This window comes from Streptomyces sp. NPDC048637 (assembly GCF_040650675.1).
Taxonomy (GTDB): domain Bacteria; phylum Actinomycetota; class Actinomycetes; order Streptomycetales; family Streptomycetaceae; genus Streptomyces.
Genome location: NZ_JBEZHQ010000011.1, coordinates 168,320 through 222,539, shown reverse-complemented (window position 1 = coordinate 222,539; position 54,220 = coordinate 168,320). Strand labels below are relative to the sequence as shown.

Genomic DNA, 54,220 nt, shown 5'->3' with positions numbered 1-54,220 from the left:
GCCGGAGGGGCCTGGTGTGTGGACGTAAAGCGAAGCAGTCCACACACCAGGCCCCGGAGGCCCGTCACCGCACCCACAGCCCCGCGCAGCGGACCGGCCCGCCGCCAGGCGCAACGGCGAGAAGCCCCCACGGCGGGAAAGCCAAAAAGGTTGGGCCGAGGCAAAGCGCAGCGGAACGGCGAGCAGCCCCCACGGCGGGAAAGCCAAAAACGTGGGAAGCCTAAGAAATTTTCGCTAGACGGCCCACAAGATCCGCGAACATCCCATCTGCGGGTTCGTTGGCCAGTATTTGGCGGACCACGTCCGCCATCCGCTCGTCGTAGGCGGCGCTCACCGCCGCCAGCGCCGCGAAGTCGTGGACCAGCTGCCGTTCCAGCTCGGCGCGTGGGACGCGTCGTCCGTCCAGCCACAGCAGTGCGGTGGTCTCGGCCAGCGAGACCCAGGAGCGGACGACCAACTCCAGCCGCGGGGCGGGGTCGGGGATGCCGAGATGGGCCAGGATCTGCTCGTAGGCGGCCTGCCGGACCCTGTCGATCATCGCGCCGGTGTGGGTCGAGCCGATGGCCGGGCCGCCGCGCATCAGCGCCGAGAAGCCGGGGCCGTGTTCCGCCACGAAGTCGAAGAACCGCTCCATGACCCGCAACAGGCGGGCGCCGAGCGGGCCTTCGTGCGGTTCCACGAACCGGGCGGTGAGCTCCTCGGCGGCCCGTCGCAGCGCGGCCTCGTACAGCTGCTGCTTGCCCGGGAAGTAGTGGTAGATGAGCGGCCGGGAAATACCGGCCGCCTCGGCGACCTCGTCGATCGACACATCCTCCGGGGAACGGTGGCTGAAGAGGTCGAGTGCGACGGCGATCAGTTGCTCACGCCGCTCCTCGACACCCATCCTGCGGCGCGTCCCGGTCGTCATACGGTCACCCTAACGACCTGGGACGCGGCACGGAATCGCCGGTGGAATCACAGATCGAGCACAAGGCGCCCACCACGGGCCCGGGAGACACAGATCAGCAGCGAGTCCGTGCGCTCGGCGTCCGTCAGCAGGTCATCGCGGTGGTCCACCTCGCCGGACAGCACCCGCTGTTGGCAGGTGCCGCAGAACCCGCGCTCGCAGGAGTAGGGCAGATCGGGCAGCGCCTGGTCGCGGATCGCCCGCAGCACACTGGTGTCCGCGGGCACCGCGACCGTACGGCCGGTGCGGCGCAGCTCGACCTCGAACGGCGCGTTCCCGCCCGCCGGGGCGGGGGTGGCCGCCTTGAACCGCTCGGTGGTGAACCGCTCGGTGGTGAACCGCTCGGTGTGCAGGGTCAGCCCCTCGGTGACGGCCGGCAGCAGTGCCGCGACCGCGTCCCTCAGCGGCTCGGGACCACAGCAGTAGACGGCCGCCTGTGGTGGCGCACCGGCGAGCACCGCCGCCAGATCGGGCCGTCCGTCCTCGTCCTCGGCGACCACCGTCAGCCGGTCGCCGCCGACGTCCGCCAGTTCCCCGAGTTCCGCGAGGAACGGCATCGAGGCCCGTGACCGCCCGCAGTACAGCAGCTGCCACGGCCGGCCCGCCCGCTCGGCCTGCCGCACCATCGGCAGGAGGGGGGTGATGCCGATACCGCCCGCGAGGAAGACATAGGCGGGGCTGTCCCGGAGCGGGAAGCGGTTGCGGGGGCCGCGGACCTCGACGACCGTCCCCTCGTGCAGCCGCTCGTGCACCTCGCGCGAGCCGCCCCGGCCGTCCTCGATCAGCCGGGCGGCGATGGTGTAGGAATCGGGGCTCGCGGGCTCCCCGCACAGTGAGTACTGGCGTACGGCTCCCGAGGGCAGCACCAGATCGAGGTGTGCTCCCGGTTCCCAGTCCGGGAGCTCCTCGCCGGCGAGGCGCAGCCGGACCACGCCCTCGGCCTCCTCCGTACGCTCCACCACCGTCAACTGCCGGGTCTCCGCCGCCTTGCGGCCCTGCCCGGAGACCGGGTGCTCCAGGGCGGGCAGCGGCCACAGGGGGGACGCCTGGATGCGTCGGCGCAGTGCCCGGCGGGTGGCCAGTGCCGCTGCGGCGACCACCACGACGGTGCGTACGCGGGGTGTCCGGGGCATCTCAGGCGCCTCCGGTGGTACGGGCCTCGGCCGCGGTCGCGGCGGGGGAGCCGGCGAGATAGGCCAGGGCCTGTTCGGTGCTGCCGTGCCGGGAGGGGTGGTAGGTGCGGCTGAGGTACTGCGGGATGGAGCGGGCCATGGCCCCGGTCGTCGGCAGCACGCCCCGCCGTCCGGCGCGGACGAACTCCGGGAAGCTTGCCTTTCCATCGGCCAACGACGGGTCGTGCGCCAGGAAGAAGCGGGTGCCGCGCTGCCACAGGAACACCAGCGCGGTGAACGCCGTGGCCCAGGTGCGGACCCGCCGCCGGTAGCCGCCGTCCAGATGGACGAAGAGATCGAAGGCCACCGAGCGGTGCTCGACCTCCTCCGCGCCGTGCCAGCGCAGCAGATCCAGCATCGTCGGATCGGCGCCCTTCGCGTCCAGCGCCCGGGCGTTGAGCACCCAGTCGCCGAGGAACGCGGTGTAATGCTCGATGGCGGCGATCAGCGCGACCCGCTCCAGCAGCCACCACCGCCGGGCCCGGCCCGGCGGCAGGGTGCGGTCGCCGAGCAGCTTCTCGAAGAGCCAGTCGACCTGTGCGGTGTACGGAGCCGGGTCCAGCCCCTGCTCCTTGAGGTGCGGCAACACCGCATCGTGCGCCTGCGAGTGCATCGCCTCCTGGCCGATGAACCCGATCACGTCCTCCCGCAGGCGGGGGTCGCGGATGTCCGGCAGCACCTGCTTGTAGACGTGCACGAACCAGCGCTCGCCGGCCGGCAGCAGCAGATGCAGGACGTTGATGGTGTGGGTGCTGAACGGGTCGCCCGGTATCCAGTGCAGCGGGGTGTCCGCCCAGTCGAAGGCGACGTTGCGGGCCTTCAGCGGGGTGTGCTCGGACGCGGCCGGCTGGGGCCGCAACGAGGCCGTATTAGACATGGCGTCAATGTACTGGCGGGTAAGGAATGCCGGTACCCCTCGGGCGGGGAAACCTCAGGGGGCGGGCCGGGAGTCCGTGGGGCGCTCCTCGTCACCGGCGAGCACCCGGTCGAGATCCCTCACCGGTCGCAGTGCCCCCAGCAGCGCGCCGACACACATCTCCCGCAACTCGGTGCGGCTGAACCTCTGATGCGTCAGCCAGTCCACGCAGAGCGTGCGGACGAACACCAGCCAGCTCATCAGCACCGCCGGCACCAGCTCCCCGGGGCCGTCGCCGAGCCCGGTGGAGTCGAGCAGCCGTCGTCGCAGCTCGGCCAGTTCGCCGGTGATGACGGTCTGGATCACCGGGTCGCCGGCGAGCACGCGGTTCGCCGCGAGCACCGTGTTCCGGTTCGCGGCGAAGTAGTCGATGTGCGCGTCGAGTCCGGCGCGCAGCTGCTCGTGCACGGGACGGGCCGGATCGAGTTCCGTGTGGGTCAGCAGGCGGTCCGCGGCCTGTTGGTAGACCGCGGCGAACAGGTCGCGCTTGTTCGGGAAGTAGCGGTACAGCAGGGCCCGGGAGATGCCGGCCCGTTCGGCGACCTCCTCCATGAACACCTCGTCGTACGGCTTCGCGGCGAAGAGCTGTGCTCCGGTGTCGAGCAGCTGGCTGCGGCGCTCGGCGGGGGCGAGTCTGCGGCGTGTGGTCATGGTCGCCAGGTTACTTGACACCTGTCTACTAGCGGCCGTACGTTCCCGTTAGTAGACAGGCATCTACTAGCGGGGAGCGGGGTGGCCGGACCGTGGCCGGACTTCTCAAGTGGCTGGCGCTGGCGATGGGGGCCGCCTGTGTGGCGATCGGCGCGTTCCACTTCGTGCTCGGCATCGACTCGGTGCCGGGGGAGGGCTCGGCGGGTGCCACGGTCGACAGCCGGGAGCGGTACTACGGGGCGGTCTTCCTCGGCTACGGCCTCGCCTGGATCTGGGCGGCACGGCAGTCGCCGATCCCGGCCACGGCGGTGCGGTGGCTCGCCGGCACCTTCCTGCTCGGCGGCATCGGCCGGCTGCTGTCGATGGCCGTCCACGGACCGCCGCAGTGGTTCCAGACCGCCCTGACGATCCTCGAACTCGCCCTGCCGCCACTGTACTTCTGGCTGGCCGCCGCCGATGAACGGGCGGCGGCCCGGCCCGCGCCACCCTGATCCGAACGACCCGCCCCGCCTCCGCCGGACAGCCGTACCGGAGCGCCCCGGCTCGGCCGGACACCTCCTACCGGAGCGCCTCGGCCTGCAACTCCTCCAGCAGGTTCCGGCTGGCGACGGTGAACGGGTGGTCGGCGCCCAGGCCGCGTGCGCGCCGGGCGACGACGTCCGTCATCGTCTCGACGCCGTTACCCGGACTCCCGAGCGCCGACTGCGTCCGCGCGAGCAATTGCCGGGCCGCGAGGGTCAGCGGGTAGTCCGGACCGAAGCGCCGTAGGTATGCGTCGACGACCCAGCGGACCTCCGCGTCGGCGGCGGCAAAGTCCCTCAGGACGTACAGCGCCCTGGCGTGGTTGTGACGAGCCCCGAGCGTGATCGTGTGGTCGGGGCCCAGATGCCGGGCGCAGTCCTGCGGGAGCGAAAGCGGAGCATCGGGGTCGTCTTCGGCGGTGAGTTCCTCGGCGTTCAGCAGCACCAGCAGCCCGGAACGGGACCGTAGCGTCAGCGGATGCCAGGGCCCCAGCGCCGCCCGGCGGTGTGCCACGGTGGAACGGGCCAGCGCGAGCGCTTCCTCGCGGCGGCCGAGATTTCCGAGCACGAGCTGAAGGCCGTGACAGGTGTCAAGGGTGTCCGGATCGCCGGGCCCGAAGCGCCGCTCCTGTGCGGCGCGTACGCGGAGCAAAAGCTCCTCGGCCTCGGTGTACCGCCCCAGCCGGAACAGTGCCCGGCCCGCGCGCGACCACGCCGCGAGGACGAGGCGGTGTTCGGCGCCCAGCCCGCGTTCCCCCGTCTCGGCGGCTGACCGGGCGATCTCCCAGGTGGACGGATAGTCGCCGGTGCGATGGCGGGCCACCGCCAGCCGGATCGCGGTCGCCAGCGCCTCCTCGTTCTCCGGTGAGCCGTTCACTCGTCGTAGCAATGCCAGCGCGTGCGGAGCTAGCAGTCGCAGCTGCGGATCGTCCGGCCCCGCGTCCGGGACGGCGGGCACGGCCGCGTCGAGCAACCGGACCGCGGTGCGGTCGAGGGTGGGGAGAGCGGTGGCGGGTGTTCCCGCGGCGACGCTGTCGAGGAGTACGCCGTGCGTGTGCATACAACGCTCCCCGGCATCCACCAGTTCGGTCAGCGAGTGGTCGAGGAGCGCGCGCAACGCGGACTCGGAACGGCCGTGCGGCAGCACGTCGTTGATCTCCGGCCGGTTGAGCACGGACAGCGGCAGGGGTTCGGGGGCGAAGCGGGCCAGGAGGCGCAGCAGCGCCACGGCCTCGGGCAGTCCGCGGGCCTCGAACGCGTCGAGGGTCAACTGCCAGGTTCTGCCGACCAGATGCCGGGCGTCTTTGTCCGCCAAGATGTCCGCTCCTTGATCGATGAGGCCGAGGTCCAGCAGGCCCGGCCGGGTGTCCCGAGCCCCGGTCCCGACTTCCCGGCCGGTGTCGTTCGCGTCGTGGTCCGTGGCTTCGAGATGACGGCCGTAGGCATCCATGGTCCATGGGTCGATCACCTGATGTGCGAGGAATCCGCCGGCGAGGGTGAGCGCCAGCGGTAGTTGTCCCAGCCGGTCCGCGACCTGGGCCGCCTGCTCCATCGTGCCGCGGTGCGGGGCGAGGTCACACAGTACTCGGGCGGCGTCCGCACGCGGCAGTACGCCGATGTGCTGCAGCCGGGCGCCAGGCCACCAGTGCGCCCCGGCCCGGCGGGTGGTGACGAGGACGGTGCCGCGTGTGCTCGACCGCAGCCAGCTCCCGTCCCTCAGGATCGCGGGATCGTCGGCGTTGTCCAGCACCAGCAGCCAGGGCTCGGCCGACCGGTCCAGCGACTCCCAGACCATGTCGGCCGCCGGCCGCAACCCGTTGCGCGCGGCGAGCAGCTCACCCCCGCAGGCGCCGCGGTCGGCCGCCACCGCGAGCATTCCCGCACGCAGACTTGCCTGGTCCGAGGCGTTCACCCACAGGCCAACGGTTCCGCCGCCGACGGTTGCGTCGTGGAAGAGCGCGTACGCCACGGCCGTTTTGCCGCATCCGCCCATGCCGTGCAGCACATGGATCCGTTTGCGCCGGCCGGACTCGATACTCTCGCGCAGACGCGTCATCACCTCCGCGCGGTCGCGCAGCACCACGGGTGCCCGTCCCACCGCCGGGCGGCGCACCGAGTCCGGTCCTGCCGTGCCGGGGTAGCCGCCGCACCGTTGACCATGGTGATGGTGCTCCGTGATGTGCTGGTCGCCGGTCGCCTGATAGATGCGGCCCGCGCCCTCGGCATGAGCGTCCAGCGCGCCGGTCACCGTTCGGTGCTGCGCTGGTCTTGTCGGGTTGGGCGGGCCGGTGCCCGTCCCGGAGCCGATGCGTGCCGGACACCGGCCGTCTGTGAGGTGACGGAAGTTGGCAGTGCGGTCTGCGCGAGTGATGCGGTTCCTGTATCCACGACTCCTCCGGAAAGTCCGTCCGGCGATAATCCGGTCAGTCCCTGTACCGCCGAAATAATCGGCTGACTTACTACTGGCGCCGTCAGTGCTATGTCGATTACTGGTCAGGCATCAAGCACCTGCTTGTGCGGATGTGGCAAGAAAGCGCTCCTGGTTCGGGCGAAAATTGCCAGAGGCATGTGCCATTCGGGTCTCATGCGGGCAACTCCACTCGTGCCGTTGGCTGTTCGCACTATAGTCGCTCGTGCACTCGCGATGCCGTGACCGAAGAAGGAGGATCGCCATGGCCAGGCCCTGGGAAGCGGATCCGACCGCCGGATTCAAGAGGAGGCTCGGGGAATCGCCGCAGGCCTTAGGGGTCACGACCGACGGCCCCGACTGCCCGGATATCTGGGAGTTGGACAACGGTGATGTCGCGGTCATCGGCCGCGACCTCACGGAGCCGCTGGGCGGCTGCCTGCCGAGTGGGGTGTCGATCGGGCCGGACGAACGGCTCGTGGTGATTCCCAGAAAGATGATCGTCGCAGCGAAGGCGGATATCCCAGGTGTTTGACTCGTTCCCGGACGGAGTTCCCGAAAGGCTCGACCGCCCGAAGTATCACGAAGAGTTCTACCGGGCCTTCGAGAGTGGGATTGAATATTTCAGAAAGATCGAACGCGGACAGCATTTCCAGGAGCCGGGATTTGCCAGCTATGACGCGTTCGCGGCCGGCGACTGGAACCGCGCGCTGACGCTGGTCGAGGAAAAGCGGGAGGCCTATGGTCAGCAGTTCCGGAAGGCGGCCGAGCTCGGCGTCGAACAACGCCGTGTAAGGGTCGTGGAATTCCCGGTCACCCCCTATGTGCAATGGGAAATGCACGTCCTCCGGCTCCGGGTCGAACTGGGCGAATCCATCAGGGTTCTCGACGCCCGCCGCATCGAGGAGATCGAGAAGGCGAACCCCGTCCCCGAGGTGGTCATCCTCGGCGAATCCGTGATGTACGGAGTCTGCTACGACGCCGACGGCAAAGCGGCCGGCGCCAACCGCTTCTCCGATCCCGCGCTCATCGCGGAAACCATCTCCGGCTTCGACGCGCTCTACGAGCGCGCCGAGTCGTTTCACGCCTTCTTCGACCGCGAGATCAAGCCCCTCCCGGCTCCCCGCGTGGACGGCTGAAGCAGACCGGAGGCGAGGAGCGACGGCCGGCGTGCGCCATGCCGTGCCGCCGCCCTCGCCCACTTCCGCAGGGCCCGGGAAACCGGAACCGACCCGCATCCGCCTCAGCCCAGCGCCTCGATCCGCCGGCCGTTCGCCAGCCGGCCCGTCAGCTCTGCGCGGTCGCCCGCCTTCGCCGGGACCGCCAGCAGTCGTCCGGTCACCTGGCCACGGGCCCCGCCGGTCGCCGTGACCGAGGTGACCTGGCTGCTGCCCGCCGCGAGCAGCCACCACCGTTTGTCGGTGGCCTTCCACAGCACCCCGGCCAGCACCCGCGGCGCCCGCGGCCCGCAGGCAGTGCCGCCCTCGGCGCGCGCTGCGACCGCGCCCGCTGTGTACGGCTGCCCGCTCGGTGCCGGCGTCTGGATCTGCGCCATCGTCCGGCTGCCCGGTCCGCGCCAGGTCTCGGCGCGGGTGCACAGCCAGGCCGCGCTGCCCGCGCCCCCGGGCAGCGGCTGCCGGGCGAACTCCCAGGAGTTGACCGTACGGACCCCCTGGCCGCGCACCACGGCCAGCTGGCAGGCCGTACGCGCCCACGCCGTCCGGGCCTTCGGGGCGGTCACCTCGCCCGGCTTGCGCGGGCTGCCGTACGTCAGCCGTGCCGGGACCAGTTCCCCGAGGTCGGTCAGCAGCCGGCCGCCCATCCGCAGCGCCGGCCAGGTCGTGCACTGCGCGGTGGGCTGCGCCGTGGGCACCGGATCGGTCACCCCGCCCGCCCCCACCGCCACCGGCTGCTCCACCGCCTCCGGCTTGACCAGATCGACCAGCCGCGCCGACTTCACCCAAGGGGCGGTCAGATAGCGCACATTGCCCTGCGTACGGCTCACCACCAGCGCACTCGCCGAAGCCGCCACCGCGCCGTCCGTACGCGCGAAGTCCAGCGCCGCGCCCGTGCCGTCGCTCTGCCCCTCGCCGTCCGCCGCCTCCGCGTAGCGCACCACCCGCAGCCCGTCGTGGAGGAGCACCACCACGGCGTGGTTCACCACCCCCGCGAACAGCAGTTGGGCCGGACCGGCCGCCGGTCCGGCCGGGGTGCCGGGGGTCGCCGAGACCTGCACCCCGGCCCCGGGCCTGGCCCACACGGCCAGCGCCCGCCGCAGCAGCGCCCGGTCATGGACCCGGTCGCCGCGGGCGGGCCAGGCCGAGAAGTCCTGCCGGGCGGCGCCTCTCCAGGCGGACGCGGAGGTCACCGCCAGCTTGCCCGGGTCCAGGGCCGCTTCGGCCGAGGCGTTCTGCGCGTAGGGCGGGGCGGCGGCGCCGTCCGGGCCCCAGCCCTCGCCCGGCAGCCCCAGCAGCGCCCCGCACACCAGCACGGCCACGCCCGCCGCCAGCACCGCCCGGCCGTGCTGCCGCCGCCGGATCAGATCCGTCGGCCTGGCCTGCAGCGCACAGGGGTCGAACTCCGCCGACTCCAGCAGCGACCGGTCCCGGCTGCCGGCCGGTGTCGCGGCCCGCTCCGCCTCGTCCAGTGCCTCACGGGGGTCGTCCACCCCGGCCGCCTCCAGGACCCGCCGGGTCTCCGGTGCGCTCAGCCGCTCCAGATCGCGCAGCACGAACGCCGCCCGGCCCGGCCCGGACAGCGCCGACAGCGCCTGGTCCAGCGCCAGTTCGTCGGCGCCACCGGAGCGCGGGAAGAGCCGCAGGCCCCACACCTGGGGGAGCAGCGGCGGCAGCGGCAGCCACCGGCGTACCCGCCCGCCGGCCAGGGCGGCCCGCAGGACCCGCAGCCGGACGAAGGCATAGCCGGGGTCGATCGCCGCGTCCGCGCCGGTGCGCTGGGCGGGCAGACCGAGCCCGCAGGTGGAAGTGCGCTGTCGCGGCAGGATCCGCTGCACCACTCCATGGGCGGCCAGCACCCGGCGGCTGCGGCCCTGGCCGGGCGGCAGTACGAGGTAGGCCAGCCGGACCAGCCGGGGGTAGTGCTCCACCAGCGCCGCCTCGGCCTGCTCGACGTCGATGACGTCACCGAAGTCCTCAAGGCTGCCGGGGGAGGTGCGCTCCGGACGCCGGGGTGTCGCCTGCTGCTGTTTCTGCTGCTGCTTCACGTTCGGTGAAACGAGTGAATCCTGTGATGGTCACCGGCCCTCCCGGCACCCCGAGGGGGCCGGGAGGGCCGGTGACGGGCTGCCGGGACCGGCGGCTTCAGCGCTGCAGGTCGAACTCGCCGTCCCGTGCGCCGAGGACGAAGGCCCGCCACTCCGCCTCGGTGTAGCGCAGCACCACATCGGGGTCCGTGGAGTTGCGCATGGCCACCGCGCCCCGCTCCAGGAAGGCGATCTCCACGGCCTCCTCGGCGTCGCCGGGGGCGCGCTGCCAGGTGGCGTCGGAGATGTCGAGGGCGTAGAGCCACTCCTTCTCAGCTGCGGCACTCATACCGTGATCCCCTCGCTCGTGGTCCGTTCCCGGGTCAGCGTACGCGGCGCTCAGGCGAGCTTCCAGCGGCGGAAAGCGGCCGTCCCGCCGTCCCCGGTGGCCGAGTTGGCGGCGGACTGGTGCAGCCCGGTGTCCTGCCGGGCGGCGGCGCCGGGGACGGTGACGGTGGCGATTTCGCGCCAGGTCGCGCCGTCGTCGGTGGAGCAGGATCCGGTGTAGATACCGGAGGTGCCGCTGTCCTTGCCGCGGGTCAGGCGGAGCAGTACGGGCGCGGTGATGCCGGTGAGCCGCCGGTAGGTGTCCAGGGTGCCGTCGCCGCCGGCGTCGTAGGACAGCACCACGCCGTTGGCGGGCGTCACGGACAGGTTGAGGAAGCCGAGGGCGTCCGCCGGGCCGGGGGCGGCGGTGAGGCGGTTGCGGACGATGAGGCCGGCGCGGGCCCAGGGTCCGGTCGGGTCCTGGGCGGTCACTTCGACGGTGACCGAGCCGCCGGCGGTGAGGGCGCCCGGCCGGTAGACCGCGCCGAACTCGGCGGTGGCCTTCCACAGGTCCGCGCCCGCGCCATGGAGGGCGAAACGGTCGTCCAACTGGCCGAAAACCGCCGCATTGGTGGTGACCGTCCGCAGCGCCGGGTCCAGCGGCCCCGCCACGAACAGGGTGCCGTGCCGCGTCGTACGGACCCGCGGTGCGCCCTGCGGGCCGTAGTCGACGGTGAGGTCGTAGGGGAGGGGGTGCAGCGGGGCCTTGAGGGGGCCGGCCGGGGCGGTGACCCGCCAGCGGGCCCGGCCGGTGCCGCCGGGCGGGAGCGACGGCAGCGACACCGGACCCGGGGCGGTGGCGTCGACACCGGTCAGGGCGAAGTCCACCCGGCCGGTCGCCCGCAGCCCGTTGACATTGCGCAGCGCCGCGGTGACCGTGGCGCGGCCGCCCGGCGGCAGCGCGGCCGGGTCCGCGGTGACCGTGACGGTGCCCTGGTAGGGAGCCTTGGCGAGGGTGTCGTGGACCCGCCGCGCGGTGCGGTACGCGTCGGCCGTCGGGCGCAGCGGATGGCTGGTGCGGGCGCGGGTCCAGGGCTCTTCCATGGCGTACCAGTCGAAGGTCTTCGGCGGCCGGTCCGCCGCCAGGGCGTCCGCGAGCTCGTCCAGGTACGCCTGCCACTGCGGGAGATGGACCTCGCCGATCAGGCCGTGCCAGTCGCGGTTGGCGTAGTTGGCGAGCGAGCCGCCGTCGGCAGTGGCCCGGTCCGCCCAGGTGGTGATCAGTGCGCGGGCGCTGTGCTCCAGCCGCGCCGCCTCCTCGGCGCCCGTCGCCATGGCCCGGGCGTCCGCCAGCCACGGCCCCAGCAGGAAGTGCCGGTGGGCGCCGGTGACCTCCTCGCTGAGCCGCATCAGCCGCAGCCACAGCCCGGACAGCGCACGGAAGGTGTCCCGGTCCTTGTGCCGGTAGGCGTCCTGGAGCTGCCCGATCAGCTGCCAGGACCGGTTGGCCAGCGCCTGCCGGGCGGCGTCCGTCAGATCGTGGCGGTAGGCGTCGCTGCCGCGCAGCGCGGGGCGGACCGCGAGCAGCGCGGCGAACGCGGTGTCGAAGGCCGCCGGGTCGAAGGCGGGGGTGTGGGTGGCGTAGACGGTGCCGGAGCGGGCGGCCAGGTCCGGGCGGGCGGCGAACACCGAGTCGTGCGGGCGGCCGTCCTTGCTGGAGATCTCGTACGCGCTGGTGCGCAGCGCGGCGAACGCGGCGCGGGCGTGGTCGTCGCGGGCGCCGTAGCGGAGGTCGGCATAGCCGTCGAACCATGCGGTGCGGTCCACCGGGCGCTCCCGCCAGGCCAGTTCACCGAACAGCTCGAACGCCGCCGGGTCGCGTTCGGCGGCCTCCGGCATGTACGCGGTCCCGACGAGCCTGCTGCCCGGCCTGTCGCGCCAGGCCGTGAAGCGCTCGGCCCAGATGTGGGTCTTGGCGCCGAGGGTGGTGCGGCCGCCGAAGTTGGGGATGGAGCCGAAGGCGTACGGCACCCCGCCCCAGTCCCGTTCCCGGTCGGTGACCGTGTCCAGGTCGCTGAGGCCGTCCACGATCAGCATCCGGTCGTGGTCGACGGCGTCCAGCAGATCGCGCCGCGGGTTCCCCTGCCAGCCCAGGATCACCCAGGTCGCCCCGGGGCGGGCGGTGCGCAGCGCCGTCTCCACCGCGCGGGCGGCGGCCGGCACCGGTACGTCACCGGGGTCGCCGCCCTCGTGCAGCAGATCCATCTTGAAGTGGTCGGCGGGGCCGAGGAGTTGCTCCTGGTGTCGGTAGAAGGCGGCGGCCACGGCGGTGAAGACGCCGGTGCGCGGATCGAGCCAGTCGGGGCGCTTGAGGCCCGACCAGGTGCCCTGCGGGACGGTCCTGGCCCCGGGGTTGCGGGCGGCGAAACCGTCCGGGACGGTACCGAAGTAGCCGGGGAGGACGGGATGCATGCCCAGCTCGCGCAGCCGGGTGGTGATCCTGCGTCCCAACTCGGCGCGTTTGGCGATCAGTTCAGGGCTGCTGGGGCCGCCGTAGCCGCTCATGTTCTGCAGCAGCCACCACGGCTGGTGCGAGGGCGCCGGGAGCCAGCCGCGGGCCTCGGCGTCGGAGTAGCCGAAGCCGGTCAGCAGCCGGTGGTAGACGGCCTCGGTGCCCGGGGTGACCAGCACCTCGTTCACCCCGCGCAGCGCCAGCGCATCGATCAGCCGCTCCCAGCGCGGCCAGTCCGCGTACGGGGCGGTGTAGCCGTCGTGGGTGTCGTTGAGGGCGAAGCGGTGCGGCAGCGAGGTGGCCCGCTCGACGGGGGCGGCCGGGGCGGGCAGCCGGCCGGGCAGCTCCACCTGGTCGCCGGCCCATGACAGATGGGCCCGGCAGGTGTACTTGAGGTACCAGTTGACGCCGGTCAGCAGCACCGCGGGAGTGGTCCCGGAGACCGTGATCCGGCCCGGCCGGCCCGCCACCCGGAAGCGGTCGCCGTCGCCGTCCGGGGCGAGCGGCACCAGGTCGAACTGGTCGGCGTGCCGGGGCAGCAGCCGGGTCAGCGCCGCCCGTGCCGGTGCGGTGTCGTACGCGGGTGCCCGCTCCTGGCGCCGGGCGGACGGTGCCCCGGCGGAGGCGGCAGCGGGCGCGGCCCCGCCGAACGCCGCCCCGGCGCCGATCGCTCCGGCGGTTCCCAACAGTGCGCGTCGTGACGGTCGGCTCACGTGTGCCCCCAGTGCTCGGTGCTCACAACAGTCCCGTGCGCAGGGCACGCTAACGGTCGGTCAGCCGCGGTCCAAGTAGGCCGGCACCGCCGGCACCCGCCGGTTGTCGTCGTCCGACGGCGGCAGCTGGAGCTTGGCGAAGATGTCGGAGGCGTGCTTGGCGACCGCCCGCTCCGTGATGACCAGCCGGCTCGCGATCGCCGTGTTGGAGCGGCCCTGCGCCCACCGGCTCCATCACCTCGACCTCGCGCGGGGTCAGCCGCGCCACATCCGGCCGCTGCTCCTCCTTGAGCGCCCGTGCCGGCTCGGGGCCGCTCTCCACCGCCGCGACGCCTCGAAGTCGTACGGCGGGGAACGGGCGGTACGCCGCGGGAATCCGCACCCCGGCCAGGTCGTGGCCCCACACCCGGCGCAGGTGCGCGTACCGCCGGGCCCAGGGCAGCACGACCGGGGTGGTGAGGATGCCCACCCCGGCGACGATCGGCCCCAGCGACACCACGGTCAGCACGAACAGCGTGACCGAGCCCAGCTCCACGGCCGGCGCGAGACCGAGCCCCCGGGCCGCGGCGACCAGTGTTCTGCGGACCCTCATCCGTTCGCTCCCTGCGCTTCACGCGCCCGGCCGTCGGACCCGGGAACAGTCTGCTGCGTAGAGAAGGGCCAGGTCATGGGGCTACGTCCCCGGCAGGGGTGCACCCGGCACCACCGTGGAGCGCACCGCTCGCCCGTTGCCCCACTGGCCCCCGCTGTCTCCACCGCCCGTCGACTCGCACAGCCTCCCCACTCCCCATGGAGGGCTCTCATGAGCATGGCATCGACCGCGTCCGCCGTCCCCCGCACCGCTCCCACCCCCACACCGGCAGCCGCCCCCGCCGACCCCGGCTACACCGCGGAGATCGCCGACACCCGCGCGCAGATCCGCGCCGCACAACGCCTGCGCCACCAGGTCTTCGCCGAGGAGATGGGCGCGACCCTGCACTCCCCGCTGGCCGGCCATGACATCGACGCCGTCGACGACCTCGCCGACCACCTCATCGTCACCCACACCGCCACCGGCGACGTGGTCGGCACCTACCGGCTGCTGCCGCCCGGCCGCAGCCCGCGGCTCTACTCCGACGGCGAGTTCGACCTCGGCGCCCTGGCGGAGCTGCGCCCCTCCCTCATCGAGGCCGGCCGCTCCTGTGTGCACCCCGACCACCGCAGCGGCGCGGTCATGACCCAGATGTGGGCCGCCCTCGCCCGCTACACCCTGCTCTCCGGCCACCGTTACCTCGCCGGCTGCGCCTCCGTCCCGCTCGCCGACGGCGGCACCGCCGCCACCCACGCCTGGGAACTGGGCCGGACCCGCTACGCCGCCCCGCCCGAGCTCCAGGTCACCCCGCACCACCCCTGGCACGCCACGCTCCCCGTCCCCGAGCGCCCCAGCCTCGCCCAGCTGCCGCCGCTGCTCCGCGGCTATCTGCGCATCGGCGCCGTCATCTGCGGCGCGCCCGCCCATGACCCCGAGTTCGAGGTCGCCGACTTCTTCGTCGTCCTGGACATGGAACAGCTCAGCGACCGCTACCGGCGCTACTTCCTGGGGGAGCGGTGAACGGCCCCTTCGACGTCCGGTCCGACTGCACCCCGGACTGCGCCGCCCACGCCCTGCCGCGGGTACCGGCGACCCGTATCGCCCGGCGCGGCGCCGCGTTCGCCCGCAGCGTGCGGCGGGCGCTGACGGACGGCGAGCGGATGGCCGAGCCGGGACGGCTGCGGACCCACGCCCGCGCGCTGCTCGACGCGCTCGGCATCCACGTCGAGGGCGCGTCCTCGCTCGCCGCCGGGGACGGCCCCGGCACCCTCGTCGTCGTCAACCACATCTCCTGGCTCGACATCCTCGCCCTGCTCGCCGTCGAACCGGTCACCCTGCTCGCCAAGCGCGAGGTCGGCGGCTGGCCGGTCGTCGGCGGCCTGGCCCGCAGAGCCGGTACGCACTTCATCGACCGCACCCACCCCCGCCGGCTGCCGCACACCGTGCGGGAGGTGTCCGAACTGCTCGGCGCCGGCCGGTCGGTGGCGGTCTTCCCGCAGGCCACCACCTGGTGCACCGCGGAGGCGGGCACCTTCCGCCGGGCCACCTTCCAGGCCGCCATCGACGCGGGGGCACCGGTCCGCCCGGTGACCCTCGGCTACACCCAGCAGGGCCTGCCCAGTACGGTCGCCGCGTTCTGCGGGGAGGACACCTTCGCGGGCTCGCTGCGCCGGGTGCTCGCCGCCCGTGCCCTGACCGTACGGGTCACGGCCCATCCGGCGCTGACGGCGTGGGACGGGGGCCTGGACCGGCGGGAGTTGGCGGCGCTGGCGGGCCGGGCGGCGCTGGGCGGCCGCCCGGTGACGGCGGCGACGGGCAGCGGTACGGTGCGGCCGGCCGCCGCAGGCCGGTCCGCCGTGCCGGTGCCGCACGTCCCGCCGCGGGACACCCCGGCCCATGTTTGAGCAGCTGGACCAGCTCACCGCGCCACTCCAGGGCATGCTGGGCTCGCCCTGGTTGTGGCTGATCGTCCTGCTGGTGTCCGGCCTCGATGCGCTGCTGCCGTTCATGCCGAGCGAGACCACGGTCGTCCTGCTCGCCGTGCTCATCGGTCCCGACCTGTCGCTGCTCGCCCTGCTGGCGGGCGTCGCGGCGGCCGGGGCGCTGGCCGGTGACTGTCTCGGCTACGCCGTGGGGCGGTACGCGGGCCCGCGCGCGAGCGCCCGGCTGCTGCGCGGTGAGCGCGGCCGGGCCCGGCAGACCAGGGCCCGTGCCAGGGTCGAACGGCACGCCGCCCTGCTCATCATCGCCGGCCGTTTCCTGCCCGGTGGCCGGGTGGTCGCCACCCTGTCCACGGGGAGTGTCCGTTTCCCGCTGCGCCGCTTCGTGCTGCTGGACGCGGTGGGTGCGGGCCTCTGGGCGCTGGGCAGCGTGGCGCTCGGCGGGCTGGGCGGTACGGCGCTCACCGACTCCCCGGCCAAGGGGATGCTGCTGGTCTCCGGCATCGGGCTGGTGGCGGCGTGCTGTGTGGGCTGTCTGCACCGGCGGGGCGGCCCGGAGGACCGGGGGACGCCGCGGCGGTGCGGTCCCCGTCCGGGAGCGGTGCCCGGCCGGGCGGGGGAGCGGCTCCCCGCCCGGCCGGGCCTCCGGCAGCGGCAGGAGGGTGTCTGACCCCCGGCCTCAGATGCTCGGCACGTACTTGTAGCCGACCCGCCGCACCGTCACGATCGACGACCGGTGCGCGGCGCCCAACTTGCGGCGCAGCCGGGCGACATGGACGTCGACGGTGCGGCCGTCGCCGACGTGCCCGTAGCCCCACACCGTGGTCACCAGCTGGTCGCGGGTGTGCACCCGGTGCGGATGCGCGACCAGATGGGCCAGCAGCTCGAATTCGAGGTACGTCAGGTCCAGCGGCCGGCCCTGGACCTGCGCGATGCGCTGTTCGGGGTCGATCCGCACGATCGCGTCGCCGGCCGGCGCGGACGCCTCGGGTCCGGCGGCCGGCTGCGGAGCGGTGGCGGCGGCCTGCTCGGCCGGTACGAGGACGAGATAGCCGACCATCGGCGGCCGGCCGGGCAGCGCGGGCAGACTGTGCTGGGGCGCCGGAAGCCAGGTCGCGCCGGAGTCCAGCAGCTCGGCGACCGAAAGGGCACCCTGCTGCGCAGGGCCGCCGGCCGGGACGGTGGCGGGCGACGGGCGGGCCTCGTCGGGGGTCACGGCGCGCAGCCGGTGGCGGGGGGAGTGCGGTGCGGGGGCGGCAGGGAGGGGAGCGGTCGCGGAACCGGCGGTCAGGGTACGGAGGTTCGTCATCAGGAGTCAGCTCTTTCGCGCAGAGGGGCGTCGGGGACGTCATGCGCGCGGGCAGGGCCAAAGGGCGCCGGTCAACGGCGGCGGTGAGGCGTGTGCGGGCCCGCGCTCAGTGCGCGCGGCAACACAGACGGTCGAAGGCGTGCGCCTGCCGGGAGGGCCAGAAAGGCTCCAGGTCGCTGCGACCCGTCGCGGTGTCGGTAAGGCTGGCCATGGCCCTATTGAACCAGACGGTCGGTGATCTGTCCCTCGTGCGGAGCGTCCTGTGACGCGAATCCGCCGTGCCGGACCCGTACCGGCGCCGTGACCGGCGGCGATCCGGGCCCGACTCGGCCTTTCCGCAACGGAGTTGGCGACCGCGCAGCGGGCAGCTCCATGGCCGGAATCCGATGCGCGGCGCCCTGCCCGCTATGCCTGCTTCGTTCCCCTTCCCCTTCCCCTTCCCGCTCCCGCTCCCGTTCCGCTCCTGCCCGTCCCGCTGCGCATCCCCGCCCCCGTCGCCACCCCGAGCACCAGGGCCGCCAAATGCCCGGCGTCGGTGAACGTCCGCCCGCGGCGCAGTACGGGAACGGTCGCCAGGGCCAGCAGACCGGCCGTCGCCGCCGTCCGGATGCCGCGGTGCGGGACGGTCGCGGCGAGGGCGCCCACTGTGGCGTTGAAGCCGTAGCTGGCCCCGACGTCGACGGCCTGTGCGGTCGCGTCCGGCGGGGCGACCGCCACCGGTCCGTGGGCGGGACGGCCGTGCCCCCGCGCCCGCAGGCCCGCGTAGACCAGCAGGCTGGCCCCGATATGGCCGGCAGCGAACACCCCTGCCGCGCGCCGGGTGCCCCATCGCACCTCGGCCGCACCGAGGGCGGCGAGCAGCGCGGCACCGTACGGCACCGGCAGCGGATGTTCGACGAACGCCGCGCTGGTGACCAGCGTCCGCCACCGGCCGGCCCGCAGATTGGCGACGTTGGTGGAGTGCGCGCGCAGCAGCTCCGCGCGCCGCCGGCCGGGCAGCCGCGCGGTGGCGTACGCACCGAGCTGGACGGCGCCGACATACAGCGGCGCGGCCCAGGGCACGGCGGCGCGCCGGACGCCCGGTGCGGCCCGCCGCAGCAGACCACCGGGCAGGATGCGCGCTACGGTCTTCGGCATCTCAGTCCCCCGCCGGCAGTCGCTTGCGCCAGTCCAGCGGGGTGACGTCGATGACCCGGTCCGGACTGCCGTCCCGGTACTCCACCTGGAACGGTCCGTCGTCGTCCCGCCAGGTCTGTACATAGGCATGGGCCTCTTCCGGGCAGCGCTCGACGACCACGAAAGGGTCGTCGTCGGGGCCGGTCCGGCGCAGCAGCCCGGCGAGTTCGGCGGCGGCCGGGCGGGACCGGACCGGGCCGGTCTCGGTCTCGGTCTTGACGGTGATCGCAAGCATGTCCTCAGACTGCCAGCCGCCACTGACAAACGGCCGGGAGCCGGCGCGTCCGCCGCCGATCACCGCGCCCGGCACGCGGCGGGGCCGGACCTCCCGGCCCGGCCCCGTCACCCGCTGTGCCGCTCCTCCGGAGCGTCAGACCTGCTCGCGCCGCGCCAGCTCGGTGCAGCAGGTGTCCACCATCAGCCGGGTGACCACGTACGGGTCGACGTTGGCGTTCGGCCGCCGGTCCTCGATGTAGCCCTTCTTCTCGACCTCGACCTGCCAGGGGATACGCACCGAGGCGCCACGGTCCGAGGCACCGTAGGAGTACGCGTCCCACGGGGCGGTCTCGTGCGCACCCGTCAGACGCTCCTCGATGCCGGTGCCGTACTGGCGGACGTGCTCCAGCGGCTTGTCGTCCAGGCCCAGCGCCTCGCAGGCGGTGATGATCGCGTCGTAGCCCTCGCGCATCGCGCGGGTGGAGAAGTTGGTGTGCGCACCCGCGCCGTTCCAGTCGCCCTTGGCCGGCTTGGCCTCCAGCGACGCCGTGACACCGAAGTCCTCCGCCACGCGGTGCAGCAGCCAGCGCGCCACCCACATGTGGTCCGAGACCTCCAGCGCGGGCAGCGCGCCCACCTGGAACTCCCACTGGCCGGGCATGACCTCGGCGTTGATGCCGGACAGGCCGAGGCCCGCCGCCAGGCACAGGTCGAGGTGCTTCTCGACGATCTCCCGGCCGAAGATCGCGTCGGCGCCCACACCGCAGTAGTAGTCGGCCTGGGGAGCCGGGTAGCCGCCGCCCTCGGGGAAGCCGAGCGGCCGGTCGCCCTTGAGGAAGGTGTACTCCTGCTCGATGCCGAAGATGGCTTCCTGGGCCGCGAACTTCTCCGCGACCGGACGCAGCAGCGCACGGGTGTTGGAGGGGTGCGGGGTGAGGTCGGTGTGCAGCACCTCGCACAGCACCAGCAGGTGGTCGCCGCCGCGGATCGGGTCCGGGCAGCTGAACACCGGCTCCAGCACGAGGTCCGAGGCGTGTCCTTCGGCCTGGTTGGTGCTGGAACCGTCGAAGCCCCACCGCGGCAGCTTGCTGCCGTCGCTCAGAATCCTGGTCTTGGAGCGGAGCTTGGCGGTCGGCTGGGTGCCGTCGATCCAGATGTACTCGGCCTTGATGGTCACGGGGTCCTCTTCACGGTCGGTGCGGGTACGGTGCGGGCGTACTCACGCACTCTCGCAACGCGCCATTTCTCGTCCGTTGCCCGTTTGTGAACCGCAGGTTACCTAGCCGGACATCCAGGCGTTTCTAAGGTTTTCTTCGCCATGAACCTGCGATTACTCGCCTTGGTGGGGCTGTCTTCTCGCTATTTCGATGTGACGGAGACCTCAGGCGCGCCGCTTCAGCAGCCCCTCGAACCCCAGATGCGTGATCCGGCGGGCAAGCTCCCCGCCGGTGATCCCCATCGCCTCCGCGGTGCGGCCCAGGTGCCACTCGTGCGCCGCGAGCCGGTGCAGCACATGGCCGCGCCGGACCTGTTTGTCGGAGAGCCGGAACGTCTTGAGATAGGCGACCCGGCCCTTCCCGTCCGTGATCATCTCGCCGATGTGCTGGGTGCGGTGCAGCGCGAACGGCGGCAGGAACCGCGACAGCCGGAACCGGCCCATCCGGTACACCTCCCGCACGTCATAGGTCTCGTCGAGCAGCTCGCCCGCCATCAGGCCGGCGTGCTGTGCCGCCCACTCCTGCTGCCGTCGCTCGGCGGCGGACCGCAGCTGGGCGAGCGAGGTGACGTACTCCGCGGCGATCCGGGTCGTGAACTCCGGCACCGGCCCGCCGTAGAGGGCGTACTGGTACATCAGCTCCCCGTACAGGTCCTGCAGCAGAGAGGCGTGCAGAGCCCGGTAGTCGTCCGGATGCGGCACCACGAAGGCGGCGGCGAGGGCGTCGGCGACGTACAGCAGCACCCCGCACTGTCCCGGATGGATCTCGAAGACCCGCAGCGCGTCGTCGAGACCGGGCACCGCCTCGCCCCGGTACGCCCGCTCCGCACGCGGGGTGAGCCCCTGGTACACCGCCCGGCGGGTCCACTCCTCCCACACGATCGGCGGACCGCCGAAATGCAGCGCCAGATAGCCGTCGAGCGCCAGATGGAGCGGCAGAAAACGCAGCTCGCCCGCGGAGCCGCCGGACGGGCGGCCCTTGCCCCGCCGCCGCTGGGCGAGCTTGCGCGGAAAATGCAGCGGCGTACACACCACCGGGCCGCGGCCCTCGGTCAGCTGCGAGCCGTAGGCGGCGGCGGGCGACCCGTCCCCCGTCCAGTCCGCCACGAAGCCATGCGGAAGGTAGGAGGTGTAGGACGTGCGGCGGTCGGCCTGCACCGTTCCCGGCCCGTCCGCGTAGAGCTCGCGGTGCAGCCGCAGATCGGTCACCGGCTCCGCGCGCACCAGCGGGACCAGCCGGACCGCACCCCACACCTGCGCCGGGCGGGCGGCGAGCCCGCTCAGATCCAGCCTGCTCATACCGTCACTCCCGCCCCGTCCGTCTCCTCCGCCAGGAACTGCCGCACCCGGTCGTCCAGGTGGGCCCGCAGGTCGGTCAGGCCCGTACGGCCCTCCGCGAACCGCGCGAGCTGCACCAGCGCCGGCAGGTCCTCCGCATTGCGCACCCCGGCCGTCGGCACCGCGGCGGCCAGCCGCCGGACGGCGAAGTCCGCCGCGTCGTAGACCGGGTTGAGATGCACGACGGAGGTCCGGCCCTCCGGGTCGAGGCGGGTCCGCCAGATCCGCAGCACCTCGCCGGCCAGGCCCGGCGGGGCGTTGTCCCACCCGTCGGACACGATCACCAGCCGCTCCGGTGCGTCCTCCAGCGCCTCCAGCAGCCGCATCCCCAGAGGAGTCGGCCCGTAGGGGTATGCGAGCAGCGCGTCCTGCCGCCCCGACGTCCACCGCGGCAGATAGCACTCCGCCAGCGCCTCCAGCAGAAAGTGGCAGGCCAGCGCGGTCGCCAGCGGGCGGCGCCGCTTCTGCCGCGAGCCGGTCGTGGAGAAGCTGTCGTCCAGGACGGCGGCCACCCGGCCCCAGGTCCCGGCCTGCGCCCCCGCCGTACGCCGCGCCGCGGCCCGCAGCGCACCGGTCAGCTCGCCGCGCCGCGCGGCCCGGTCGTCGAGCGACAGCCCGAGGACGTACGAGGCGAGCCGGGTCAGCGGCATGGCGCCGAGCTCGGCGGATACCTCGGCGCGGTGCGCACGGGCCGACTCCTGCACCCGCAGCCGCTCCAGCCGGGTCATCCGCGGTGCGATGCGCTCCAGGAAGGCGCGGCGGCCGATGCCGTGCGCCGCGGCGAACCCCTCGGCGACGGTGAACGGCAGCTCGTACAGGGCGCCTTGCTCGTAGTGGGCCCGCCGCCAGGCGTCCAGCAGTGGGGTGGCGAACTGCTTGCGGCGGCCGGGCGCGAAGAGGAAGTCGCCCAGCTCACCGTCGCCGTCCCGCCGCTCGCCGTCGCCGTGCCGCCGCTCGCCGCCGCGCCCGCCGTCCAGCGGCAGATGCGCATGCCGCGCCGCGCACTTGAGGCCGGCGCGGTACTTCACCGCATCCAGCGCCGGGTCCGGGCGCGCGGCGAGCCAGTCCCGCATGATCGCGCGGGTGCGCCGGTTGTTGACCTTGGCGGCGCGCAGCGCACGGAACAGCCGGTAGACGCGCGGTGCCGGCAGCCGCGCCAGCCGGGCCGCGATCAGCCGCCCCTCGGCGCGCCGCTCCTGCGCCGTCGCCTCGCCCGCCGTCTCCAGCAGTCGGCGCACGATCAGCGCCGCATTGTGGTCGTTGATGTCCAGCGCCAGCGAAGCGGCATACAGGGGGCGGTAGTTGATGCGTACGTACGCATGCAGAAAGTCCAGTGACAACTGCTGCTCGTCCGCGCCGGAGTGGAATTCCCGCTGTCCGGTGGACGTGATCGCGGCATTCACGAACAGCAGCACGTCCTCGGCCGCCATCAGATCCGCGGAGCTCTCCACGCGGCCCTCCCCCCCCATGGTCGGATGCCGGCCGGGGAATGGGGGCACGAGCAGCGAATCGTTGCTTTGCAGAGCAGGTCCGGAAGTCGCACCGGAGTCCCGCGGCCGGCCGGTGGAACGTAACACCGGCCGGGCGGGCGGGGCACGTGGATTAAGCGTGCGACGGGCGCAGAAGGTAGAACAGGCTGGGGCCGAAGGCGAGGGGAGCGAGCGGGGCCTGCATGGCCCGTTCGAGGGCGAGCAGGAACCCCTGCGAGAACGCACGCTTGAGGGCGGGGTGCCGGAGATTGGACACCGAAAGCGTGCGCTCGACGCTGAGCCCGGCCTCGCTGAATTGCCGGACCACGGATGCCGGATGATGATTCACGAAGGGGATACTGCCCTCCGCACGCTTTTCGGCCGAGCGGATGTCGATCGGGCTGCGGGGAACGCTGCGTCCGTGCGCGAGATAGCGCATGCGGTTGACGGCGTGCGCGAGATTGGCAACTTCGATGATTGCCATGCCTTTGGGGTGCAGGACCCGGGATATCTCCGCCAGGGTCGGTCCGGGATCGGGGAGATGGTGCATGACCCGGACCATGGTCACGATAGCCATCGAGCCATCGGGCAGTCCGAACGCGGCCGGGCGCATCAGCTGAAGGCGGATGCGGGGGTGGTCGCCCACGAATTCCTTCGCCGCTTCCAGCTGCTTCTTGCTGGTGTCGAGCAGAGTGACCTCGTCGGCGTAGGTCTGCAACACCAGGCTCAGCCTGCCGAATCCGCCGCCGATGTCGGCCGCCCTGCGGCAGTGCGTGCGGCCCAGCAGACGCCGCACCGCGACCGTTTCGGCGGCATGTTCGTAGTCGCGGCCGTCCCAGTAGCGGACGTAGTCCTCGTCCGTGGCGTCGTACTGGTCCGCCCTTGTGCGCTCGTTCATGCTGTGCGTTCCTGTTCCGGTTGTCGCGGTCGTTGCCCGGGCGCCGGGTGTGCCGCGTGCCGCCATGCTGCGTGCACACATCTGCGCGCGGCCTCCGCGCTGACCTGTGCGGGGTCGAACACGACCCACCCAGGCTGCACGCGGGGTCGCAACACGCCGCGGTACGGGCCTGTTCGGGGCAGCGCCAGCGAAAGCCAGTCGGCGAGGGGCAGCCGGACCGCGGCGCGGTTACCCACCCCGTTGAGCGTCATAAAGGTTCTGCGGCGGACATGGAAGCGACTGCAGCCCCAGTCCGGCACTTGGGCGACACCGGGCAGGGTGAGCGCAAGGGTCCGCAGGTTCTCCTCAGCGATCATCACCGCCTCCTTCGCGCCCCCGGCCCACGGGAGACCGGTTTCCCCGCCCCTCCGCAGTACCCGTTGTTGCGGAATTCCCGAACCCCGGTGGGGGATTCCCCGTGCATCCTTCGATCATCACCACACCTCTTCACCGGCGCGCCGTTACTCTCCACTCGGATCACTGCCGCTGCAGTCGGCGGGACGCCGCACTGCTGGCCCCAGGCGTGGTGATCGTGCCGCCCGTGGAGTAAAAAGCCGGTACCTGCCGAGCTGGTAGAAAGTGAACTGCCCCTGGTCGTCTCCCGGGGTGTACGAGTTGCCTCCCAGACTGCTTGAATGCCCGCCGGTGGACATCCGTCAATTGACGTAGCAATTCGAGGGTGTAATGCCTCTGCCGAAGTTCTCCGTCAGCCGCCGGAGGTATGCGCCGGCAGGCACGCTGATACCCGGGCCGTTTGCGTTCGACGGGGAAAGGGGCGCCGGCGGAACTCACGGAGTGGCCCTGGTGACCTGAGCCGGAGATGCGTCATGGAGGACCCACCGGGCAGGCCCACGGCACGGGCGGCGAAATCGGCGCCCCGCCCCGCACCCCGCGGGACACTGACCCCATGACGACCCTGCGCATCGGACTCCTCGGCACCGGCCCCTGGGCGCGGCGCGTCCACGCCCCCGCCCTCGCCGCGCACCCCGGCGTCGAGCTCACCGGCATCTGGGGGCGGCGGCCTGAGGCCGCCGCGGCGCTGGCCCAGGTCCACGGCACCCGCCCGTATGACGGCCCCGACGAGCTGTTCGAGGCCTGCGACGCCGTCGCGATCGCCCTGCCGCCGTCCGTCCAGGCCCCGCTGGCGGTCCGCGCCGCCGAGGCCGGCCGCCACCTCCTCCTGGACAAGCCGGTCGCCACCTCCGTGCCCGAGGCCCGCGCCGTCACCGAGGCCGCCGACCGTGCGGGGGTCGCCTCGGTGGTGTTCTTCACCGCGCGCTTCGGGGAGCAGGAAGGGGAGTGGATCGCCGCCCAGGCCGCGGCCGGCGGCTGGTTCACCGCGCACGCCGACTGGCTCGGCTCGGTCTTCGCCGACGACAGCGCCGGTCCGTACGCCGATTCGCCCTGGCGCCGCGTGAAGGGCGGCCTGTGGGACGTGGGCCCGCATGCGCTGTCGGTGCTGCTGCCGGTCCTCGGGGACGCGGAAGCGGTCACCGCCACCCGCGGTCCGGCCGACACGGTGCTGCTCACGATGCGTCACAGCAGCGGGGCGGCGAGCACGGCGACGGTCGGTCTGACCGCCCCGGCCGCGGCCGCCGGCGTCGAGGTCACCCTCCGCGGCACCGCCGGCATCACCACCCTGCCCCGCCGCCTGGACGGTCCCGAACCCGCCTACCACCGCGCCGTCGACGCCCTGCTCGCCGCCGCCGGGACCGGGCTGCCGAACGCCTGCGATGTCCACTTCGGCCTCCGGGTCACCGAAATCCTGGCGGCGGCGGAGGAGACGCTGAGCCCACTTATGCCTCCGGGGGCATGACCACATGGCGAAATTGGTCGTGGAGGGCATGAGTAACGGTCCGTAGCGTCATGACGGCCACCCGCCCGCACCGGCCCAGGGAGCCCCACGCCATGACGCCCGCCACCGGCTTTACCAGCTATACCGACGCTCTTCTCGCCGTCCTCGCCCGCGACCCGTCCCGGCCCGTACTGACCACGGGCGCCGGCGGCGACGAGATCACCGCCGGTGCCCTGCGCGGCACCGTCCACCGCATGGCGGCGGTGCTCGCCGGACGCGGTATCGGCCGCGGCCGGACCGTCGGTCTCCTCAGCAGCAACCGCCCCGAGGTGCTCGCCGCCCGCTACGCCGCCAACCACCTCGGCGCCCGTGTCGTCTTCCTCTACGACGGTATGGCCGCCGAGACCCTGGCCCGGATCGCGGAGAGCACAGAGACCGCCCTGCTCCTCGTCGACCCGGCGCTCCACGGCACCGCACGGGCCCTGCTCGGCCACCTCCGGGGCCAGGCCCCCGACGTCATGACCCTGGGTGCGGAGCCCGCGGCCGCCGGGCTGGGCCCCGACCTCCTGGCCGCCTGCGCCGCACTCCCCGCCACTCCCGAGGTGCCGGGCGCCGCCCGTCCCGGGGACGACTGGTGCATCCGGCACACCGGCGGCACGACCGGCATCCCCAAGGGAGTGCGGATGGCGCACGCCCCGTACGCCGGGATGATCCTGCACCACCGCATGGAGGCCGCCGGCGACCCGCCCCGCTTCCTCGCCTTCACCCCGCTCGCCCACCTCGCGGGCGTCCTGGCCGATGCCACGCTCGCGGCCGGCGGCACCGTCGTACTGCACCGCACCTTCGACCCCACGGCCGTCCTCGCCGCCGTCGAACGCGACCGCATCACCCATCTCTGGCTGCTGCCCCCGCTCCTCTACCGCGTCCTCGACGACCCCACGCTCCCCGCCACCGACCTCAGCTCCCTCACCCGCATCACCTACGGCGGCTGCACGGCCTCGCCCTCCCGGCTGGCGCGGGCCGCCGAGGTCTTCGGCCCGGTGCTGTTCGGGATGTACGGCATGTCCGAGGCGATGACGATCACCGAGGCCCGTCCGGAGGACCATCTCCGCGCCGGACCCGGCGGCCGGATCAGCGTCGGCCGCCCGCTGCCCGGCGTGACGCTCGCCGTCCGCGACGCGGACGGGCGGGACCTGCCGACGGGGGAGCGGGGCGAGGTCCACGTACGCTCCGCCGGTGTGATGTCCGGCTACTGGAAGCAGCCGGAGCTGACCGCGCAGGTGCTGCGCGGCGACGGCTGGCTGCGCACCGGCGACGTCGGCATCCTGGACGACGACGGCCGGCTCTGCCTCGTCGACCGGGTCAAGGACGTGATCATCGTCGTCGGCGGCCATGTCCACCCGGCGGAGGTCGAGGATCTGCTGCACACCCACCCGGCGGTCGCCCACTGCGCCGTCTACGGGGTGCGCGGGCCGGACGAGACCGAGGAGGTGCACGCCGCGGTCGTCCCCGCGCCGGGCCACCGGGTGGACCCCGGCGTCCTGCGCGCCTTCGTCACCGAGCACCAGGGCGCGCTGTGCGCCCCGGCCGCCGTCCACCTCGTCGGCGCCATCCCCCTCACCCCCGTCGGCAAGCCGGACAAAACGCAGCTGCGGGCCATGGCCGCCACGGCCTGACCACGGGCCGCCCGGAAGGCCTTCTCCCGCCGCCAAATCCCCCCTGGCCAGGGGCTTTTGTCAGTGGTGGCCAGTAGAATGGGAACCAGTCAGTGAGGGTTCATCCACGCTCCAGGAGGTCCGCCGATGGCCGCTGCCACACTCATGACGAAGCCTCTCCCGGCCCACCCGCTGCCCAAGAAGCCGCTGCCCGCCGGATGGCCGCGCGAGCGGTACGAATCGCACAACCGCCGCCTGAAGGCCATGCGGCTGGCCATCGCCCTGCTCGACACCGGCGTCTACCGCCCTGAGCAGGCCCACAACCACACCATCCGCAGCACCGCGGCCGAGATAGGGGTCCACGCCCCGTCCGACACGACCTGCCGTCTGGTGCGCGCCCTCATCTACGACAACTGCTGACCTCCACGACAACTGCTGACGGCTCCCCGGTGCATCAACAGGGCGGCCGGCCCCGGGACTTCCCCCGGGGCCGGCCGCCCCTGCCGTTCCCTGCCGTTCCCTGCCGTTCCCTGCCGTTCCCTGCCGTTCCCTGCCGTTCCCTGCCGTGCCCGCCCGCGCGGCTCACCCGTCCGCGCCGTCCCCCGGGGCCGTCACGGCGTCCATGTCCGTCACCTCGGCCAACGCCTCCGCCAGCCACTCCACCCAGAAGGTCTCCAGACCGATCCCGGCCCGCAGGACCAGCCGCCGCAGCCGGTCCTCCGGATCCGCCGCCGTCCCGAAGTCGCGGTCCTCGATCTCCTGGTACTCCGCCAACTGCCGCCGGTGCAGCGTCAGATGACGTCGCAGCTCGGCATCGAGCCCGGTCCGCCCCACCACCGCCGAGGCCCGCAGCCGCAGCAGCAGCGCGTCCCGGATGGGCTTGGATTCCTGCTCACCACCGGCCCAGCGGGTCAGCTCGGCCCGGCCCGCGGGCAGCACCTCGAACTCCTTCTTCTGCCCCCGGGACGGCTGCTCGCTCGGCAGCGCCCGGATGAATCCGGCCTGCTCCAGCTTGCCCAGCTCGCGATAGATCTGCTGATGGGTGGCCGACCAGAAGTAGCCGATCGACCGGTCGAACCGACGGGTCAGCGCCAGCCCCGACGACGGCTTTTCGAGCAGGGCGGTGAGGATCGCGTGCGGGAGTGACATGGGGGAATCCTAGGCCGCGGCGATCAGGGCGTGGCGGGCTCGCGGTGCCCGCCACAGCCCCTGGGCGGGCGGCGGCTCACAGGGCCGCGGCGAGCTCCGTCCCCTGCTGGATGGCGCGCTTGGCGTCCAGCTCGGCGGCGACATCCGCACCGCCGATGAGGTGCACGGCGCGCCCCTCGGCCCGCAGCTCCTCGTACAGATCCCGGCGCGGCTCCTGCCCGGTGCACAGCACGACGGTGTCCACGGGGAGCGTGGTGGCCGTGCCGTCGACCGTGAGGTGCAGGCCCTCGTCGTCGATCCGCTCGTACACCGCCCCAACGACCATGGTCACGCCCCGGTGCCGCAGCTCCGTACGGTGGATCCAGCCGGTGGTCTTGCCGAGCCCGGCGCCGACCTTCGACGTCTTGCGCTGGAGCAGATGCACCTGGCGCGCGGTCCTGGGGCGCTCGGGCGCGCGCAGCCCGCCCCGGTCGCCGTACGAGGTGTCGACGCCCCAGGCGCGGAAGTAGGCCTCCGGGTCCTGGCTCGCCGCATCGCCGGCATCGGTGAGGAACTCGGCGACATCGAAGCCGATGCCCCCCGCCCCGATGACCGCCACGCGCGCGCCGACCGGCGCCCCGTCGCGCAGCACATCGAGGTAGCTGACGACGCTGGGGTGGTCGATGCCCTCGATCTCCGGGGTGCGCGGGGTGACCCCGGTGGCGACCACGATCTCGTCGTATCCGCCGAGGTCCGCGGCGGTGACGGCGGAGTTCAGCCGCACGTCCACGCCGTGGCTGTCGAGCTGGTGACGGAAGTAGCGCAGGGTCTCGTCGAACTCCTCCTTGCCCGGGATCCGCTTGGCGATGTTCAGCTGCCCGCCGATCTCGGCCGCGGCGTCGAACAGGGTGACCTGATGGCCGCGCTCGGCCGCGGACACGGCGCAGGCGAGCCCGGCCGGCCCGGCGCCGACCACGGCGAGCCGCTTGCGCCGCCGGGTGGGGGAGAGGACCAGCTCGGTCTCGTGGCAGGCCCGCGGATTGACCAGACAGGACGTGATCTTCCCGCTGAAGGTGTGGTCGAGGCAGGCCTGGTTGCAGCCGATGCAGGTGTTGATCGCCCCGGCCCGGCCGTCCCGCGCCTTGGCGACGAAGTCCGGGTCGGCGAGGAAGGGCCGGGCCAGCGACACCATGTCGGCGCGTCCGTCGGCGAGCAACTCCTCGGCGACCTCAGGGGTGTTGATGCGATTGCTGGTCACCAAGGGGATGGTCACCGAGCCCATCAGCCGCTTCGTCACCCAGGTGTAGGCACCGCGCGGCACCGAGGTCACGATGGTGGGGATCCGGGCCTCGTGCCACCCGATACCGGTGTTGATGATCGTGGCCCCCGCCGCCTCGATCTCCTTGGCGAGGGTGACGACCTCCTCCAGCGTGGAACCGCCCGGGATGAGGTCCAGCATGGAGAGCCGGTAGATCAGGATGAAGTCGGTGCCGACGCGTTCCCGGGTGCGGCGGACGATCTCCAGCGGGAAGCGCATCCGGTTCTCGTAGGAGCCGCCCCACCGGTCCGTGCGCCGATTGGTCGCGCCGACGATGAACTCATTGATCAGATAGCCCTCGGAGCCCATGATCTCGACGCCGTCGTACCCGGCGGACTTCGCCAGCTCCGCCGCCCGCACATAGTCCTCGATGGTCTGCTCGACCTCGTCGTCGGTGAGCGCGTTCGGGACGAAGGGGCTGATGGGCGCCTGGAGGGCACTCGGCGCGACCAGATCGGCGTGGTACGCGTACCGCCCGAAGTGCAGGATCTGCATCGCGATCCGGCCATCCGCCGCGTGCACCGCGTCGGTCACCGTCCGGTGTTGCGCCGCCTCCTCCTCGGTGGTGAGCTTGGCCCCGCCCTCGTACGGCCGGCCGGCGTCGTTCGGCGCGATACCGCCGGTCACCATCAGGCCGACGCCGCCGCGCGCGCGGGCGGCGTAGAAGGCGGCCATCCGCGCGAAGCCGTTCTCGGCCTCCTCCAGCCCGATGTGCATCGACCCCATCAGCACCCGGTTGGGCAGGGTGGTGAAGCCGAGGTCGAGGGGGCTCATCAGGTGGGGGTACTGGCTCATGGGGGGCCTCCTGGCGCGGTGGTCGTGGCAGTAGTTGTAGACCAGCCGGAGAGAGTTATGCAACAAGTTGCAAAAAACGTGATGCAGGCGACTCCGCGGCACCCCGGCGCGCCCGCTCCCCCTCACACGGCTCGCAGTTGCCGCCTCGCACAGTGTGACGTGTCACAGACAACCCGGCGGCGCTGTGGGAGCTTCAACTGTGCTGCTCCCCAGTGGAGTTGCCGAAAGAGGAGTTGCCGAAGAGCCGGGGGCGCGGCCCCGACGGCGCGCGGACCGCGGGGACTGCCTGGAGGGGGCGTCCGCGGCGGGCCGCGCGGCCGCGGGCGGCATCCGGCTCACGACGGTCTGCCCGCATGTGGAGAGGATCGAATGAGCACTGCGCAAGCCCTCACGCTCGACCAGGTGGTCGACACCGACCGGTACCCCCTGCCGGAACTCGACAGTGCCGGGGGGCTGGCCGTGATTTCCCGGGCCCGGCACGAACTCCTGACGCTCGGCTGCACCGTGCTGCCGGACTTCGTCCGCCCGGCGCTCCGCGCGGCGCTGGAGCAGGAGTGCGCCGCGCTCGCCCCCCAGGCGCACTTCGACGTCGAGACGGTCAACGTCTACAACATCGCGGTGGACGCGGCGCTGCCGGCGGACCACCCCGGCCGGCGGACCTTCCAGCGGGGCAACGCCTTCGTCCCACGGGACCGCGTGCCTGCGGAGTCCCTCATCAGCCGGCTCTACTCCGACCCGCTGTTCCAGGACTTCCTCGCCCGCTGCTTCGGCCTGCCGCGGCTGCACGAGCTGGCGGACCCGCTCTCCGGGCTGGTACTCAATGTCGTCGCACCGGGCATGGAACACCCCTGGCACTTCGACACCAACGAGTTCACCGTGAGCATGCTCACCCGGCAGGCGCAGGACGGCGGCGTCTTCGAGTACTGCCCGAACATCAGGTCCGCGCACGACGAACGCTTCGACGACGTCCGGGACGTCCTGGACGGCCGGGGCGAGCGGCTGATCCGGCGCCTGGCGCTGCACCCCGGCGACCTGCAGCTGTTCAAGGGCCGCTACTCGCTCCACCGGGTGAGTCCGGTGCGCGGCGGGAGCGCGCGCCACTCCGCGATCTTCGCCTACAGCGAGCGGCCCGGCGTCATCGGCAGCGTGGCACGCACCCGGCAGCTCTTCGGCCGGGTACTGCCCGCACACACGGCGGCCGAGGGCCGCGCCGTCCGCGGCGACCGGCTGCTGGATTAGCGGACGGCGCGGACACCCCGCCGCCGCGAACCGCCCCCGCCCGTGCCACGCGGTGACGGACACGGTGGGTGACGGCGCGATCATGCACGAGTGACAGCACAGGTCCCCACGAGCCGAATCGAGAGAGCAGAATTGAATAACCGTCAGGAAAGGGCCGCCATGACGACCTACGCCCAGGAGGACAGCCTCCCGCGGGTCCCGCTGCCGACGCTGGAGGCGAGCTGCGAGAGGTTCCTCGACTGGTGCGCGCCGCTGCTGACCGCCGACGAGCGGGCGGCGACCGAGGCGGAGGTGGCTGCCTTCCTCCGCCCCGGCGGCCCCGGCCGGGTGCTGCAGGCGGCGCTGGAGGAGTACGACGCCACACCGGGCGTGCACAGCTGGCTCGACACCTTCTGGCCGTACCGCTACCTGGGCCGCCGGGACCGGATCGCGCTCAACGCCAACTTCTTCTTCCTGTTCCAGGACCCCGCCCCCGAGCAGCCGCAGTCACAGGTGGAGCGGGCGGCCGGGCTCATCGCCGGCGCCGTCGGCTACAAGCGCCGGCTCGATCAGGAGCTCATCCCTCCGGTGGTGCAGCGGGGCGTGCCCCAGTCGATGGTGCAGAACAGGTTCCTGTTCTCCGCCACCCGGATCCCCGGGGCGGAACAGGACACCGTCCGCAGCCCCTGCACCGACGCCTGGCCGGGCCCGTCCGAGGCCCGGCACATCGTGGTGTTCCACCGCGGCAACCTGTTCCGGATGGACGTGCTCGGCGCGGACGGTGTCCCGCACAGCCTGGACGACCTCGAAGCGGGACTGCGCGCCGTACAGAAGGCCGGCGCCGAACCGGCCGCGGCCGGCACCCCGGTCGGCCACCTCACCACCATGGCCCGCGCGGAGTGGGCTGCCGCCCGGGAGTCCCTGCGCGCCCGCCACCCCCGCAACGCGGACGCCCTGGACGACATCGAGACCGCGCTGTTCTGCGTCTGCCTGGAGGACTTCGCCCCCGCGGACACCCAGGAGGCCTGCGACCAGCTGCTGTACGGCGACCGCGGCAACCGCTGGTTCGACAAGGCCGTGTCCCTGATCGTCTTCGCCGACGGCCGGGCGGGCATCAACGTGGAGCACTGCGAGCTGGACGGGACCACCATCCTCAGCTTCACCGACGCCCTGCTCAGCACCCCGGCCGGGGAACACTCCCGCCGGTCCGGGGCCCGTTCCCAGGGGCTCCCGTCCCTGGAGCCGGTCGCCTTCGAGCTGGACGACGCCCTCCGGGCACAGGTGCGCGCCGCGGCCGACGCCTTCGCGGAGTACGGGGCGCACACCGCCACCCGGACCGTCTCCTTCGACGACTTCGGCAGCACCACCGCCAAGGCCCTGGGCGCTTCGCCCGACGCGTTCGTCCAGCTCGCCTATCAACTGGCCCATCAGCGCGCCAAGGGGCACCTCGGCGCCACCTACGAGTCGATCGCCACCCGCCAGTGGCGGCACGGCCGGACCGAGGCGATGCGTGTCGTCACCCCGGAGATCCAGGCGTTCGTGACCGCGATGGAGGACCCGGCGGCCTCCGCGGACGCCCGCCGCGCCGCGTTCCGGGCCGCCGCCGGGAAGCATGTGGCGCGCGCCAAGGAGTGCCAGGCCGGCCAGGCACCCGAGCAGCACCTGTGGGAGCTGGAACTGATCCAGCGGCGGCGCGGCGCCGAGCTCGGCGTGACCGAGCAGCCCGCCCTCTACCGGACCCCGGGCTGGCTGACGATGCGGGACGACTACCTGAGCACCAGCTCCGCCCCGTCCGCGAACATCCAGTACTTCGGCTTCGGCTCCACCAGCAGCCGCTGTATCGGCGTCGCCTACGTCCTGCTGCCCGACCGCTTCCACCTCTACCTGAGCACGCCCCTGGCGGTGGCCGGCCCGATGCAGGCCTTCGCCGACCGGCTCCGTGAGGCGGTGGCCGAACTGCGGGAGCTGCTGGCGTCCGACGGTTCCGGGGGCTGACCCTCCGCGCGGACCGGCGGCCGTCCCCTGCTTGTCTACTTCAGCAACCGGGACAGCCGCCGGTCCGCGAGGGGCTTACCGCCCGTCTGGCAGGTGGGGCAGTACTGCAGCGCCGAATCGCTGAACGACACCTCCCGGACCGTGTCCCCGCAGACCGGGCAGGGCTGCCCCTTGCGCCCGTGCACCCGCAGCCCGCTCTTCTTCTCCGCCTTGAGATCCTTGAGCGGCAGCCCACGGGACCGCTCGACCGCCTCCTGGAGCGTGCTCCCGATCGCCGCGTACAGCCGGGTCACCTCCTCCTCGGAGAGCTTCGCGGCAAGCTTGAACGGCGACATCCGGGCCGCATGCAAAATCTCGTCCGAGTAGGCGTTCCCGATCCCCGCCAGCACGCTCTGGTCGCGCAGTACGCCCTTGATCTGGCGGCGCTCCCCTTCCAGCAGCGCACGGAAGGCCGCCGGGGTGAAGTCCGCCGCAAGCGGATCGGGGCCGAGCCGCGCCACACCGGGCACCTCCCGCGGATCCCGCACGACATACACCGCGAGGTGCTTCTGGCTGCCCGCCTCGGTCACATCGAAGCCCTCGCCGCCGTCCTGCCCGGCGAGCCGCACCCGCAGCGCCAGTGGCCCCTTCCCGGGCCGCGGCGGCACGGCCGGCAGCTTCTCGCTCCACCGCACCCACCCCGCCCTGGCCAGATGCACCACCAGATGCAGCGTCCCGACCTGGAGGTCGAGAAACTTCCCGTGCCGCGTCACCCCCTCGAACGACTCCCCTTCGAGCGCGGTGACCGGCGGGTCATAGGTCTTGAGCGCGTGCACGGCGACCGGATACACCCGGTCGACGGCCCGTCCGGCCAGATGGTCGGCGAGGAACCGGGCGAGGGACTCAACTTCCGGCAATTCAGGCATATCGCAAGTCTGCCTCGGGTGACGCGACCGGAGCGCGGGGACGGGGGCCACCAGTCCGGCTGGAACGGGTCTCCCGGCGGGCTGGCCCCTGCCACCACGCACCACACCCCCTCAGCGGGTCTTCCGGGAGGCGCGGGTTTCGGCCGCCAGGTGCTCCTGGAGCCGGGCGTGGCGGAACTGGTAGACCGCGCCGGTCTGGCGCAGCACGCCGCGCCGGTGGGCGTCCGCCAGGAAGGTGTGCATCGTCCAGGGCAGCTGCCCGGTCAGCGGCAGCCAGATGCGGGACAGGGTCACCCACTGGCCCCACGCCGTCAGGCTGAGTCCGTAGGCGAGCCCGCCGCCCAGCCCGCCCACGACCCCGAACAGCATCCAGTCGATGAGCTCGAACTGCTGGAGCCGGTACAGGATCCCGCCCGAGATCCCCATGAGGAGCCCGAACACCAGCAGGTGGAACAGCACCGTCGCGCGGTTGGTCTGCAACAGGTCCAGGGGGCCGACGGCGGTTTCGAGATCGACGGGGTCCTCCAGCACGGCCGAGAGCGCGAAGGCGAGGCCGGTCGCAGGGCCGTACACGAGCCCGGAGCGGAGTCCGGATGCCGACCCGTGGGCGAGCAAGGGCATGAGCCCGTACTCGGTCTCCGCCAGTCCGATCACCAGCGTTTCCACGAGCCAGGCCAGGAATCCGAAGCAGAACCCGCCCACGAGACCGATCGCCAGCCTGGGCGCGAACTCCTTGCGCCTCTCCTTCGAGCCGCCGAGCAGCCGCACGCGTACCCGCGACGGCGTACGTGCCCCCGTCCCGTATCTGAGCCCGTACACGAGACCGAGGGCCAGACCGGACGTGGCCCCGAACGCCAGCCCGTTGAGAAGCGCCTTTCTGAGTCCCGGCACGAGTCCGTACGCCGGCCCGAAGACGGACCACAACACCAGAGCGTCCACCAGTCCGAAGGCCAGACCGGCCACGAGGCCGATCACGCACATCCGCGACCGGCGGGGCAGGGTGCTGCCCAGCTGCCACCAGGCGAGGTCGCGGGTGCCGAGCTGGTTCAGGTGCCGGGCGAGGTGACCGAACCGATGCGGGACACGTGCGCGGTGGGCGCGGTCCTGGTCGCGGTAGAGCGTGGGGACGAAGCCGTCCAGAAGGTGATCTTCAAGATCATGGGTGCTGCTGAACCGGTCGGTGTCCAGCAGCACCCAGGGGTCACGGTCCAGGTCGTCGCTGTAGATGGTGCGGGCCAGCATGACCATCAACGGAGTTCTCAGCACCGCGGCGAGACGGACGCTGGCCGGGTGCCGAGGGTGCTCGCGCAGATGTTTCAGGACGGGATGCCACACGGTCGAGGAGGGGCTCGTCTTCCGCGCGGCGCGCGGCAGGCAGTGCTCCAGGTCGGTCAGGGAGAGTTCGATCAGTTCGACAGCCGCGGCGGAGGTCAGGGCCCTGGCGTCCTTCACGGCGGCGGCGTATTCGGTGCGGCGGCTGGTCAGCAGCAGAGGCATATGGGTGTCGTTGAGCTCTCTCAGCGCGGGACGGCGCAGCCGGTCGGGGATCTCGTCGAACCCGTCCAGCACGGGCAGGATGCGGTCGTTGTCGACCAGCCTTTCCGCCCGTGTCGAGGCGTCCGGTGCGGTCCTGGCCAAGCCGGGGCGGTCGCGCTTCCCGGCCAAACGGGGGTGGTCGCGCTCCAGTTGACCGGTCAGCCAGCAGCTCAGTGTCGTGGTGGTGGGGTCCCACGACGCGAGGCTGAAGATCACCGGCACGGGCTCGGCGGGGCTGCTCCGGGCCGCCAGCAGATCCAGGACGAACCGCAGGGCCAGGGTCGTCTTTCCCGATCCCGCCCGGCCCAGCACCACCAGCCGCCGGGAGGGAATCCGGCGATGGACCTGCACGACCTCGTGCAGTTGACCGGCCAGGACCGGCGGGCGGGGAGCGACCCCGGCCCGGCACCGGCAGATGTTGGACCAGTGGTCCATCACCTCGTCGGACGCCGCATGCCAGCGGACCGGCAGCGGGATCGGGTCCCGGATCTTCCGCAGCTTCTCCTCTTTCCGCCACTGCGTGCGGAGCGCCTTCGCGAGCCCGTCCGCGTCATCGTCCAGCGCTGTGTCGAAACTCGATCGCGGGGGGCGCCCGATGATCACCGGCCCGATCGTCTGGGCATGAGGCAGCGGCCCGTAATCCGCGGCCCCACTCGCCGGGCGGTACGCCGGGCCCTCGTGGCGACACGCCGAGCCCTGGTGGTGCTGCACCGGGGGCTGGTGGTGCTGGGCCGGGGCCTCGTGATGCTGGGCCGGGGCCTCATGATGGGGCGTCATGCCCTCGCGCCGGTCCCGGCGGTCCGGTGGCGGGCCCGTCACGGCGCCGCTCCCTCCTCATGGAGCGGCGCCGGTCCACCTGCTGTGACGGTCACGAGCGCGCAAAACGTTTCATGATCAGCTTCACGAAGTCATTCATATCGGCCTGCAGGCAGGCCTGCTGGCTGTGTTTGCCGTTGCAGCCCTTGGCCCACGCGCTGCCGTCGCGGTAGTCGGCGAAGCGGTACGGGATACCTTCCGCCCTCAGACGGGCAGCAGTCGTCAGGGCCGTTTGCCGGACCCGGTTCTCGGCCACGGCCATAACCGGATCGACCGTCAGGTTGCCGCCGTCGCCGGTGTACATCGCGACGCCCATCCCGCGCAGCGCCTTGATGTGCTGGGCGGGGCTCTGCTTGTTCCACACGGTGTCGAGGGGCCACACCGGCGACCCGAAGATCGCGTCGGCCGCGACGGTCGGCGTGCCGTACGCCGGCATCAGTTCGCTGCCGACCACGGCGGCGCGCATTTCCGGGTTCAGGTCGAGGCCGCTGGAGAAGCTGCCCACGTAGCTGAACAGCTCCGGCCGGTGTTCGGCGTAGAGGAACGCCCCGAAGCCGCCCATCGAGTGTCCGGAGACCGCCCGGCCCTTCTTGCCGGCGATCGTCTTCAGGTTGGCGTCGACCAGCGGGATGAGCTGGTCGAGGTGGAAGGTCTCCCAGTTCTGGCGGCCGAGTGCGCCGGGGTTGACCCAGTTCGAGTACCAGCCGCGACTGCCGCCGTTCGGCGTCACGGTGATCAGTGGAACGCCCTTGGTCGCCCGCTCGGTGATGACCTGGTTGCGGGGGGCTTCGGGGTACTCCGGGGCCCCATGCAGCGTGTAGTTCACCGGGTAGCGGGTGGCGGCGCCGCCGTCGTACCCGGCCGGCAGGGTCACCATGACGGTGTGCTCGCCCGAGACCTGACCCGGCAGCACGCTGTAGGCCGGGACCTGGTCGGACTTCACCTTGAAGGTGAACGTGCGCCTGTTGCCGTCCCGCCACTTCGGCTGGCTCACGACGGTGAGCCCGAAACCGTCCGCGAAGTGCGGTGGCGGCGTCGCGGCATGCGCGACGGGCGCGGCCGGCCCGAACATTCCGAGCGTGCCGGCCACGGCAGCAAGACCGACGAGCCCGGCGACCGGGCCGCGTAACACTCCACTGGAAAGGATCTTCATACGACTTCCCCCGTTTTTTCGGTGCGAGACCGATGTGATGTGACTTCCTCAGATGGTGGAGCGACCCCTCAGCTGGTGTCAACACGGCGTTGCGGCAAGGGAGTTGCAGTGCTATGGGGCTTGGGGTGCCCGATCGCCGGGAGGTCCCGGGTCAACCCCTGACGGAGGAGGGTGCGCTCCGGCGCTCAGGCCCCCTTCGGCCGCCTGGGCGCCGGGGGAAGGGGCGCGGTGTACCTCGGCCGGGCCCGGGGGCGCACGGCCACCGTGAAGGTGGTGCGGCCGGATCCGGCGCGGGACGACGCGTTGCGGGGCTGGTTCCAGCGCGAGGTCGAGGCGGCTCGGCTGGTGTTTCCGGAGCACCTCGGCCTCCGGCAACGGCCAGGCCTACGGCTCAACCGACAAGGGCCTGACGGCCATCAGGGCCAACGGGAAGTGACCGGGGCCGCAGACCAGCTCCTGCTCACGCTGAGGAGGATGCACAACGAGCGGTTGCCCCCACCCCATGGGAGCGGAGGCAACCGAGTCAGGACATCTCAGGAGTGGAACAGCGAGATAGAGCCTCGCTCTTCAGATGTCGAAGTGCAGCCGCCAAAGGGCATTGACCGGCATGTACTGGCCATTGAGGCGGTCGGTTGCACTACCAACGCACAAGGAAGCGGCCTCAGCGAGCCGTGCCTCATCCCTCATCCCTCCTGCCTCCTGCCTCCTGCCTCCTGCCTCATGGCGCCTTGACGGTGCTCACCGCGTTGTCCCCTCCCGGAGAGCCAGAGGCCGTATGCACCTAGGAGGGAGGCTGCGGTCGTGGCGACATCCCGAGGCGGGACATCCGCCCCGAGAATCAGGACCACTCCGGTTGCCAGAGTCGCCACGAAGGCGACGAGATCCGCCACCTGCCGCGGCGAGGCGATGCGGTGGCAGGCCAAGCACGACCGCGACGCCTTCAAGGAGGTGTGGCTGCTGTTCGACAACGAACACGGCCGCATCCCCTCTACCCCGGCGAGTCCGTGTGGATCGAGTACGCCGACACCGTCGGCGATGACAAGTGGGGCAACTGGTTCCAGCGAGCCGTCCGCCTGCCCACCGAACAACTCGAAGTCCAACTCGCCTTCCCCGCCACTCACAGACGAGCTCTTCGCCGCCATGGAACGGATCGGCCAGGTCCACCCCTTCGCAAAGGGCATGGGCATCGCCGCGCCGCAGATCGGCATCGCGCGCGCCGCTGCGGTCGTCCAACCGCCCGGCGACGCACCCGCGATCATCCTCCTCAACCCTCGGATCACCACCTGCTCTGACGAGATGGACGAGCAGTACGAGGGCTGTCTGAGCTTCTTCGGCGTCCGCGGCCTCGTCCCGCGCCCCCTGAAGATCACCGTCGAGACCACGGCCCTGGCCGGCGAGATCGTGACCACGGTGTACGAACGCGGCCTCGCCCGCCTCATCCACCAACGTGGCCGAGCTCGCCGATGTCCTTGGGAGCGTCTCCACCAGCAGTATCGCTCCGGCCTGGGAGACCACCCCACGACCATCGCCCTCGACGCGGACACACGGGTAGGGCCCAAGACGCTCCTTCACCTGGAAAGTGCTTCGTTCCTCGCAGCCAACGGGGCCCTCAGCAACTCCTATTGTGGTGGCGCGGGAGGAGCGCCTCCGTTTTTCTGACCGAGCCTCGGACAGCTCCCCCTGTGAAAGAGCGAGGTTAAGTCAGCATTCTGCGATTGTTCGTCCTGGCTACGTGGCCATCGTAGCCAGGATAATCCGCGTCAGCGCAGGAACCCTTCGTAATTGCGTTGCTGGAGCTGACTCTCGATCTGCTTCACGGTCTCCAATCCGACACTCACGAGGATGAGGATGCTCGTGCCGCCGAACGGGAAATCGCTGCTGTTGAACAGCACCAGTGCCGCTGTGGGCACAAGGGCGATCAGTCCCAGGTAGAGCGCTCCCGGCCAGGTGATCCGGTTGAGCACGTAGCCCAGGTAGTCCGCCGTGGGTCGCCCAGCCCGGATACCGGGGATGAACCCGCCATGCTTCTTCATGTTGTCGGCAACGTCTTTGGGGGTAAAGGAGATGGTGACGTAGAAGAACGCGAAGAAAACGATCAGCAGGAAGTAAAGTGTCAGATAGATCGGTTGGTCACCCCTGGCGAGATTGGTGCTGATCCACCGGGCCCATCCTGACGATGAGCTACCGCCGAGATCGATCAAACTGGGGATGGTGAGCAGCGATGAGGCGAAGATGACGGGAACGACACCCGCCTGGTTCACCTTCAGTGGAATGTAGGTCGAAGTGCCGCCGTAGGAACGGCGGCCGATCATTCGTTTTGCGTACTGGACCGGGATCCGGCGCTGCGCCTGCTCGACGAAGACCACGAGGCAAACCATGCAGAGGCCGACCGCGATCACGATGGCGAACTCGCCCCAGCCGTCCAGGATTTTACCCGACTTCTTGATCCCCCCAAGGTTGGCTGGGAAGCTGGCGGCGAGTGAGGTGAACATCAGGATTGACATGCCGTTGCCGATGCCGCGGTCGGTGATCAGCTCCCCGAGCCACATCACTACGGCGGTGCCGGCGGTCATGGTGATGACCATGACGGAGGTCCGGAAGAACGAGGTGTCCGGGATGATCTGGGCGCGGACCTGGCAGGCGGGGAAGAGCCCACCGCTTTGGGCTTTGGCCACCAGGGCGGCGCCCTGGAGCACTGCCAGGCCCAGCGTCAGGTACCGGGTGTATTGGGTGATCTTCGCGGTACCCGCCTGGCCCTCCTTCTTCAGCGCCTCCAGGCGCGGAACGACCACCGTGAGCAGTTGAAGGATGATGCTCGCCGTGATGTACGGCGTGATCCCCAGGGCGAAGATGGTGAGCTCCAGTAGCGCACCACCGCTGAACATGTTGATCAGGCTGAAAAGGCCGTCGTTGCCGCCGGCCGACTTGATGCACTGCGTCACCTTCCGATAATCCACCCCAGGGACTGGAACGTTCTGCCCCAACCGATAGAGAAGCAAGATTCCAAGCGTGAAGAGTATCTTCTTGCGAAGGTCGGACGCTTTGAAAACCTTCACGAATGCGGTAGGCACTTTTCAAGTCGTCCTTAATCTCTCAAGTTGATAGGTGTGTGCACTGATTCCCGACTTCCCTTGCCCGCCGAGTTGCTGCCACCTCAGTGGTCGGAGCACCCGTTGATGACGGCTCGCTGAGGTGGGTCATTCCGCTCCTGAAGCAATCGGTCAGGCATGGAGCGCGGGTAAGAGTTGAGTTGAGCACGGTTATCTTCGCGGGCTGATCGCCAATGACCTCTGCCAATCTGGAGACGCCTCAATATTCCAGTTGTAGGCAGCACTCGTCGCCGGCCAGAAGTAGCTTTCTGAGTGCAGCCAAGACTGACGTGAAGTCATGTAGCTCGTGCGCCGGCACGTCTTTGGCAGCGGCATCGCATGGCGATCTCTTGGTTGGCGCCCCCGCCAGCGGGACATCTCAGTGGCTGGTTGCCTGCGAACTCAACGGCTCTGCGCAATTGCGGTGGGGCCAACAGGCACCGTGGCAGCGTCGTTGTTGCTGATGTGGAGATTCTGGAGATCATCTTCCGTCGGACAGTTGCTTCCGCAGGTGCCCAGCATGTGGATGTCGACGGCAAGTTGGTTCGGGTAGTGCCCTGCCCCGCTGCGGCCCGGTGGCCTGGTCGCGGCGTGGGCAGCCGACGCGGAGGGTACGCGGAGATTACCGGTGCCGGCTCGCGAATCTGCCGGTCGGCGGGCGGTCGGTGGTGGTCGACTCGAAGCTCCAGCAGCAGTGCGGCGCAGCGCTCGCATGGGGCGAGGTACTCCTCGACCCGGTGCCGCTGCCGAACGCAGCCGCGCAGGTAAGCGGGGGGTTTCGAAGCGTACTCACGGCCCTCCCACTCCCTCTCCTCCATCCCGGGCGCGCGCTGTCAGTTGGGCGTCAGGCCGTTCCGCCAGCGGGTCGATGCCCGCCGCTCCAAGATCCCCGCACCTTGGTCTCGACATTCCTGCCATCACCGTCCGCTCCTCAACCGCCATAGCCCGAACCTTGGCCAGCGCTACTTGGCCGTTGAGGTGTGGCCGGGATCGGGGTCGGCGCGGTCGGGCAAGTGCGGGTGGGGATCGGGACCGGCACGGTCGTTGAGGCGTGGGTCGGCATCGGGACCGGCACGGTCGTGCAGGTGCGGTTCGGGACGGGGACCGGCGTGGTCGTGGAGGTGGGTTGGTGATGAGGAACGGTGGGCCCGCCTTGAGCGGAAGCGCTCGGCAGGACTTCCAGCCCGACGCCGAGCCCCGCGATCGTCAGCGCCGAGCCGGTGGCCATCCAGACCGTCCGAGCACGCCGACGGGCACGGACCCCAGCTTGCAACCGCTGCCGGTGCTGGTCCTCAAAAGGGGTGTTTGCCTGGGTGTCGCGCATCATCCGCGCGAGTTCGTCTTCGAAGTCTTCCATGATGTCTCCTTTCACTTCACCGGCTCGACGGCGTCACCGAGGAGCTGCCGCAACCGCGTCACGCCCCGTGACGTAAGGGACCGGGCGGTGCCCACCGGACACCCCAGCGCCTCGGCAACCTGCACCTCGGACAGGTCCTGGTAATAGCGCAGCACCACCGCGGTGCGCTGTCGCACCGGCAGCAATGCCAGCGCGGCCTCCAACCGAGTCCGTTCCTCCACGGCAGTGGCCACATCGCCGGCCTCGGGAAGATCCGGCAACCGTTCCACCGGACGCTCGCCCCACCAGCGACGTCGCGCCGAGCGAGCCGCCGCACGTGCCAGCACCCGGCGCACATACGCCTCAGGCGCCTGCTCGGCCACCCTCGGCCACGCAAACCACAGCTTGACCAGCGCCTCCTGCAGCAGATCCTCGGCCCGATGCCGATCTCCACCGGTGAGCAGATGCGCCAGGTGAAGCAGTGCCGGCCAACGAGCCGAGACGAACCGGTCGAACGCATCGGTCCGCAACTGCCTCATCAACGCCGTCCCCCGCCTCGATCACTTGCCTACACCCCTACAAAGGCACTGACCCCCGTCCCGCTATGCAGTCCCCGGGCGTGAGCTGCCTCACACACCCACCTCAGTCCCGTGCGTAGTTCACCCACCGAAGCGCACATCCCGCGGGAGTTCGTCACTCTCATGTCCCGCCGCCTGTCCCGCCCACACCGGCAGACGACCCAGCTTCGGGGTCTGTCAATTGAGAGGCCCTACTGACCTTGAATGACTGGAGTTACGGCGATTCGAGGACGAAGCCGGTCTCAGCGATGAAGCCGTCGAGGACCGTTGCAGTGAGTGTGGGGAGGGCGCCGTCGTGGCTGGTTTCGAAGTGGTCGCGAAGGGGGCCGTTGTCGTCGGCCACGACGGACCAGGAACCTGGTGCCCCTGGACGAACGTGTTTGTGCTGCACACGGGGTCCAGTGGGAGTGGCCGCAGGAGTTGGGCTCCGGCTCGGAAATGACGTGCTGGCGTGGGCTACGTCGTGGCTGACGGGCTCGCCGTCGCGGTAGGCCGTGAGACGGTCGGGTCGGAAGCCACCGGCCCGAAGAGTGCCGGTCCGGCCCGCAGCATCCCGACATTCACCAGGCAGCCCCGCTGCTGTGCTGACGGCAGGTCAGGCTTTGGGTGCACCGGTGCAGCCGCGGTGCACAAGGGGGTGAAAGACAGCCGGGAACCACGAGACGTTGCGAGCAGCGCTTTCGCAGGTCACAGGAGGTCTTCCGGGTTCCCGCCCAGCTCACCCGACCCCACCCTTTAGATGTCGAAGTACAAGTGAGGAACGGTCCTGAACTGGAGGTTTCCTAGGATCGAGCGATTGCCGGTGCGCAATGGGTGTATATGGCGGGTTCTTCGCAGCCCGGAGGCGGTGCCTCACCGCTCTGCTGGATCGATAGGCGGCTGTTCGTCCCGCGGCTCAGCTCTCCCAATCGCGTGCCATGAGGCAGCGAGGATCCGGCAGACCTCAACTCGTTGCCCTTGGTCGCATCCCTCTAGGCAGCGCAGAATTCGACTCAGCAGCAAATCGCGTACCCGCAGGTCCTCGATCCCTCGTGAGTCTGTCCACTCCTCGGCCTCCCGCCTTTCGTCGCGAGAGAGGTCACTGGGAACTCGTTTCCACAGAAGCACCTCGCCATCGCGCGGGGGAGGCAGACGGATGGGGCCACCATCCGCAGGCGTTACGGTGACGTGAGCCGAGCTGGCCGCGTCATGGAGGTTCATTCCCTTTCGTTGCCCCGAACGCGCAGGCCGGCGAACCCGCGCACGTCACCGTAGAAGTGATCGAACCGCGCAAGGAGTTCAAGGAGAACTTCGTCCGCCAATGTCGGACTCCAGGGCCCCGGCTTCACGCTCTGCCCCTCCGGCTCTGCTGCTCGCACGCCAATGAAGAGCACCATTGAGCTGACGATCCTTGAAGCTGCTGGCCAGCACGTGGGCCATGTGTGCTTCCAGGCGACGTTGACGTGGGTCGGGGGAATCTGTCCGCCTCGGTCATGACCTGTTGGCCGGCCCCAGGAGGCGGAAGTGAACCGTGATTTTGGGGGAGCTGTTACCAGCTTGGCCGAAATCGTCCAGAACTCTCGAACCGCTTTGCTTGTCCACGTCGGCACCTGGTCGGGTGTGAGGCCCCTGGCCCTGGATCTACTTATTGGCTGAATGCATCGAGGAAATCACGAAGGATGCTGCCGGAGAATGGATCAGCCTTGGGGTCTTCGGGGGTGACTAGGCTGACGGCAAAGTACTCGGACAATAGAAGAGAAGTGCCCTCGACGGCCGCTGAATCTTCCGGATCGGTTAGCTGAACCCCGATCACCTGGTGGGCGTGGAGCGCGCCTGGGTACCTCTTGTAGAGGACAGAGAATGGGCCTTCACTGCGGTCATTCAGCGCGTACCCACGGTCCTCCCAGAAATCCTCCATGTCTTGGCCATCGGAGAATGTGACAATGTCAGAGTAGTCCGCTTCTGGATCTTCTGGAAGCTGCCAATCCCTGAGTGATTCCGCAGTCACCTCTTCTCCGTCGAGAAACAAGCCGGGCCATCTCTGGGCCTGACTCTGGGTGAACTTCTTCATCGCTGCCGGGAAGGCGTGATCGATAATGAAGTCGCTTGAGTATCCCGTGACGTCCATGAAAAATCCTTGCTCGCTCTTGCCTGTTCAGGCGTTCACGCCTGGTGTTGTTCCGTGATATTTGATGGCTCCGCGCGGGATCTGAACATCGTTTGACGAGAACCAGATGTGACTTCTTCCGCCCTTTAGGCGGCCTGGGAAGAGGCTTTTGTCAACTTCAAACTCAATCATGTATTGCGACTTTTCCTTGGTTAGGCCGAGATAGGACTTGAAGCCGCCCTTCTTCTTTAGGACATCTTCGGGCCCCATGGGGGTCACATAGACCGCCGATGAGTTCTTGCCCTTAGAGCTCTTGGGAACCTTCAAGGTAATTGAGTCTTTGCCTCCACCGCTCATAATCTTGTTGTAGCCTTCCTTGGTCGTGTAGTGCCTGACGACGGTCTTGCACTTCGGTGCGAGGCCGAGGGGGTCGGTCCAGGCGTGGGGATTGCGGACGTACGTGACGGGGTTGGGGGCTGGTGCGAGGCCGAGGGGGTCGGGGGCGGTGTAGCGTGCGGTTTCGGGGTCGTAGTAGCGATGGACGTTGTAATGAAAGCCCGTTTCGGGGTCGAAGTATTGACCGGGGAACCGAAGAGGGGTGTAGGCGGTGCTGGTAGCGGCCCAGGTGGTAGCGCCCCAGAGGGTGGTGCGCGTTCGCCAGGCGATATTGCCGGTTTCGTCGATGAGTTCGGTTGGGGTGCCGACGAGGTCCGTGATGATGGCGAAGAATCGCTCGTCGACTTCCTGCTGGGATGCGTCGGCGGTCGACTTCCGTTCCGTTTGGGTAATGGGCTGTAGCCCGTCGTGCTCCCATGTGAGAGTGATGGCCCTGGGCAGATCCATGGTGTTGGTGGTCTGCTCCACCAGTTTACTGCCGTCCCAGGTGAAATCGACCTGCTCATGGATCGTTCCGTCAGCTGCTACGCGCTGCTTTGCAATTCGGCGGCCGAGAGGGTCGTAGAGGTACCGCCAGAGTTGGCCGTCGGGGGTGGTAACGCTGGTTAGTCGGTCTTCAGCGTCCCAGGCGTAGCGCCAGGTATCGGGTTTGTGGGAGAGACGGATCTTCTGGCGGAGAGTGATGCGGCCTTGGGCATCATGTTCGTAGCGGATTTGGCCTGCGCCAGTGATGCGGTTGCCGGTATAGGTGCGAGGGCCGCGGGCTTCTGATCCTGGATGCTTGACCGGCCAGTCGGCGTGCGTCTGGTTTCCGGCGTCGCCGTAGGTGTAGGCCTCGCTCCAGTTATGGGCGTGGACTGCGGTGACCCGGCCAGATGTATCGAGGTCGAAGGTGCGGGAGCCGTTGAGGCGGTCGTCGATGCGGGTGAGGTTGCCGTCTCGGCGGTAGGTGTAGCTGCGATGCTGGACGGTGCGGGCCGCAGCAGTCAGGGATTGGCTGCTCAAGTGATCGGTGGGGTCCCACTCATGGGCCAGGGTGACCGTTTCGCCCAGGCGACGGGCGGTTTCGCGACCTGCAGCGTCGTAGGCGAAGCTGATTTCGTGACTGGAGACGGTCAGTGCGGTGCGGTTGCCCGTGGAGTCGTAGGACCATGCCGATTCGGCACCCATTGGGGTACGGCGGTGCGTGCGATGGCCGAGGACATCGTAAGCAGTCGTCAGCGTCCGGCCGTTCACTGTTTCGGAGAGTACGCGGCCGAGCTGGTCGCGTTCCAGAGCGAGGGTCGCGTCCGAATTGGTGGCCTGGAGGAGACGACCGGCTGCGTCGTAAGCGAAAACGGTACGCACGTCTTCGGCGGATTTCTCGGTGACCTGGCCCAGGACGTCGTGCGTGAAGCTGACGGTCTGGCCGAGTGCGTTGGTGCGGCTGACGAGCTGTCCCACGACGTCGTAGGCGTAGGTGAGGGTCCGGCCGTCGAAGTCGGTCTCGGATACCAGGCGGCCGACCGGGTCATATTCGTAGGTCCACTCCAGGCCCTGCGGGTTGCTGACCGTGGTGAGCTGGAGGTTGGTGTCGTAGGTGAACTCGTAGCGCACCCCATCAGGACCGGTCCACGCCGACATCTCGTCGAAGTGTGCGTACTCGTAGCTCGTGACCCCGACCACGGCGTCCGTATGTGAAGTGCAATTGCCTTCGCCGTCGTACGTCCACAACTCACCGGTGCCGTCAGGGCCGACGCGGGAAGCGAGTTGGCCCTCGACCGTCCACGTCAGGTGTGTGGTGTGGCCAAGAGCGTCGGAGATCGAGGTGATGAGTCCGAAGGCATCGCGCCGGTAACGGGTGATCGCCCCCTGTGGGTCGGTGACCTTGACGGGCAGCCCGGCCGGGTCGCACTCGATGCGTGTGGTGTGGCCGAGCGCGTTGGTGATGGCCGTCAGATAGCCGCGACTGTCGTAGTCGTAGCAGGTGGTGGCCCCGCTGGGGTCGGTCTCCGACGTGCGGTTGCCACGCTCGTCGTATGCCTGCCGCCAAGTCGCGCCCTCCGGACCGGTGACCTCGACGGGAAGGTTCAGGTCGTTGTAGGCAGCGGTGGACACCAATCCGTCGGGGCGTATGACAGAGGTGAGGTTGCCTGCTTCGTCGTACGTGAGGCGCGTGGTTCGCCCCAGGGCGTCGATGGTGGAGACCACCCTGTCATAGCGGTCCCGTTCAGTACGCTCCACGTCGCCCAGCGGGTCGATCTCGGCGACCACTTGTAGCGCATCGTTGACCAGGAAGCGGGAGGTGTGGCCGAGGAGTCCGTGGTCGTGGTGATGCGCAGGCCGGTGTCAGGATCGGTCTGGTCGTAGGTCAGTCGCATGCTGACATGGCCTTCGACGCCGCCTTGGGCGATGCACCGGTTGTGGTCGTCGTAGAAGTAGTCGTACCGGCTGTCGTTGCTGTCGGTCCAGGAGACGATTCTGCCGGCCTCGTCGTACTCGAAGCAGGTCGTGCGGCCGGAAGAGTCGGTGACGTCGGTTAGGTGCCCGTCGGTGTAGCCGTAGCGCTTCAGCCGTTGGTCGGACTCCTCAGGTCCCACACCGGCCAAGTGCAGCGCGGTGACGCGCCCGTCGGCGGTGGTGAGCTTCAGGTGATAGCCCGCCCCGTGGCGGATGTCGGTCGGCGCGCCGTCCTGGTCGTAGTCGAAACTGATCCACTGATTGTTGCGGTCCGAGATTTCGTCGAGCAGCGCGAGCCCGCCATCGCGCGGAGCAAAGTGCCGCACTTGGCGGGTGGTGGGGTTGGTGATGGCGTAGTCGCCGTTGCCATCCACTTCCAGGGGCCAGCGCGGGCCTGCCTCTGGCAGTACGGGGGTGCCGGTGGTCGGGTGTCGATAGGAGAGCAGCAGCCCGTCTTCGGTGACGAAGATAATGCCGCTGTCATCGATTTCCAGGTGCTGATCGGCTGTGCTTGCCCACGAGGGACCGAACCACCGGCCGATGCCATATCCCGACTCGGCTCGGCGCGAAAAGCTGAGGGGCAGGAGTCCGGGCAGTGTGATGTCAGTCTGCGGCAAGTACATTTTGCCGCTTGCCATGTCAACCGGGTCGCTGCCCCCGGAGCACACGCTGTCCTCCGTGCGGGTGCTGTTGTTCTGGTGATCGCGCCCGAGCTGATCCCGGGACTTGCTGTTGGCCCGGCCGCCCTTGGCAGACCGGCCGGCTCTCAGCCCGCCGGCGGTGTTGGGGGCCTGAGGGTCTTTCTTGCCGTCCTTGCCGAGCCCCTTGAAGTGGTCGGCCAGCCCGTTGTCGTTGTCGCGTTGGTTCTTGACCATCTGTTTGACGCCGCGGGTCATGTTCTCGTCGAGGTGCTTGGCGGTCTTCTTGACGCCGTCCTCGATGCCGTCGACGACCTTGTCCAGCACCACGTTCGCCGCATCCGCGATGGCATCCTTGCCCCGGGTACGGCCGTGATGGCTCCTGGCCCGGACGATCTTGCCGCCGGCCTTGTTGCGGAACGTGCCACTCGCGCTCTGCAGACCGGTCACGACGTTTTGGTGTTCGGCCTCATCGAAGCTGAACCCGCCGCCTCCAGCCCTGCCCCCTCCTCCGCTGCTACCTCCCGCGCTGAGGAGCCCCATCGTCGGGTTGGCGGCAGCTGACTTGGCGGAGTCCTTAGCGTCCTGGACACCCTGACCGAAGCCGTTCTTGCCGGCCTTAGCGGTACGGCTGAGGTCGACGCCGTCCTGGACACCGAGGGCACTGGCGCCGAGTTGGACGACGAGGTCCCCAACCATTGCACCGAGCGCTTCCTCGACCGGGGTGAGGGCGATGCTGACGACCTGCTCGGCAACCTGCTGGCAGACTTCTTTGAACAGCCGCTTGAGGATCATCCGGGTCGCCTGCGTCGCCCCCATCGCGCCCAATTCCGACAAGCCAAGGGTGAAGGGGGCCGCGACCTGGGCGGCGATCACCTCCGCGGCCAGGATGCCCAGCTGGATCAACGCACCGATCTTCGCACCCTCGATGAGGACCGCGACACCGTCCATCGCGGTGCCCGCCATACGGCCGCACTCGGCAAGACCCTTCAGGTGCTTGCCGTTGACCTTGCCCCAGTGAGTGTTCAGCGCCTCCACGGCCAGAGAGCCGCCTGCCGATCCGACCAAACTTTGGATGGCCGTGTGCGCCTCGTTCGCGCCCTCGTCGATGTCGTCGGCAAACTCCCGCATGGCGTTCGCCATCTCGCGGTAGTCGTCCTCGTCCACATTCGGCCACGACACGCCGATCAGATCGAGCAGCTCATCAGCCCAACCCGGCAGCACCACACCCATGCGAAGACACGCCCCCCCCGATGAAAGTCGTCTCAGACGATCACACGCTCTCACCTGTGGAAATGGTTCCTCAAGACGCTTTTGAGTCCTGAATTGCCCACACGCGGCCAGCATCTCGTAGCCCAGTGGGCGAGGTGTAGGTCCTCCGGCCGACTTGGCCGACTGAGTTGTTGGGACGCCGGGTGGGAAGGCCGGTCTCCCTACAGCGGACGGCGCGGTACTTGCCATGCATCGGCTCTCCGCCGAGCAACCTGGCCCTGACGCGCGCTGCACCCGAGTGGCCGATGCACTGGGGCAGGTCACCTTCTACCAGCTCGACTTGCGTGGGCAGACGACAAGGGAGACCGATCCCTCGGACGCGGTCACCACCTTCGAATGCGACCGGTACCGCCGACTGCTATGGCGTACGGACCCGCTGGGCCGTACGGTCACGAACGTCCAGCCGCTCCCCTACGGCGAGGGCGGGAGGAGGAGACGATGAATCCGTCATCGCCGCGCGGACGCCTGCGCGATGCCCTGCTGTGTGCAGGCGAAAGGGGTGACGTAGACGAGGCGGGCCTCAGCGCGGCAGTCACCGCCGCGCTGCGCGAACTGGCTTGGGAGGCGCTGGGCGAGCGATCGCGCGTCGAACTGGTCACCGGTGGCGCTGAGGACCACTCCTGGGGACGAAGCCTCGGTCTTCGGCTTGCGGACTATGACGTAGAGCTGCCGGACGTGCTCTTGTACGCAGACCAGAGCGACCTTCCGCCCCAGGTGCAGGAGAGTTGCCCGACTCTGTGCCACGAGGAGTGGGAGGCCGTACTGCTGGTCTCCAAGCTCATCTTCATTGGCCTTCAGTCGGAGCCCGAGCCTGTGCACGCCGATGCCGACCAACATCCGCAGGTCACCCCGAGACCGCCCCGGTCGGTAGCGAGAGAACGATTTTGCCAGGCGCTGGCTGCCATTTCGGAACGCCCTGATCTGCACCAGGACGAACTCACTGCACAATTGCGGACTGCACTCTTGAACTTCGCGTCGGAGACACCCGACAGCAAGGACGCCGCTCAGCGCATCGCGGTGCTGCACACCGGGGAGCTCCAGGAAGGGCCGCGCTTGTGCCTCAGCCGCTCGGGGTTGGCCTTCGCGAAGGTAGTGCTGAGCGCTGGTGGCTGTCCTGTCCCCAGCTGTGTATTGGAGGAATTCCCGGACCTGACCCAGGACGAGTGGAACGCCGTCATCCACGTCACAGGACTGACGTTCATGGCGTTCGAGACCGAGCCGGCCCGCGACGTGGGATAGCTTCCGTGTCGCGTTCACGGTCCAGGTTCGGCAATCGACAGTCGGTAACCAACAGAGGGGTCGCAACAGACGACGAGCGGTTGCCTCCACCTGAGTGGAGGCAACCGCTCTGAGTATTTCCGTCGGCTGCTGAGTTCGAGCTTTACTTGCTAGATGTCGAAGTACAGCACGGAAGCCATTCTGACCTGCGAATATGTGACCTGGATGACGGGCCTGGTGCACAACGGGTGCACACTGTGCACCCGCCGGGGGCTGCGGACCGGAGGGGCACCATCCGAGCGGTAGTCCGCCTACCGGGAGACCCCTGGGCGCCCATGCGCACTTGCGTGCACCCGCTCTCCCCTCCATACAGTGACACACCATGTCAGTACCTGCGGAAAGCATCCTCGCACTACTGCGTCATCAGATCCCCGTACGCGTCAATTCGACAGCCTCGCTGGTGATGGACACCGACAAGGCAGCCACAACCATCGCCCGCAAACGTGCACGCGAGCGAGGTGAGGAGGAACGAGTTCCTCGTAAGCCCGGGCTGGAACCGCTACAGACGGCCGAACAGAACGATCTCGCCACCACGCCTTGGGAGTTGCTCGGCGTCTTCGCACGAGCCGCCACCTTGGCTCGTCATGGGCGCGGAAGAGGCTTGGCCGAGCACTGGCAGGCCCTGAAGTACTGCCAGGCCCTGGGAGTCGGTGCCAGTGGCTACCTGGCTCTCACCGAGGAGGGGCAGAACCCAGAACTCTCCTACAGGGGGATGCAGGCCCGAGAGTTGGGACGAGCGCTGGGGTTGGCGATCGCAGAGCGCACAGTGCGGGCCCGCTTCCCGGACCACCTGGTCTCGACTGTCGACGCCGAGTCGGTGCTGCTTGCTGGATTCGCGCGCTCCGGACCGCGGCCTTCCCTGGGCGCTCGACCACGGCCTGACTTCTTCATCGAGGCATGGAAGCCCGGCGAACCGTCCCGGCTCTTCGTGGTGACGGCCAACGGAAATCACCAGAAGACGACCAAGCGCACGGGGAAGACCGACCGCTCAGCCTTCAAACAACTGGCCAGGGCCAGTGAGCGCGCTGAACATTTCCACCTCGCCGAGTGGAACACCACGCCCTGCCTCTTGATGTCCACCGAGCTGCTGGCCAAGGAGGGCACCACAGTCCACGCTCTGCAGGCACCGGGCCAGGGGCTGTTACCTGTGCGATCGGTCACAGGACGCGACAGTGCGGACGCCGTGCCGTCGAAGAGGAACCCTCCGTATGTCAACGCTGTGAGGGTGCCTGCCCGCGCTGGCGAGGAAGGCTTCCACGACGGCTTCCTCATTCCACGAAAAGATCGCGCGTGGTTCGGTCAGGTACTTGCCCGAACCGGTGCCGCGGGCCAACTGGCGTTTGCCGGCGCTGGCATGGAGATCGCTCAGTACTTGACCAGCGATCAGGGTCGCAAGCACTACGAACAGCGAACATTCGCAGGATCATCCAGCGTCCGGGACGCAGAGCACTGCTTCGGCGCGACCCGCTTCTTCGGTACTGACCAGGTCTTCAGGTTGAACAGGACCCGCGTCGAGGCGTTCTCAGGGGTGGCAGAGGACCTGTATCAGCTTCTGGTCGAAGGGAAGGTCGAGGCGTACCGGCGCCGCGCATACGAGTTCCGCCCCACGCTGCCGAATGGTGCGACCGCTCCGAAGTGGGGCGCGGTCTCCTTCGGTGAGGACGGCACTGTCATGGCTTTGCGTATTCTCCCGGAAAGAGACAAGCGATGTGCTCCGTGAACCAGACCCGGCATGTCCGCGCACTGGTGACCACGCCGGAGACTGACTCAAAGCCCTGTCAGAGGTCGCTCGTAAGCTCTGGAGCATGGGGAGCACTGGAATCACTGAAGCCGATGTCGACAAGGCGATGGCCGTCGTCGAAAGCAGCAGGCAGTCACTTCGGCGGGATGATCCCGCCGTCCAAGCACTCGCCGCGGCGGTATCCGTGCGGCGCCGCTTACAGGGAGAAGAGGCGGTCACGGACGACGAACTGCTCGCGGCGCATGACCAGTTGCACGCAAAGATGCCTCACAGGAACGGCGGCAGCCTGGAGGCACTTGCCGACGCTCTACTGGGCCGCGGGATGGTGCCCTCGCCGGGCGACTACGACGGCGACTGGTGGCTGTGGTGGCCCAAGAAGGGCTATGGGCCGTGTCGTGACTGCCGACAGAGTCGCTCACTGACGCGCTACTCCGCCAAGTGGGGCAAGCCGTACAGATACTTGTGCGCACGCTGCCGCAAGCAGGAACTGGCAGACGATACGGCGTATCTCAACAGCGTCACCGGTGTCACCCCGGAGGAAGGTGAGTCGGCCGAATCGCTCTTCAGCAGACGTACGGCAGCTCTCATCGGCCAGCTGGGCAGCCAGGCGGTAGCAGCACCCGAGAGGCAAGCGGGTCGCCCGGACACCGAACAGTGGGGCGAGTACGTAGACCGGCTCATGGAAGTGCTCGGCCCACTCGACTGGGCTGGCTGGGAGGTCCCGGACGAATACGATTCGGACTGGGATGCCGAAACTGGCCCGATGCTCTTCGCCACGCTGTGGCGTACCAGCGCCGCGCTGGACATCGAGTACTACCCGCGTGAAAGCCGGCTCCGATTTCTTCCCTACGAAGACGTATGCGGCGATTTCCCAGAATCTTTTCCCGCACTCGATGAAGAGGTCGAACTCACGGTCACCCTCCAGGGCGACGAGGCGGTCACGGTGGTCCAACATCGAGCCGGCGCGTTGGGATTGCTCGATGCAACTCGCGTCCGTGTGGTGGAGGGGGCTGATCGAGAAGCCGCGGAGGCGTTCGAAGCGGAATCGCTACTCTCCCTCTTCAGCCCGGCAGCTTCCTACCGGAAGATCCCGGTTGCAGACATCGTCAAGGAAGCTGTACAGCACCCCGATCTCAGCACCTATCTGCGCTGGGTTGTCGGTATGGCGGGCCGCAACGTGCACCCGGATCCGGTGCCCGATGCGGCGGCTCTGGGTATCGCGGCCTGGTGCTGGCGCAATGAAACGGCTGTGGAGGCTCACCATCTTCCCTCGGACGTACTGATGGCCCGAGTGAACATTGCGGTGACTCGCGCGGTGCTGCCTCATGTCTGCCCGTACGAAGGTATCGACTGGGACGGGATCGAGCAGTCACTGACTGATACAGACTGGGAACTCCCCAACGGTCGGGCTGTCTCCTCCCTGTTCGGCGACGGATGGCCGGAGGTGCAGTCGACGGTGCGTGAGCAGATCCGTAAATGGCAACGCCTCGACAGCGAACTTCTTGGTCCGGATA

At 70.1% G+C, this 54,220-nt stretch carries 45 protein-coding genes and 3 pseudogenes (1 of these 48 only partly in view); 17 read left to right on the top strand and 31 right to left on the bottom strand.

The annotated features are described in order from the left end of the window. Positions 1 to 220 precede the first annotated feature (220 nt). From AB0C46_RS17490 to AB0C46_RS17475, 4 genes are read right to left on the bottom strand one after another with little or no spacing between them, the layout of a single operon-like run. Positions 221 to 907, bottom strand: coding sequence for a TetR/AcrR family transcriptional regulator (locus tag AB0C46_RS17490; protein WP_362828654.1), 687 nt, complete (start codon positions 905 to 907; stop codon positions 221 to 223). Positions 908 to 954: 47 nt separating this feature from the next. Beyond that, the gene (locus AB0C46_RS17485; protein ID WP_362828653.1) at positions 955 to 2,079 is read right to left on the bottom strand and encodes a PDR/VanB family oxidoreductase; all 1,125 of its coding nucleotides are present in this window, start codon (positions 2,077 to 2,079) and stop codon (positions 955 to 957) included. A 1-nt stretch (position 2,080) separates the two neighbouring features. Beyond that, the gene (locus AB0C46_RS17480) at positions 2,081 to 2,995 is read right to left on the bottom strand and encodes a metal-dependent hydrolase (RefSeq protein ID WP_362828652.1); all 915 of its coding nucleotides are present in this window, start codon (positions 2,993 to 2,995) and stop codon (positions 2,081 to 2,083) included. Positions 2,996 to 3,049: 54 nt separating this feature from the next. Beyond that, a complete protein-coding gene (locus AB0C46_RS17475; protein ID WP_362828651.1) occupies positions 3,050 to 3,685 on the bottom strand; it encodes a TetR/AcrR family transcriptional regulator in 636 nt (211 codons plus the stop codon). A gap of 92 nt (positions 3,686 to 3,777) precedes the next feature. Between AB0C46_RS17475 and AB0C46_RS17470 the strand changes: the two genes are divergently transcribed. Then, positions 3,778 to 4,176 carry a DUF4345 domain-containing protein gene (locus AB0C46_RS17470; protein WP_362828650.1) on the top strand — a complete coding sequence of 133 codons (399 nt, stop codon included), beginning with the start codon at positions 3,778 to 3,780 and terminating at the stop codon, positions 4,174 to 4,176. A 67-nt stretch (positions 4,177 to 4,243) separates the two neighbouring features. Here the strand turns inward: AB0C46_RS17470 and AB0C46_RS17465 are convergent, their stop codons facing one another. Next, a complete protein-coding gene (locus AB0C46_RS17465) occupies positions 4,244 to 6,454 on the bottom strand; it encodes a tetratricopeptide repeat protein (protein WP_362828649.1) in 2,211 nt (736 codons plus the stop codon). 424 nt (positions 6,455 to 6,878) lie between these two features. On the opposite strand from AB0C46_RS17465, the gene AB0C46_RS17460 reads away from it, so the two are divergent. Together AB0C46_RS17460 and AB0C46_RS17455 are read left to right on the top strand one after the other, a co-directional pair. Next, the gene (locus AB0C46_RS17460) at positions 6,879 to 7,148 is read left to right on the top strand and encodes a hypothetical protein (protein ID WP_362828648.1); all 270 of its coding nucleotides are present in this window, start codon (positions 6,879 to 6,881) and stop codon (positions 7,146 to 7,148) included. Next, positions 7,141 to 7,752 carry a DUF6879 family protein gene (locus AB0C46_RS17455; protein WP_362828647.1) on the top strand — a complete coding sequence of 204 codons (612 nt, stop codon included), beginning with the start codon at positions 7,141 to 7,143 and terminating at the stop codon, positions 7,750 to 7,752. Before AB0C46_RS17460 ends, AB0C46_RS17455 begins: the two co-directional genes overlap by 8 nt. Positions 7,753 to 7,856: 104 nt before the next feature. Here AB0C46_RS17455 and AB0C46_RS17450 read toward each other — a convergent pair whose 3' ends face one another. The 4 genes and pseudogenes from AB0C46_RS17450 to AB0C46_RS17435 form a co-directional block, all read right to left on the bottom strand. Next, positions 7,857 to 9,836: a hypothetical protein gene (locus AB0C46_RS17450; RefSeq protein ID WP_362828646.1), complete on the bottom strand. Its 1,980-nt coding sequence runs from the start codon at positions 9,834 to 9,836 to the stop codon at positions 7,857 to 7,859. A 97-nt stretch (positions 9,837 to 9,933) separates the two neighbouring features. Further along, the gene (locus AB0C46_RS17445) at positions 9,934 to 10,164 is read right to left on the bottom strand and encodes a DUF397 domain-containing protein (protein WP_030083635.1); all 231 of its coding nucleotides are present in this window, start codon (positions 10,162 to 10,164) and stop codon (positions 9,934 to 9,936) included. A gap of 50 nt (positions 10,165 to 10,214) precedes the next feature. Beyond that, positions 10,215 to 13,367, bottom strand: a complete 3,153-nt coding sequence (locus AB0C46_RS17440; protein WP_362828645.1) for an alpha-N-acetylglucosaminidase TIM-barrel domain-containing protein — start codon at positions 13,365 to 13,367, stop codon at positions 10,215 to 10,217. A gap of 60 nt (positions 13,368 to 13,427) precedes the next feature. Continuing rightward, a pseudogene (locus AB0C46_RS17435) lies at positions 13,428 to 13,626 on the bottom strand (helix-turn-helix transcriptional regulator); the annotation flags it as partial. Positions 13,627 to 14,169: 543 nt separating this feature from the next. On the opposite strand from AB0C46_RS17435, the gene AB0C46_RS17430 reads away from it, so the two are divergent. Genes AB0C46_RS17430 through AB0C46_RS17420 form a run of 3 tightly spaced genes read left to right on the top strand, consistent with a single transcriptional unit; the run spans position 14,170 to position 16,548 of the window. Beyond that, entirely contained in the window at positions 14,170 to 14,958 is a 789-nt protein-coding gene (locus AB0C46_RS17430) for a GNAT family N-acyltransferase (protein ID WP_362828644.1), read from the top strand. Next, positions 14,955 to 15,842, top strand: coding sequence for a lysophospholipid acyltransferase family protein (locus tag AB0C46_RS17425; protein WP_362828643.1), 888 nt, complete (start codon positions 14,955 to 14,957; stop codon positions 15,840 to 15,842). The genes AB0C46_RS17430 and AB0C46_RS17425 overlap by 4 nt, the downstream gene beginning before the upstream one ends. Further along, positions 15,835 to 16,548, top strand: coding sequence for a VTT domain-containing protein (locus AB0C46_RS17420; protein WP_362828642.1), 714 nt, complete (start codon positions 15,835 to 15,837; stop codon positions 16,546 to 16,548). The genes AB0C46_RS17425 and AB0C46_RS17420 overlap by 8 nt, the downstream gene beginning before the upstream one ends. Before the next feature lie 9 nt (positions 16,549 to 16,557). Here the strand turns inward: AB0C46_RS17420 and AB0C46_RS17415 are convergent, their stop codons facing one another. The 8 genes from AB0C46_RS17415 to AB0C46_RS17380 all read right to left on the bottom strand — a co-directional run bounded on the left by AB0C46_RS17415 (position 16,558) and on the right by AB0C46_RS17380 (position 23,856). Beyond that, complete coding sequence (locus AB0C46_RS17415) at positions 16,558 to 17,187, bottom strand: winged helix-turn-helix domain-containing protein (RefSeq protein ID WP_362828641.1); 630 nt, start codon at positions 17,185 to 17,187, stop codon at positions 16,558 to 16,560. Positions 17,188 to 17,592: 405 nt separating this feature from the next. Then, entirely contained in the window at positions 17,593 to 18,324 is a 732-nt protein-coding gene (locus tag AB0C46_RS17410) for a rhomboid-like protein (protein WP_362828640.1), read from the bottom strand. A 1-nt stretch (position 18,325) separates the two neighbouring features. After that, positions 18,326 to 18,598 (bottom strand): hypothetical protein, encoded by a 273-nt coding sequence (locus AB0C46_RS17405; RefSeq protein ID WP_362828639.1) that lies wholly within the window; start codon positions 18,596 to 18,598, stop codon positions 18,326 to 18,328. Positions 18,599 to 18,733: 135 nt separating this feature from the next. Then, positions 18,734 to 19,756 (bottom strand): glutamine synthetase, encoded by a 1,023-nt coding sequence (glnII, locus tag AB0C46_RS17400; protein WP_362828638.1) that lies wholly within the window; start codon positions 19,754 to 19,756, stop codon positions 18,734 to 18,736. A 204-nt stretch (positions 19,757 to 19,960) separates the two neighbouring features. After that, complete coding sequence (locus AB0C46_RS17395; RefSeq protein WP_362828637.1) at positions 19,961 to 21,094, bottom strand: hypothetical protein; 1,134 nt, start codon at positions 21,092 to 21,094, stop codon at positions 19,961 to 19,963. Beyond that, positions 21,091 to 22,563 (bottom strand): hypothetical protein, encoded by a 1,473-nt coding sequence (locus AB0C46_RS17390; RefSeq protein ID WP_362828663.1) that lies wholly within the window; start codon positions 22,561 to 22,563, stop codon positions 21,091 to 21,093. Before AB0C46_RS17390 ends, AB0C46_RS17395 begins: the two co-directional genes overlap by 4 nt. 172 nt (positions 22,564 to 22,735) lie before the next feature. Then, complete coding sequence (locus AB0C46_RS17385; protein WP_362828636.1) at positions 22,736 to 23,500, bottom strand: class I SAM-dependent methyltransferase; 765 nt, start codon at positions 23,498 to 23,500, stop codon at positions 22,736 to 22,738. Then, complete coding sequence (locus AB0C46_RS17380) at positions 23,497 to 23,856, bottom strand: hypothetical protein (RefSeq protein ID WP_362828635.1); 360 nt, start codon at positions 23,854 to 23,856, stop codon at positions 23,497 to 23,499. Before AB0C46_RS17380 ends, AB0C46_RS17385 begins: the two co-directional genes overlap by 4 nt. Before the next feature lie 590 nt (positions 23,857 to 24,446). On the opposite strand from AB0C46_RS17380, the gene AB0C46_RS17375 reads away from it, so the two are divergent. From AB0C46_RS17375 to AB0C46_RS17365, 3 genes are all read left to right on the top strand, one after another. Then, positions 24,447 to 25,355 carry a Gfo/Idh/MocA family oxidoreductase gene (locus AB0C46_RS17375; RefSeq protein ID WP_362828634.1) on the top strand — a complete coding sequence of 303 codons (909 nt, stop codon included), beginning with the start codon at positions 24,447 to 24,449 and terminating at the stop codon, positions 25,353 to 25,355. A gap of 92 nt (positions 25,356 to 25,447) precedes the next feature. Continuing rightward, positions 25,448 to 27,010: an AMP-binding protein gene (locus tag AB0C46_RS17370; RefSeq protein WP_362828633.1), complete on the top strand. Its 1,563-nt coding sequence runs from the start codon at positions 25,448 to 25,450 to the stop codon at positions 27,008 to 27,010. Between the two features lie 126 nt (positions 27,011 to 27,136). Then, a complete protein-coding gene (locus AB0C46_RS17365) occupies positions 27,137 to 27,409 on the top strand; it encodes a hypothetical protein (protein ID WP_362828632.1) in 273 nt (90 codons plus the stop codon). 162 nt (positions 27,410 to 27,571) lie between these two features. Here AB0C46_RS17365 and AB0C46_RS17360 read toward each other — a convergent pair whose 3' ends face one another. Both AB0C46_RS17360 and AB0C46_RS17355 read right to left on the bottom strand, forming a co-directional pair. Beyond that, on the bottom strand, positions 27,572 to 28,138 hold the full coding sequence (locus tag AB0C46_RS17360) for a PadR family transcriptional regulator (protein WP_362828631.1): 567 nt from the start codon (positions 28,136 to 28,138) through the stop codon (positions 27,572 to 27,574). Between the two features lie 76 nt (positions 28,139 to 28,214). Then, positions 28,215 to 30,230 (bottom strand): NADPH-dependent 2,4-dienoyl-CoA reductase, encoded by a 2,016-nt coding sequence (locus AB0C46_RS17355; protein ID WP_362828630.1) that lies wholly within the window; start codon positions 30,228 to 30,230, stop codon positions 28,215 to 28,217. A gap of 369 nt (positions 30,231 to 30,599) precedes the next feature. Between AB0C46_RS17355 and AB0C46_RS17350 the strand changes: the two genes are divergently transcribed. Next, entirely contained in the window at positions 30,600 to 31,469 is an 870-nt protein-coding gene (locus AB0C46_RS17350; RefSeq protein ID WP_362828629.1) for an arpA protein, read from the top strand. A gap of 159 nt (positions 31,470 to 31,628) precedes the next feature. After that, positions 31,629 to 33,443 (top strand): choline/carnitine O-acyltransferase, encoded by a 1,815-nt coding sequence (locus AB0C46_RS17345; RefSeq protein ID WP_362828628.1) that lies wholly within the window; start codon positions 31,629 to 31,631, stop codon positions 33,441 to 33,443. A gap of 35 nt (positions 33,444 to 33,478) precedes the next feature. Here the strand turns inward: AB0C46_RS17345 and AB0C46_RS17340 are convergent, their stop codons facing one another. The 3 genes from AB0C46_RS17340 to AB0C46_RS17330 all read right to left on the bottom strand — a co-directional run bounded on the left by AB0C46_RS17340 (position 33,479) and on the right by AB0C46_RS17330 (position 37,853). After that, positions 33,479 to 34,348, bottom strand: coding sequence for a DNA-formamidopyrimidine glycosylase family protein (locus AB0C46_RS17340; protein ID WP_362828627.1), 870 nt, complete (start codon positions 34,346 to 34,348; stop codon positions 33,479 to 33,481). A 111-nt stretch (positions 34,349 to 34,459) separates the two neighbouring features. Beyond that, positions 34,460 to 36,703, bottom strand: a complete 2,244-nt coding sequence (locus AB0C46_RS17335; protein ID WP_362828626.1) for an NACHT domain-containing protein — start codon at positions 36,701 to 36,703, stop codon at positions 34,460 to 34,462. A gap of 49 nt (positions 36,704 to 36,752) precedes the next feature. After that, the gene (locus tag AB0C46_RS17330) at positions 36,753 to 37,853 is read right to left on the bottom strand and encodes an alpha/beta hydrolase-fold protein (RefSeq protein WP_362828625.1); all 1,101 of its coding nucleotides are present in this window, start codon (positions 37,851 to 37,853) and stop codon (positions 36,753 to 36,755) included. Positions 37,854 to 38,024: 171 nt separating this feature from the next. Between AB0C46_RS17330 and AB0C46_RS17325 the strand changes: the two are divergent. Next, positions 38,025 to 38,201, top strand: a pseudogene (locus AB0C46_RS17325) (serine/threonine protein kinase); the annotation flags it as partial. A gap of 335 nt (positions 38,202 to 38,536) precedes the next feature. On the opposite strand, the gene AB0C46_RS17320 reads toward AB0C46_RS17325, so the two are convergent. After that, a complete protein-coding gene (locus AB0C46_RS17320; protein ID WP_362828664.1) occupies positions 38,537 to 38,995 on the bottom strand; it encodes a hypothetical protein in 459 nt (152 codons plus the stop codon). Between AB0C46_RS17320 and AB0C46_RS17315 the strand changes: the two are divergent. After that, a pseudogene (locus tag AB0C46_RS17315) lies at positions 38,889 to 39,236 on the top strand (peptide deformylase); the annotation flags it as partial. The gene AB0C46_RS17320 and the pseudogene AB0C46_RS17315 overlap by 107 nt on opposite strands. Before the next feature lie 377 nt (positions 39,237 to 39,613). On the opposite strand, the gene secY reads toward AB0C46_RS17315, so the two are convergent. From secY to AB0C46_RS17275, 8 genes are all read right to left on the bottom strand, one after another. After that, positions 39,614 to 40,924, bottom strand: coding sequence for a preprotein translocase subunit SecY (gene secY / locus AB0C46_RS17310; protein ID WP_362828624.1), 1,311 nt, complete (start codon positions 40,922 to 40,924; stop codon positions 39,614 to 39,616). Positions 40,925 to 41,873: 949 nt separating this feature from the next. After that, positions 41,874 to 42,299 carry a hypothetical protein gene (locus AB0C46_RS17305; protein ID WP_362828623.1) on the bottom strand — a complete coding sequence of 142 codons (426 nt, stop codon included), beginning with the start codon at positions 42,297 to 42,299 and terminating at the stop codon, positions 41,874 to 41,876. Positions 42,300 to 42,310: 11 nt separating this feature from the next. Beyond that, the gene (locus AB0C46_RS17300) at positions 42,311 to 42,817 is read right to left on the bottom strand and encodes a SigE family RNA polymerase sigma factor (protein WP_362828622.1); all 507 of its coding nucleotides are present in this window, start codon (positions 42,815 to 42,817) and stop codon (positions 42,311 to 42,313) included. Positions 42,818 to 43,070: 253 nt separating this feature from the next. Beyond that, the gene (locus AB0C46_RS17295) at positions 43,071 to 43,199 is read right to left on the bottom strand and encodes a hypothetical protein (protein WP_362828621.1); all 129 of its coding nucleotides are present in this window, start codon (positions 43,197 to 43,199) and stop codon (positions 43,071 to 43,073) included. Between the two features lie 853 nt (positions 43,200 to 44,052). Then, positions 44,053 to 44,232: a hypothetical protein gene (locus AB0C46_RS17290; RefSeq protein ID WP_362828620.1), complete on the bottom strand. Its 180-nt coding sequence runs from the start codon at positions 44,230 to 44,232 to the stop codon at positions 44,053 to 44,055. Positions 44,233 to 44,480: 248 nt separating this feature from the next. Beyond that, entirely contained in the window at positions 44,481 to 44,963 is a 483-nt protein-coding gene (locus tag AB0C46_RS17285; RefSeq protein WP_362828619.1) for a hypothetical protein, read from the bottom strand. A gap of 27 nt (positions 44,964 to 44,990) precedes the next feature. Beyond that, positions 44,991 to 47,507, bottom strand: a complete 2,517-nt coding sequence (locus tag AB0C46_RS17280) for an RHS repeat-associated core domain-containing protein (protein ID WP_362828662.1) — start codon at positions 47,505 to 47,507, stop codon at positions 44,991 to 44,993. Further along, on the bottom strand, positions 47,408 to 49,648 hold the full coding sequence (locus AB0C46_RS17275) for a DUF6531 domain-containing protein (protein WP_362828618.1): 2,241 nt from the start codon (positions 49,646 to 49,648) through the stop codon (positions 47,408 to 47,410). Before AB0C46_RS17275 ends, AB0C46_RS17280 begins: the two co-directional genes overlap by 100 nt. Before the next feature lie 277 nt (positions 49,649 to 49,925). Here AB0C46_RS17275 and AB0C46_RS17270 point away from each other — a divergent pair, with 277 nt between their 5' ends. The 4 genes from AB0C46_RS17270 to AB0C46_RS17255 all read left to right on the top strand — a co-directional run. Further along, the gene (locus AB0C46_RS17270; RefSeq protein WP_362828617.1) at positions 49,926 to 50,129 is read left to right on the top strand and encodes a hypothetical protein; all 204 of its coding nucleotides are present in this window, start codon (positions 49,926 to 49,928) and stop codon (positions 50,127 to 50,129) included. After that, the gene (locus AB0C46_RS17265) at positions 50,126 to 50,926 is read left to right on the top strand and encodes a hypothetical protein (protein WP_362828616.1); all 801 of its coding nucleotides are present in this window, start codon (positions 50,126 to 50,128) and stop codon (positions 50,924 to 50,926) included. Before AB0C46_RS17270 ends, AB0C46_RS17265 begins: the two co-directional genes overlap by 4 nt. Before the next feature lie 361 nt (positions 50,927 to 51,287). Next, complete coding sequence (locus AB0C46_RS17260) at positions 51,288 to 52,685, top strand: hypothetical protein (RefSeq protein ID WP_362828615.1); 1,398 nt, start codon at positions 51,288 to 51,290, stop codon at positions 52,683 to 52,685. An 85-nt stretch (positions 52,686 to 52,770) separates the two neighbouring features. Continuing rightward, a protein-coding gene (locus tag AB0C46_RS17255) for a hypothetical protein (protein ID WP_362828614.1) crosses the window boundary here: on the top strand, positions 52,771 to 54,220 show its 5' portion. Its footprint extends 329 nt past the window's final position; the window shows 1,450 of its 1,779 coding nt (coding positions 1–1,450); it begins with the start codon at positions 52,771 to 52,773; its stop codon lies off the right edge, out of view.

Coding starts and splice junctions, on each gene's coding strand:
- AB0C46_RS17265 (WP_362828616.1), top strand. CDS start 50,126: ATGAATCCGTCATCGCCGCGCGGACGCCTGCGCGATGCCCTGCTGTGT.
- AB0C46_RS17350 (WP_362828629.1), top strand. CDS start 30,600: ATGAGCACTGCGCAAGCCCTCACGCTCGACCAGGTGGTCGACACCGAC.
- AB0C46_RS17460 (WP_362828648.1), top strand. CDS start 6,879: ATGGCCAGGCCCTGGGAAGCGGATCCGACCGCCGGATTCAAGAGGAGG.
- AB0C46_RS17405 (WP_362828639.1), bottom strand. CDS start 18,598: ATGCTTGCGATCACCGTCAAGACCGAGACCGAGACCGGCCCGGTCCGG.
- AB0C46_RS17375 (WP_362828634.1), top strand. CDS start 24,447: ATGACGACCCTGCGCATCGGACTCCTCGGCACCGGCCCCTGGGCGCGG.
- AB0C46_RS17490 (WP_362828654.1), bottom strand. CDS start 907: ATGACGACCGGGACGCGCCGCAGGATGGGTGTCGAGGAGCGGCGTGAG.
- AB0C46_RS17485 (WP_362828653.1), bottom strand. CDS start 2,079: ATGCCCCGGACACCCCGCGTACGCACCGTCGTGGTGGTCGCCGCAGCG.
- AB0C46_RS17380 (WP_362828635.1), bottom strand. CDS start 23,856: ATGATCGCTGAGGAGAACCTGCGGACCCTTGCGCTCACCCTGCCCGGT.
- AB0C46_RS17365 (WP_362828632.1), top strand. CDS start 27,137: ATGGCCGCTGCCACACTCATGACGAAGCCTCTCCCGGCCCACCCGCTG.
- AB0C46_RS17260 (WP_362828615.1), top strand. CDS start 51,288: ATGTCAGTACCTGCGGAAAGCATCCTCGCACTACTGCGTCATCAGATC.
- AB0C46_RS17290 (WP_362828620.1), bottom strand. CDS start 44,232: ATGGTGCTCTTCATTGGCGTGCGAGCAGCAGAGCCGGAGGGGCAGAGC.
- AB0C46_RS17390 (WP_362828663.1), bottom strand. CDS start 22,563: ATGGCGGCCGAGGACGTGCTGCTGTTCGTGAATGCCGCGATCACGTCC.
- AB0C46_RS17395 (WP_362828637.1), bottom strand. CDS start 21,094: ATGAGCAGGCTGGATCTGAGCGGGCTCGCCGCCCGCCCGGCGCAGGTG.
- AB0C46_RS17370 (WP_362828633.1), top strand. CDS start 25,448: ATGACGCCCGCCACCGGCTTTACCAGCTATACCGACGCTCTTCTCGCC.
- AB0C46_RS17330 (WP_362828625.1), bottom strand. CDS start 37,853: ATGAAGATCCTTTCCAGTGGAGTGTTACGCGGCCCGGTCGCCGGGCTC.
- AB0C46_RS17340 (WP_362828627.1), bottom strand. CDS start 34,348: ATGCCTGAATTGCCGGAAGTTGAGTCCCTCGCCCGGTTCCTCGCCGAC.
- AB0C46_RS17360 (WP_362828631.1), bottom strand. CDS start 28,138: ATGTCACTCCCGCACGCGATCCTCACCGCCCTGCTCGAAAAGCCGTCG.
- AB0C46_RS17385 (WP_362828636.1), bottom strand. CDS start 23,500: ATGAACGAGCGCACAAGGGCGGACCAGTACGACGCCACGGACGAGGAC.
- AB0C46_RS17345 (WP_362828628.1), top strand. CDS start 31,629: ATGACGACCTACGCCCAGGAGGACAGCCTCCCGCGGGTCCCGCTGCCG.
- AB0C46_RS17275 (WP_362828618.1), bottom strand. CDS start 49,648: ATGGGTGTGGTGCTGCCGGGTTGGGCTGATGAGCTGCTCGATCTGATC.
- AB0C46_RS17355 (WP_362828630.1), bottom strand. CDS start 30,230: ATGAGCCAGTACCCCCACCTGATGAGCCCCCTCGACCTCGGCTTCACC.
- AB0C46_RS17320 (WP_362828664.1), bottom strand. CDS start 38,995: ATGGCGGCGAAGAGCTCGTCTGTGAGTGGCGGGGAAGGCGAGTTGGAC.
- AB0C46_RS17305 (WP_362828623.1), bottom strand. CDS start 42,299: ATGGAAGACTTCGAAGACGAACTCGCGCGGATGATGCGCGACACCCAG.
- AB0C46_RS17475 (WP_362828651.1), bottom strand. CDS start 3,685: ATGACCACACGCCGCAGACTCGCCCCCGCCGAGCGCCGCAGCCAGCTG.
- AB0C46_RS17415 (WP_362828641.1), bottom strand. CDS start 17,187: ATGACGAACCTCCGTACCCTGACCGCCGGTTCCGCGACCGCTCCCCTC.
- AB0C46_RS17410 (WP_362828640.1), bottom strand. CDS start 18,324: ATGCCGAAGACCGTAGCGCGCATCCTGCCCGGTGGTCTGCTGCGGCGG.
- AB0C46_RS17480 (WP_362828652.1), bottom strand. CDS start 2,995: ATGTCTAATACGGCCTCGTTGCGGCCCCAGCCGGCCGCGTCCGAGCAC.
- AB0C46_RS17420 (WP_362828642.1), top strand. CDS start 15,835: ATGTTTGAGCAGCTGGACCAGCTCACCGCGCCACTCCAGGGCATGCTG.
- AB0C46_RS17285 (WP_362828619.1), bottom strand. CDS start 44,963: ATGGACGTCACGGGATACTCAAGCGACTTCATTATCGATCACGCCTTC.
- AB0C46_RS17445 (WP_030083635.1), bottom strand. CDS start 10,164: ATGAGTGCCGCAGCTGAGAAGGAGTGGCTCTACGCCCTCGACATCTCC.
- AB0C46_RS17300 (WP_362828622.1), bottom strand. CDS start 42,817: ATGAGGCAGTTGCGGACCGATGCGTTCGACCGGTTCGTCTCGGCTCGT.
- AB0C46_RS17430 (WP_362828644.1), top strand. CDS start 14,170: ATGAGCATGGCATCGACCGCGTCCGCCGTCCCCCGCACCGCTCCCACC.